Annotated in this window: 54 protein-coding genes and 1 pseudogene (1 of these 55 running past the window's edge); 28 read left to right on the forward strand and 27 right to left on the reverse strand. The window is 66.0% G+C overall.

The genetic code is table 11. The annotated features are described in order from the left end of the window. Both alr and FHY19_RS06845 read right to left on the reverse strand, forming a co-directional pair. On the reverse strand, positions 1–603 hold the 5' portion of the coding sequence (gene alr / locus FHY19_RS06840) for an alanine racemase (RefSeq protein ID WP_259163152.1). It extends 498 nt beyond the left edge of the window; 603 of the gene's 1101 nt are visible here — the first part of the coding sequence; its start codon is at positions 601–603; its stop codon lies off the left edge, out of view. Continuing rightward, positions 603–1892, reverse strand: a complete 1290-nt coding sequence (locus FHY19_RS06845; RefSeq protein ID WP_259156699.1) for a D-amino acid dehydrogenase — start codon at positions 1890–1892, stop codon at positions 603–605. The genes alr and FHY19_RS06845 overlap by 1 nt, the downstream gene beginning before the upstream one ends. Positions 1893–2039: 147 nt before the next feature. Here FHY19_RS06845 and FHY19_RS06850 point away from each other — a divergent pair, with 147 nt between their 5' ends. Then, a complete protein-coding gene (locus FHY19_RS06850) occupies positions 2040–2519 on the forward strand; it encodes an Lrp/AsnC ligand binding domain-containing protein (protein WP_259156701.1) in 480 nt (159 codons plus the stop codon). Positions 2520–2551: 32 nt separating this feature from the next. Here the strand turns inward: FHY19_RS06850 and FHY19_RS06855 are convergent, their stop codons facing one another. Further along, on the reverse strand, positions 2552–2983 hold the full coding sequence (locus FHY19_RS06855) for a hypothetical protein (RefSeq protein WP_259163154.1): 432 nt from the start codon (positions 2981–2983) through the stop codon (positions 2552–2554). Positions 2984–3402: 419 nt separating this feature from the next. Between FHY19_RS06855 and msrB the strand changes: the two genes are divergently transcribed. From msrB to FHY19_RS06890, 7 genes and pseudogenes are all read left to right on the forward strand, one after another. After that, positions 3403–3867 carry a peptide-methionine (R)-S-oxide reductase MsrB gene (msrB, locus tag FHY19_RS06860; protein ID WP_259156703.1) on the forward strand — a complete coding sequence of 155 codons (465 nt, stop codon included), beginning with the start codon at positions 3403–3405 and terminating at the stop codon, positions 3865–3867. A 65-nt stretch (positions 3868–3932) separates the two neighbouring features. Then, positions 3933–4170, forward strand: a pseudogene (locus FHY19_RS06865) (MliC family protein); the annotation flags it as partial. Between the two features lie 97 nt (positions 4171–4267). Next, positions 4268–5122 carry a flagellar motor stator protein MotA gene (gene motA / locus FHY19_RS06870; RefSeq protein ID WP_259156705.1) on the forward strand — a complete coding sequence of 285 codons (855 nt, stop codon included), beginning with the start codon at positions 4268–4270 and terminating at the stop codon, positions 5120–5122. Positions 5123–5132: 10 nt separating this feature from the next. Then, positions 5133–6305 carry a flagellar motor protein MotB gene (gene motB / locus FHY19_RS06875; protein ID WP_259163157.1) on the forward strand — a complete coding sequence of 391 codons (1173 nt, stop codon included), beginning with the start codon at positions 5133–5135 and terminating at the stop codon, positions 6303–6305. A gap of 179 nt (positions 6306–6484) precedes the next feature. Beyond that, positions 6485–7054, forward strand: a complete 570-nt coding sequence (locus tag FHY19_RS06880; RefSeq protein ID WP_259163159.1) for a hypothetical protein — start codon at positions 6485–6487, stop codon at positions 7052–7054. An 8-nt stretch (positions 7055–7062) separates the two neighbouring features. Next, on the forward strand, positions 7063–7347 hold the full coding sequence (locus FHY19_RS06885; protein ID WP_259156711.1) for a DUF4031 domain-containing protein: 285 nt from the start codon (positions 7063–7065) through the stop codon (positions 7345–7347). Positions 7348–7752: 405 nt separating this feature from the next. Next, complete coding sequence (locus FHY19_RS06890) at positions 7753–8439, forward strand: response regulator transcription factor (protein ID WP_326521115.1); 687 nt, start codon at positions 7753–7755, stop codon at positions 8437–8439. Here the strand turns inward: FHY19_RS06890 and FHY19_RS06895 are convergent. Further along, a complete protein-coding gene (locus FHY19_RS06895) occupies positions 8421–9824 on the reverse strand; it encodes an ATP-binding protein (RefSeq protein WP_259163170.1) in 1404 nt (467 codons plus the stop codon). The two genes, FHY19_RS06890 and FHY19_RS06895, sit on opposite strands and share 19 nt — an antisense overlap. Positions 9825–10027: 203 nt before the next feature. Here FHY19_RS06895 and FHY19_RS06900 point away from each other — a divergent pair, with 203 nt between their 5' ends. Next, on the forward strand, positions 10028–12463 hold the full coding sequence (locus tag FHY19_RS06900) for a YadA-like family protein (protein ID WP_259163173.1): 2436 nt from the start codon (positions 10028–10030) through the stop codon (positions 12461–12463). A 63-nt stretch (positions 12464–12526) separates the two neighbouring features. Further along, the gene (locus FHY19_RS06905; protein ID WP_259163174.1) at positions 12527–14431 is read left to right on the forward strand and encodes a S8 family serine peptidase; all 1905 of its coding nucleotides are present in this window, start codon (positions 12527–12529) and stop codon (positions 14429–14431) included. A gap of 57 nt (positions 14432–14488) precedes the next feature. On the opposite strand, the gene FHY19_RS06910 is transcribed toward FHY19_RS06905, so the two are convergent. Then, positions 14489–15043, reverse strand: a complete 555-nt coding sequence (locus FHY19_RS06910) for a hypothetical protein (protein ID WP_259163177.1) — start codon at positions 15041–15043, stop codon at positions 14489–14491. 164 nt (positions 15044–15207) lie between these two features. On the opposite strand from FHY19_RS06910, the gene FHY19_RS06915 reads away from it, so the two are divergent. Continuing rightward, positions 15208–15474: a DUF3297 family protein gene (locus FHY19_RS06915; protein ID WP_259156721.1), complete on the forward strand. Its 267-nt coding sequence runs from the start codon at positions 15208–15210 to the stop codon at positions 15472–15474. A 411-nt stretch (positions 15475–15885) separates the two neighbouring features. On the opposite strand, the gene FHY19_RS06920 is transcribed toward FHY19_RS06915, so the two are convergent. The 4 genes from FHY19_RS06920 to FHY19_RS06935 all read right to left on the reverse strand — a co-directional run bounded on the left by FHY19_RS06920 (position 15886) and on the right by FHY19_RS06935 (position 20792). Continuing rightward, positions 15886–16647 carry an ABC transporter permease gene (locus FHY19_RS06920; protein ID WP_259156723.1) on the reverse strand — a complete coding sequence of 254 codons (762 nt, stop codon included), beginning with the start codon at positions 16645–16647 and terminating at the stop codon, positions 15886–15888. Then, entirely contained in the window at positions 16644–17588 is a 945-nt protein-coding gene (locus tag FHY19_RS06925; protein WP_259163179.1) for an ABC transporter ATP-binding protein, read from the reverse strand. Before FHY19_RS06925 ends, FHY19_RS06920 begins: the two co-directional genes overlap by 4 nt. Before the next feature lie 458 nt (positions 17589–18046). Then, the gene (locus tag FHY19_RS06930; protein ID WP_046965039.1) at positions 18047–19684 is read right to left on the reverse strand and encodes a Na+/H+ antiporter; all 1638 of its coding nucleotides are present in this window, start codon (positions 19682–19684) and stop codon (positions 18047–18049) included. A gap of 466 nt (positions 19685–20150) precedes the next feature. Further along, complete coding sequence (locus tag FHY19_RS06935) at positions 20151–20792, reverse strand: hypothetical protein (RefSeq protein WP_259163181.1); 642 nt, start codon at positions 20790–20792, stop codon at positions 20151–20153. 396 nt (positions 20793–21188) lie between these two features. Here FHY19_RS06935 and FHY19_RS06940 point away from each other — a divergent pair, with 396 nt between their 5' ends. Further along, positions 21189–21746: a fasciclin domain-containing protein gene (locus FHY19_RS06940; protein WP_259163183.1), complete on the forward strand. Its 558-nt coding sequence runs from the start codon at positions 21189–21191 to the stop codon at positions 21744–21746. A 303-nt stretch (positions 21747–22049) separates the two neighbouring features. Here the strand turns inward: FHY19_RS06940 and FHY19_RS06945 are convergent, their stop codons facing one another. The 4 genes from FHY19_RS06945 to FHY19_RS06960 all read right to left on the reverse strand — a co-directional run bounded on the left by FHY19_RS06945 (position 22050) and on the right by FHY19_RS06960 (position 26570). Next, positions 22050–23489 carry a UdgX family uracil-DNA binding protein gene (locus tag FHY19_RS06945; RefSeq protein ID WP_259163189.1) on the reverse strand — a complete coding sequence of 480 codons (1440 nt, stop codon included), beginning with the start codon at positions 23487–23489 and terminating at the stop codon, positions 22050–22052. 426 nt (positions 23490–23915) lie between these two features. Continuing rightward, entirely contained in the window at positions 23916–25160 is a 1245-nt protein-coding gene (locus FHY19_RS06950) for a putative DNA modification/repair radical SAM protein (RefSeq protein WP_259156736.1), read from the reverse strand. Positions 25161–25327: 167 nt separating this feature from the next. Continuing rightward, the gene (locus tag FHY19_RS06955; RefSeq protein ID WP_259163190.1) at positions 25328–26134 is read right to left on the reverse strand and encodes a class III extradiol ring-cleavage dioxygenase; all 807 of its coding nucleotides are present in this window, start codon (positions 26132–26134) and stop codon (positions 25328–25330) included. 25 nt (positions 26135–26159) lie between these two features. Beyond that, the gene (locus FHY19_RS06960; protein WP_259163191.1) at positions 26160–26570 is read right to left on the reverse strand and encodes a DoxX family protein; all 411 of its coding nucleotides are present in this window, start codon (positions 26568–26570) and stop codon (positions 26160–26162) included. A 105-nt stretch (positions 26571–26675) separates the two neighbouring features. Between FHY19_RS06960 and FHY19_RS06965 the strand changes: the two genes are divergently transcribed. From FHY19_RS06965 to FHY19_RS06985, 5 genes are all read left to right on the forward strand, one after another. Beyond that, on the forward strand, positions 26676–27572 hold the full coding sequence (locus tag FHY19_RS06965; protein WP_259163192.1) for a LysR family transcriptional regulator: 897 nt from the start codon (positions 26676–26678) through the stop codon (positions 27570–27572). A 235-nt stretch (positions 27573–27807) separates the two neighbouring features. Continuing rightward, positions 27808–28377, forward strand: coding sequence for a flavodoxin family protein (locus tag FHY19_RS06970; RefSeq protein ID WP_259156742.1), 570 nt, complete (start codon positions 27808–27810; stop codon positions 28375–28377). Between the two features lie 140 nt (positions 28378–28517). Further along, positions 28518–29513, forward strand: coding sequence for an aldo/keto reductase (locus FHY19_RS06975; RefSeq protein ID WP_259163193.1), 996 nt, complete (start codon positions 28518–28520; stop codon positions 29511–29513). A gap of 234 nt (positions 29514–29747) precedes the next feature. Beyond that, the gene (locus FHY19_RS06980) at positions 29748–30443 is read left to right on the forward strand and encodes a glycosyltransferase (RefSeq protein WP_259163197.1); all 696 of its coding nucleotides are present in this window, start codon (positions 29748–29750) and stop codon (positions 30441–30443) included. A 150-nt stretch (positions 30444–30593) separates the two neighbouring features. Further along, a complete protein-coding gene (locus FHY19_RS06985) occupies positions 30594–32663 on the forward strand; it encodes a M13 family metallopeptidase (protein WP_259164092.1) in 2070 nt (689 codons plus the stop codon). Positions 32664–32919: 256 nt separating this feature from the next. Here FHY19_RS06985 and FHY19_RS06990 read toward each other — a convergent pair whose 3' ends face one another. Then, the gene (locus FHY19_RS06990) at positions 32920–33846 is read right to left on the reverse strand and encodes an oxygenase MpaB family protein (protein WP_259163205.1); all 927 of its coding nucleotides are present in this window, start codon (positions 33844–33846) and stop codon (positions 32920–32922) included. Positions 33847–34428: 582 nt separating this feature from the next. Here FHY19_RS06990 and FHY19_RS06995 point away from each other — a divergent pair. Continuing rightward, the gene (locus tag FHY19_RS06995; protein ID WP_259156750.1) at positions 34429–35028 is read left to right on the forward strand and encodes a hypothetical protein; all 600 of its coding nucleotides are present in this window, start codon (positions 34429–34431) and stop codon (positions 35026–35028) included. A 204-nt stretch (positions 35029–35232) separates the two neighbouring features. Here FHY19_RS06995 and FHY19_RS07000 read toward each other — a convergent pair whose 3' ends face one another. The 5 genes from FHY19_RS07000 to FHY19_RS07020 all read right to left on the reverse strand — a co-directional run bounded on the left by FHY19_RS07000 (position 35233) and on the right by FHY19_RS07020 (position 39817). Continuing rightward, positions 35233–35523 carry a hypothetical protein gene (locus tag FHY19_RS07000; RefSeq protein WP_259163207.1) on the reverse strand — a complete coding sequence of 97 codons (291 nt, stop codon included), beginning with the start codon at positions 35521–35523 and terminating at the stop codon, positions 35233–35235. A gap of 29 nt (positions 35524–35552) precedes the next feature. Then, complete coding sequence (locus FHY19_RS07005; RefSeq protein WP_259156752.1) at positions 35553–37148, reverse strand: APC family permease; 1596 nt, start codon at positions 37146–37148, stop codon at positions 35553–35555. A 181-nt stretch (positions 37149–37329) separates the two neighbouring features. Next, the gene (locus FHY19_RS07010; protein WP_259156753.1) at positions 37330–37701 is read right to left on the reverse strand and encodes a hypothetical protein; all 372 of its coding nucleotides are present in this window, start codon (positions 37699–37701) and stop codon (positions 37330–37332) included. Between the two features lie 47 nt (positions 37702–37748). Then, a complete protein-coding gene (locus FHY19_RS07015; RefSeq protein ID WP_259156754.1) occupies positions 37749–38525 on the reverse strand; it encodes a LytTR family DNA-binding domain-containing protein in 777 nt (258 codons plus the stop codon). After that, positions 38522–39817: a histidine kinase gene (locus FHY19_RS07020; protein ID WP_259163214.1), complete on the reverse strand. Its 1296-nt coding sequence runs from the start codon at positions 39815–39817 to the stop codon at positions 38522–38524. The genes FHY19_RS07015 and FHY19_RS07020 overlap by 4 nt, the downstream gene beginning before the upstream one ends. A 339-nt stretch (positions 39818–40156) precedes the next feature. Here FHY19_RS07020 and FHY19_RS07025 point away from each other — a divergent pair, with 339 nt between their 5' ends. After that, a complete protein-coding gene (locus FHY19_RS07025) occupies positions 40157–41365 on the forward strand; it encodes an FAD-dependent oxidoreductase (protein WP_259156758.1) in 1209 nt (402 codons plus the stop codon). Between the two features lie 45 nt (positions 41366–41410). Here FHY19_RS07025 and FHY19_RS07030 read toward each other — a convergent pair whose 3' ends face one another. Continuing rightward, positions 41411–41605, reverse strand: a complete 195-nt coding sequence (locus FHY19_RS07030; RefSeq protein WP_259163216.1) for a hypothetical protein — start codon at positions 41603–41605, stop codon at positions 41411–41413. Positions 41606–42111: 506 nt separating this feature from the next. Here FHY19_RS07030 and FHY19_RS07035 point away from each other — a divergent pair. Together FHY19_RS07035 and FHY19_RS07040 are read left to right on the forward strand one after the other, a co-directional pair. Next, positions 42112–42618, forward strand: coding sequence for a ferritin-like domain-containing protein (locus FHY19_RS07035; protein ID WP_259156760.1), 507 nt, complete (start codon positions 42112–42114; stop codon positions 42616–42618). Positions 42619–42745: 127 nt separating this feature from the next. Then, entirely contained in the window at positions 42746–43645 is a 900-nt protein-coding gene (locus tag FHY19_RS07040) for a manganese catalase family protein (protein WP_259156763.1), read from the forward strand. A gap of 128 nt (positions 43646–43773) precedes the next feature. Here FHY19_RS07040 and FHY19_RS07045 read toward each other — a convergent pair whose 3' ends face one another. Then, positions 43774–44019, reverse strand: a complete 246-nt coding sequence (locus tag FHY19_RS07045; RefSeq protein WP_259163217.1) for a hypothetical protein — start codon at positions 44017–44019, stop codon at positions 43774–43776. Then, entirely contained in the window at positions 44019–45299 is a 1281-nt protein-coding gene (locus tag FHY19_RS07050; protein WP_259156768.1) for a sigma-54 dependent transcriptional regulator, read from the reverse strand. Before FHY19_RS07050 ends, FHY19_RS07045 begins: the two co-directional genes overlap by 1 nt. A gap of 535 nt (positions 45300–45834) precedes the next feature. Here FHY19_RS07050 and FHY19_RS07055 point away from each other — a divergent pair. From FHY19_RS07055 to cydB, 3 genes are all read left to right on the forward strand, one after another. After that, positions 45835–46116, forward strand: a complete 282-nt coding sequence (locus tag FHY19_RS07055) for a hypothetical protein (protein WP_259156769.1) — start codon at positions 45835–45837, stop codon at positions 46114–46116. 297 nt (positions 46117–46413) lie between these two features. Then, positions 46414–47823, forward strand: a complete 1410-nt coding sequence (locus tag FHY19_RS07060) for a cytochrome ubiquinol oxidase subunit I (protein WP_259163221.1) — start codon at positions 46414–46416, stop codon at positions 47821–47823. Continuing rightward, positions 47814–48836 carry a cytochrome d ubiquinol oxidase subunit II gene (gene cydB / locus FHY19_RS07065; RefSeq protein WP_259156771.1) on the forward strand — a complete coding sequence of 341 codons (1023 nt, stop codon included), beginning with the start codon at positions 47814–47816 and terminating at the stop codon, positions 48834–48836. Before FHY19_RS07060 ends, cydB begins: the two co-directional genes overlap by 10 nt. A gap of 118 nt (positions 48837–48954) precedes the next feature. Here cydB and FHY19_RS07070 read toward each other — a convergent pair whose 3' ends face one another. Continuing rightward, complete coding sequence (locus tag FHY19_RS07070; protein ID WP_259156772.1) at positions 48955–49140, reverse strand: hypothetical protein; 186 nt, start codon at positions 49138–49140, stop codon at positions 48955–48957. A 533-nt stretch (positions 49141–49673) separates the two neighbouring features. On the opposite strand from FHY19_RS07070, the gene FHY19_RS07075 reads away from it, so the two are divergent. Continuing rightward, a complete protein-coding gene (locus FHY19_RS07075) occupies positions 49674–50540 on the forward strand; it encodes an SDR family oxidoreductase (RefSeq protein ID WP_259156773.1) in 867 nt (288 codons plus the stop codon). 525 nt (positions 50541–51065) lie between these two features. Here the strand turns inward: FHY19_RS07075 and FHY19_RS07080 are convergent. Beyond that, positions 51066–51698 (reverse strand): DUF4142 domain-containing protein, encoded by a 633-nt coding sequence (locus FHY19_RS07080; RefSeq protein WP_259163222.1) that lies wholly within the window; start codon positions 51696–51698, stop codon positions 51066–51068. 255 nt (positions 51699–51953) lie between these two features. Here FHY19_RS07080 and FHY19_RS07085 point away from each other — a divergent pair, with 255 nt between their 5' ends. Beyond that, positions 51954–53117: a zinc-dependent alcohol dehydrogenase gene (locus FHY19_RS07085; protein WP_259156775.1), complete on the forward strand. Its 1164-nt coding sequence runs from the start codon at positions 51954–51956 to the stop codon at positions 53115–53117. Positions 53118–53204: 87 nt separating this feature from the next. Here FHY19_RS07085 and FHY19_RS07090 read toward each other — a convergent pair whose 3' ends face one another. Continuing rightward, positions 53205–53363: a hypothetical protein gene (locus tag FHY19_RS07090; protein ID WP_259163231.1), complete on the reverse strand. Its 159-nt coding sequence runs from the start codon at positions 53361–53363 to the stop codon at positions 53205–53207. A 472-nt stretch (positions 53364–53835) separates the two neighbouring features. On the opposite strand from FHY19_RS07090, the gene FHY19_RS07095 reads away from it, so the two are divergent. Together FHY19_RS07095 and FHY19_RS07100 are read left to right on the forward strand one after the other, a co-directional pair. Next, positions 53836–54087 carry a YkgJ family cysteine cluster protein gene (locus tag FHY19_RS07095; RefSeq protein ID WP_046965021.1) on the forward strand — a complete coding sequence of 84 codons (252 nt, stop codon included), beginning with the start codon at positions 53836–53838 and terminating at the stop codon, positions 54085–54087. Between the two features lie 9 nt (positions 54088–54096). Then, positions 54097–54312: a hypothetical protein gene (locus FHY19_RS07100; protein ID WP_259163234.1), complete on the forward strand. Its 216-nt coding sequence runs from the start codon at positions 54097–54099 to the stop codon at positions 54310–54312. A gap of 242 nt (positions 54313–54554) precedes the next feature. On the opposite strand, the gene FHY19_RS07105 is transcribed toward FHY19_RS07100, so the two are convergent. Both FHY19_RS07105 and FHY19_RS07110 read right to left on the reverse strand, forming a co-directional pair. Further along, positions 54555–54872, reverse strand: coding sequence for a hypothetical protein (locus tag FHY19_RS07105; protein ID WP_259156778.1), 318 nt, complete (start codon positions 54870–54872; stop codon positions 54555–54557). Between the two features lie 306 nt (positions 54873–55178). Beyond that, complete coding sequence (locus FHY19_RS07110; protein ID WP_259163236.1) at positions 55179–55391, reverse strand: hypothetical protein; 213 nt, start codon at positions 55389–55391, stop codon at positions 55179–55181. Positions 55392–55592 lie beyond the last annotated feature (201 nt).

Genomic DNA, 55592 nt, shown 5'->3' on the forward strand with positions numbered 1-55592 from the left:
CGCCGGCCAGCCCAGCAGGCCAGGAGAATTACGGATGCTGGTTTCCGCACGCATGCCGCCAGCGGTCAGCGCAAACGCCACTGCCTGTTCGTCGGTGCGGCTGCATTCCAGCTCGTCGGCGCGCGCCAGATGCGTCATCAACACCACCGAGGCGATCTGCGGCAATCCGCGCAGGCGCAGCCAGGCGGCGCGGAAGTCTTCCGGCGACAGCCCCAGCCGGTGCATGCCGCTGTCCAGCTTCAACCAGATGCGCAGCGGCCGCGGGCTCTGGAACTCGGCCAGCGCGCGTACCTGTTGCGGCGTGGCCACCACCGTCCACAAGGCGTGCTCTGCGATCAGGCGCAGCTCGTCCTGTTCGAAGAAGCCTTCCAGCAACAGGATCGGCGCGCGGATGCCGGCCTGGCGCAGTTCCAGCGCTTCTTCGATGCACGCCACCGCAAAGCCGTCGGCTTCCGGCTCCAACGCCTGCGCGCAGCGCACCGCGCCGTGCCCGTAGGCATCGGCCTTGACCACCGCCAGCGCCTTGCCGCCGCCCAGCCGCCTGGCCAGGCAGTAGTTGTGACGCAACGCATCCAGATCGATCGACGCTTGCGCAGGACGCACTACGCGGCCTCCCGCTGCGGGCGCTGGCTGCGCGTGGACAGGTAACGGAACACGTCCAGGCCCTCGGTATCGATCTCGGGCGTGCGGCCCTGCATCAGGTCGGCCAGGTAGCGCCCGGAGCCGCAGGCCATGGTCCAGCCCAGCGTGCCGTGGCCGGTATTGAGGAACAGGTTGGCGTACGGGGTGGCGCCCACCACCGGGGTTCCGTCCGGGGTGGCCGGGCGCAGGCCGGTCCAGAACTCGGCCCGGGCCAGGTCGCCGCCGCCTGGATACAGGTCGTTGACCACCATTTCCAGCGTGGCACGCCGGCGCGGATTCAACGACAGGTCAAAGCCCGCCACCTCGGCCATGCCGCCCACGCGGATACGGTCGTCGAAGCGGGTCAGCGCGATCTTGTAGCTCTCGTCCAGCACGGTGGAGGTCGGTGCGCGCGCGGCATCGACGATCGGGATCGTCAGCGAGTAGCCCTTGAGCGGGTACACCGGCAGATGCAGGCCGAGCGACAGCAGCAGGTCGGCCGAATAGCTGCCCAACGCCAGCACGTAGCGGTCGGCGGTTTCCATGCGGCCATCGATCTGCACGCCGGTGACGCGGCCACCGCTGTGTTCCAGGCGCTCGATCTGCTGCCCGTAGCGGAACGTGACCCCCGCCTGCGCGGCCAGGTCGGCCAGGCGCTGGGTGAACAGGCGGCAGTCGCCGGTCTGGTCTTCGGGCAGCCGCAGCGCGCCGGCCATCTGCGCGCCGCCGCCGGCCAGGCCGGGCTCGAACTGTGCAATCTGCGCCGGGCTCAGCAGCTCGTACGGCACCCCGTACTGCGCCAGCACCTGGATGTCCTGCGCGGCGGCATCCAGTTGCTGCTGGGTGCGGAACAACTGCGTGGTGCCAAGCTGGCGGCCTTCGAATTCGATACCGGTGCTGGCGCGCAGCGCGTTCAGGCAGTCGCGGCTGTAGTCGGACATGCGCACCATGCGCGCCTTGTTCACCGCGTAGCGCTCGGCGGTGCAGTTGCGCAGCATCTGGCTGAGCCATGCCAGCTGGCGCAGGTCGCGCGTGGGGCGGATCGACAGCGGTGCGTGCTGCTCGAACAGCCACTTCACCGCCTTGCCGGGCACCCCTGGCGCGGCCCACGGCGAGGTGTAGCCGAACGAGAGCTGGCCGGCATTGGCATAGCTGGTTTCCAGCGCAGCCGCCGGCTGGCGGTCGACCACGGTGACCTCGCAGCCCGCCTGGGCCAGATACCACGCGCTGGTGGTGCCGATGACGCCGCTACCGAGAATGAGCACCCGCATGTCGCTCTCCTGAAAGGGTATTCCCCCACAACCACGCGCTAGGGGAGACAGTTAGACGCAGTATATTGCGATCCAGGCAGTGTCATTTCTGGAATAGACACAGCTTCACAGTGAAACTTCCTGTCAAATCTTGTGGAGACAAACCCCATGCCCACCCGCGCCCGCGAGCTGGACAAGATCGACCGCAAGATCCTGCGCATCCTGCAGCAGGAGGGGCGGATCTCGTTTACCGAACTGGGCGAACGGGTGGGCCTGTCGACCACGCCATGCACCGAGCGCGTGCGCCGGCTGGAGCGCGATGGCGCCATCACCGGCTACTACGCGCGGCTGGACCCGCACTATCTCAAGGCCAGCCTGCTGGTCTTCGTGGAGATCAGCCTGGCCTACAAATCCGGCGACATCTTCGAGGAGTTCCGCCGCGCCGCCCTCAAGCTGCCCAACGTGCTGGAGTGCCACCTGGTCTCCGGCGATTTCGACTACCTGCTCAAGGCCCGCATCAGCGAGATGGCGTCCTATCGCAAGTTGCTTGGCAGCACCTTGCTCACCTTGCCGCATGTGCGCGAATCCAAGAGCTATATCGTGATGGAAGAGGTCAAGGAGACCTTGGCGTTGCCGATTGAGGGCTGAGATTGGGGATTGGGGACTGGTAACAGCGTGGGTCAGCGCACCACGCGCATGCCATCGCCGGCCGGGACCGCGTCGTAATAGCGCCCGGTCTTGGTATCCAGCACCCGGTTGGCGCCGGCCGGCTGCATGCCCTGCAGCAAGCGGCCATTGCGGTCGTAGACCAGCGGCGCGCTGGCCGGCGGAACCTGGCTGCCGGCCGGTGCCACCGGCGTCTGTGCCGGGCCACGGGTCGGGATGGTGGGCGCGGACGGGCGCTGGCCGAGTTGCGAGGGCACCGGAGCCGTGGCCGGCGCAGGCTGCACGGCGCGTGGTGCCGTCAGCGTGGGCTGCGCCGGAGCCGGTGTCGTGATCGGCTGCAGGGTATTGGACGAGCGCGTGGTGGTAGCCGATTGCGCTGCTACCGCGCCGGTGGCAACCAACAGGCCACACAGCAGCAGGCCGCGCGTTGAAGAAGGGATCGCCATGACGGACACCGTGCTTGATCGGGGAGTATTCACTGGATGGGGGCACCAGCGCGCTGCGGCAATGCATCGGGTCGGCGGTGGCCTGAACGCGTTCTCGAGATGAGTGCGGCGCGAAAAGCACGTCCTTCTCCCATGGGGAGAAGGTGGCGCGCAGCGCCGGATGAGGGTGCGTGCGAGGCCTGGCAACCGGTACTGCGTCATGGCCTCGCTGCCGTACCCCACCCCAACCCCCGCTCCGCGCCCCGGCCTGCGCCAGCGGCGCAGGCGCACCAAGGCACGCGCGCCAGTGGCGCGCAAGCTGTGCCGTGGCGCCCCGGCGAGAGAGGGCTTGGTCTCCCCGCACGCTTGAACCACGCGGACTACGCCCACATCACAGGTGCAGGCGCGGCACCCTGCCAGCGCGCGCATGCGAGAACCCCATGAGCCAGTTCGACCTGACCCCTCCCTCCCCTGCCCAGCGCGATGCCCTGATCGCCGGGCTCAGCGACGAGGAACAGCGCGTGCTGCTGCACCATGGCACCGAGGCGCCGTTCTGCGGGGTCTTCCTGGACAACAAGCTGGACGGGGTCTACACCTGCCGGCTGTGCGGGTTGCCGCTGTTCCGTTCCAGCGCCAAGTTCGAATCCGGTACCGGCTGGCCGAGCTTCTTCGCCCCCTACGATGCCGCGCATGTGCGCGAAATCCGCGATATCAGCTACGGCATGATCCGCACCGAAATCGTCTGCGCACGCTGCGATAGCCATCTGGGCCACGTGTTCCCCGACGGCCCGCCGCCGACCGGCGAGCGCCATTGCCTCAACTCGGTGTCGCTGGGCTTTACCGAAAACGGCCAGGCGTTGCCCAACCCGCTGCAGCGCGGCGGTGCCGAAGCGCAGCCGGCCTGAGGAAAGGCAGCGGTCCGGCAAGCTCGCTGAGCAGCTGAGCCAGGCAGGCAGCCCCGTCGGATGCGGTGGCCTGGCGTTGCGGCACGCGTACGATCGTCATCCGCGTCGATCCGGCCACCGATGCGGTGCGGTTGAGCGTCGATGGCCGCACGTTGACCCTGCTCAGCGCCCAGGCCGCCTCCGGGGCGCGGTTTGCCGACGCGCAGGGCAAGCAGTTCCGGGAGCATGCCGGCGAGGCAACGCCGTCGCTGGCAGGCGGCGAAGCGGTGGTGCGTGCATGAGGCCGCCACGACAATCGGCTGAGCATTCAGTTACAGCGCACATCTTCACGCCGCGCGCTTCAAGAATCCGCCGCGCAAGCCGAAACAACTAGCACTCCCAGATTGCTTCCGGCTTCGCCATGCTCATCATCGTTGGCTTCATTGTCGTCATCGTCAGCGTCCTCGGCGGCTACGTGCTGTCGCACGGCAAGCTGGGCGCGTTGTGGCAGCCGTACGAGCTGATGATCATCGGTGGCGCGGCATTCGGTGCGTTCCTGGTCAGTACCCCGGGCAAGATCGTCAAAGAGACCTTCAGCAGCATCATGGGCGTGTTCAAGGGCCCGCAGTACAAGTCCGAGGACTACAAGGACACTCTGAGCCTGGTCTACGAACTGTTGAATAAGGCACGTCGCGACGGCTTCATGGCGCTGGAAGACCATGTCGAAAAACCCCAGGACAGCACCATTTTCGGCAACTACCCCAAGGTGGTGGCCGACCATCACCTGCTGGACTTCATCACCGACTGCCTGCGCCTGATGATCGGCAGCAACATCGAGCCGCACGAACTGGAGCCGCTGCTCGAGCTGGAGCTGGAAAAGCATCACCACGAGGCGATGGCGCCGGCGCATGCGCTGAGCAAGGTGTCCGACGGCCTGCCCGGCTTCGGCATCGTGGCGGCGGTGCTCGGCATCGTGATCACCATGGGTTCGATCGGCGGCCCGATCGAAGAGATCGGCCACCATGTCGGCGCCGCACTGGTCGGCACCTTCCTGGGCATCCTGCTGGCGTATGGCTTCGTGGCGCCGCTGTCGGCGGCGATGGAAGCGCGCGCCGACCAGGACGGACGCATCTACGAGGCGGTCAAGACCGCCCTGCTGGCCTGCCTGCGCGGCTACAACCCGAAGATCGCGCTGGAATTCGCGCGCAAGACCCTGCCCTCCAACGTGCGTCCGAGCTTCGGCGATTTCGAAACGCACCTGAAGACGATCAAGTAGGGCCACGGTCATGGCCGAGGCCAAATCCACCGTCGTCATCCGACGGGTCAAGAAGGTCCAGGGCGGCGGCCACCATGGCGGCGCCTGGAAAGTGGCGTTTGCCGACTTCGTGACCGCGATGATGGCCTTCTTCCTGGTGCTGTGGCTGATGGCTGCCACCACCAAGGAACAGCGCGCGGCGATCTCTGAATACTTCCGCAATCCCAGCCCGTTGTCCGGCAAATCGCCGGCGCCTTCGCCCGGCATGAACGGCCCCGGGGGCGCCAGCACCTCGATGATCAAGCTCGGCGGCACTGCCGACATGGCCAAGGGGCAGAAGGACGAGATGGGCCGCAAGCGCGACAACGCGGCCGATACCGACGTGGACAGCCGCGCCAAGGACAAGAAGCGCCTGGAAGCGCTGATGCAGGACCTGAAGGAAGCCATCGACAAGAGCCAGGCGCTGGAGCCGTTCAAGGACCAGCTGCTGCTCGACCTCACGCCCGATGGCCTGCGCATCCAGATCGTGGACAAGCAGAACCGCCCGATGTTCGATATCGGCCGCGATCAGCTCAAGCCGTACACGGTGGACATCCTGCGCGAGCTGTCCAGCTTCATCAATCAGGTGCCCAACCACATCAGCATCACCGGCCACACCGACACCACCGCCTACAGCAGCGATGCCGGCTATACCAACTGGGAACTCAGCGCCGACCGCGCCAATGCCGCACGGCGTGCGCTGGTGGGCGGCGGCATGTCCGACGCCAAGGTGACGCGTGTTGTGGGCCTGTCGTCGTCGGTGCTGTTCGACAAGACCGACCCGCAGAACCCGATCAATCGCCGCATCAGCATCGTGGTGATGACCCAGGACGCCGAACAGGCCGCCCTGGCCGGCGCCGGCCAGGGCGTGGCGCTGGGCAAGTCGGTGCACGACGCCGACACCCAGGTGCCGGACCTCAGCGCCGCTGCCACCGGCACGGCCACCGTGGGCGCGCCAGTGGCTGGCGCTGCGCCGACTGCGATAGCGACACCGGCTGCCGGGAAGGCCGCTGCGGGGACCACATCGGTACCGCCCGGCACGGCCGCGGCACGCCCCGCCGCACCGCGGGTGTCCTCCAGCGCACAGGTGGCCTCGGCCACCGCACTTGCCAAGGCGGCCGAAGCGGCCGTGGCCGCGCCGCGGGTGGCGGTAGAGGGGCAGTAATCGGCCCTGCGGGAGCCGGGATTGGCCAGGTACCCGGGGGCGTTGAGGCCCGGATCGGCCAGCTGATCGCGCCTGCGGTGCCGGTTCCGCCTGGCTCTGGGACCTGCGATTCCCGCTGCTCATCGCATCGTGAGGCGCACGCTCTAGAATGGGCGGCCATTCCCAGCGTCGAGAACACCGTGTCCCGCAATTCCAAGGCCAAGCGCGACAAGCGCAAGAAGCAGCAGCCCAAGCGCCCCATCGTCCGTCTGGGCCAGGCGCCCCAGGTCACCAACCATGCCGTGCTGCAGGACGCCGACGGTCGCGTCGTGGCCGCGATCGGTCTGCAGGGTGGCAGCGAGTGGATGCTGTCGATCGGCGGCCAGACCATGGGCAGCGCCGACAACCCGGTGCCGATGCTGGCCATGCTCAAGCACCTGGCCAACCTGCAGGAAGCCGAAGGCAAGACCATCTCGCTGGAATATTCGACCCAGCTGCAGCAGATGATCGACGACCTGGCCGCCGAAGAAGGCCAGACCGCCGAGGAATATCTGACCAAGCTGGTGTCCGAGTTCCAGAACGCCGATGCCGATGAAGACGGCGATGCCGACGCCGAAGACGCAGTGGCCGATGCCGGTACCGATGCCGATGCGGAAGATGCGGCCGGCGACGACGACAGCGCGGCAGACGCAGACGCCAGCGATGCCACAACCGATGACGCCGACGGCGAGACGGCCGGCAAGAAGCGCAAGACCTCCAAGAAGGCCTGACCCGGCCGATGGCTGTCTACATCGACGATGCGGTGCATCTGTGGCGCGAGCAGCGCTGGGCGCACCTGCTCGGCGATACGCTGGACGAGTTGCATGCCATGGCGGCGCGGCTGGGCATTCCCCGCCGCGCCTTCCAGAACAAGCTCAGCGGCGCGCACTACGACGTGCCCGCACCGCTACGCGCCGAGGCCATCGCCCTGGGCACCATCCCCATCTCCCGCCATACCGATCGCGCACTGCTCAAGGCGTTGATCGCCAATGCGCGTGCGCAGGCGCGCGGCCAGGTGCCGTAACGCCGGTCCAGCGACACGCCAATCGCACGCAGCACATCACTGCGGAAAGCGCATCCGCGCAGTCATCGCCAGCGCGTAACGCGTTGGGTCGGCTGGCCGCAGTACGCACTATCGGCACGTGTTGCGGCGCCACATCGAACCGCAGCACCCGCCGCAGATCCGCACGATGACGCAACCCATACCGGTCGTGCGCCAGCGAGAAACCCATGGCGCTGCAACGACGCGTCAGGCGCGCGCATACGACGCATGCAGGCTTGCAACCGGATGTGGTCTGCGACGCACTCACCGGTGCGACCGGCGACGCTGCTTCCGCGCCCAAGCACAAGCCTGTCACTATCCAAGCGCCCATCCTCCGGAGCCGTTGCATTGCCTGTTCGCGCCCCAGCCTCCGACCCACCCTCCATGTTGCGCGTCGCCGTTCTCGAAGACGACGACGTGCTGCGCGAGCAGATCCTGATTCCCGGCCTGCAGGAGTTCGGATTCGCGGTCAGTGGCGCCGGCACCGCGGGGGCGCTGTACCGGCTGATGCTGGAGCAGACCTTCGACATGGTGGTGCTGGACCTTGGGCTTCCGGACGAAAGCGGCCTGAGCGTGGTTGCGCATCTGCGTTCGCTGTTCACTGGCCTGGGCATCGTGGTGCTCACCGGCAACCGCGGCCGCTCGGACCATGTGCACGCGCTGAGCAGCGGCGCCGACGCCTTCCTGCGCAAGCCCGCCGACCCTGAAATCCTGGCGCTGACGCTGCGCAACCTGTCGCGGCGATTGCGCCCGGCCGATGCCAGTGCCGTTGCAAAGCCGGCATGGCGCCTGGAATCGGATGGGTGGTGCCTGGTCGCACCGGATGCGCGCATCGTGGTGCTGACCTCGCTCGAGCGCTGCCTGATGGGCTGCCTGGATGCACAACGCGGCCAGGCGGTGGAACGCGATGCGCTGGTGTCGGCGCTGGAAGACTGCGTCGGCGATTTCGACCTGCATCGGTTGGAGATGCTGATCCATCGCCTGCGACGCAAGGCCGCACGCATCACTGCAGCCGATGCGCCGGCGTTTCCGCTGCTGTCTTCGCGTGGAATGGGTTACCTGCTGGCCAGCTGATCGGCGCGTATCGATCGCGCCGGCGGCGCGGCGAGCGGCAACAGCAGGCGGATGCAGGCGCCGTCGCCCGTATTGCCGACCTCCACACGCCCGCCGGCGGCGATGACGATTTCGTTCACCACCGACAAGCCCAGACCGGTGCCCTTGCCGGCCGGCTTGGTGGTGTAGAACGGCTCCAGGATGCGCGCCAGCAACTGCTCGGGAATCCCCGGGCCGGTGTCTGCGAACTGCAGCACGACCATGCCGGCCTGCTGCTCGCCGTCGATGCGGAACAGCCCCTGCCCGTCGATCGCATCGCGCGCATTGGCGGCGATGTTGAGCAATGCCAGCTCCAGTTCGTCCAGATCCATCGCGATCCACAGCGGCGGTCCTGGCGCGATGCCTTGCAGGCGGATCTCGTGTCCGAACAGTTGCCTGAGCGTGGGTTCGATCTCCAGCAACGCGTGGCGCGCATCGAACAGGCGCGCGATGCCGGGTTCGGCACGACCGAAGTTGAGAATCCTGCGACTGACGGTCAGCGCGCGGCGCGAGGCGGCTTCGATGTTTTCCAGGGTCTTGAGCAACGGTGCCTCGCCACGGCCTTCCAGCGCGTCGCGACGCTGCGCAAAGCCGATGATGACGTTGATCAGGTTATCGAAATCGTGCGCAACACCGGAAGCCAGCCGTCCCAGCGCTTCCATCTTCTGCGTGTGCAGCAGCTGCTCCTGGACCCGCTCGCGCTCGGCCATTTCGCGCACCAGCTTGCGGTTCACCGCTTCGAGTTCGCGTCGGCGGCGTTCCGATTCCACCAGGCTGTCGCGCAGCGCGGCGATGGTGCGGTCGAGCATCAGGGTGATCAGCAGATACACCCCCACCGTCATCAGCCCCAGGCCGACATTGCCCCAGGTCGAACGCGATGGCGCAAACCACAGCAATTGCGCGATCAAGGCCATCGCGCACACCGCCGCCAGCAGCGCAAACACGCGCCACAGATTGCGCCGACCGAGCGCCATGCCGGCGAGCACCAAGGCAATCACCGGCATCGGATTGGTCATCAAATCGAAGATGTCGACCCGCACGTAAGTGACGAAGGTGCCGAGCAGCGCGGCGGCAATGAAGACCTTGACGCCTGCCGCGCTGCGGCCGCGACGGATCATCGGCACGCCAGCCAGCGCGCCGAACGCGGTGAGCAAGGTGCCGGCCAATGCGCAGGCCAAATCGGGCCTGGCCTGCAAGCGGCCCAACCCGGCGACATACAGAAAAAATCCGACATCGCCCAGGTTGTACAGCGCGATGGCGACCAGCAGCAGCTGCAGGAAGGCCACCTGCCGTCGATCGATCGGATCCTCGCGCCAGCGCGTGGCCAACCAGCGCGGCAGGAGCCTGGATTTTGCGGCAGACAGCATCGCGACGGGACGTCTGTGAGTGTCTTTGCATCCTCACATTCGTGGTGAGTGGATGCAATCGTGGCTTGGTGACACGTGGCGCCGCGCCTGACTATGTTGGGTTGTCCCGCAACATGAAAATTACCGGACTCCAGGACATGTGGGGGTGTCTGAGAGCCGGAGTGCCGCGGTCGACCACTCCATCCATGCGCCAGGGAATCTCCATGAGCCAGATTGATCGTCTCTCGAACCGGGCCTGCGCCCGGCACGCGACCACCACCGCGCCGCACCCCCATGCCGGCACACGTCCGCAGCGCGTGCTGCTGCATGCAGCAGTGCTGACCGCACTGCTGCTCGGCAGCGGCACGGCGATCGCGCAGGTCGCCACCACCCAGCGCGGCGCCGGCACAGCCCATGGCCAGGACGCGACCGATGCAGCCGCCCTTGCGGTCGATCAGGACAGCGCCTCGCAAGCCGATGCCGATGCCGACCAGGACGATGCTGCCGACACCGGCAAGCATTTCCATATCGTCGGCGGCGCCGACGCCAGCACCGATGTGGGCGCGTTTGCCGGCGAGCCGTACGCGGTGGCGATCGGCGAAGCCAGCAATGCGCTCGGCGAGGGCGGCATCGCCCTGGGCGCCGGGGCCACGGTTACCGAGAAGTTCGCCATCGCCGCCGGCTACGCGGCGGCAGCCACCGGCGAATCGGCGGTCGCGGTCGGCGGTACCACCGACGTGTTCGACTACAACGACGCCGGCGACATCATCGCCATCCACCAGGAATCCACGGAGGCCACGGGCGCCTTCTCCACCGCACTCGGCGGCGGCGCCAAAGCACTGGACGTGATGACCACCGCAGTGGGCAGCGGTGCAGAAGCCAGTGTCTTCGAAGCCACTGCGCTAGGGCATCGTGCGCGCGCGCTGGAGCAGGGTGCCACCGCCATCGGTACGCGATCGCAGGCGCTCGGCTTTGGCAGCAGCGCGCTCGGCAACGGTGCCCGCGCCACTGCCGACAGCACCGTGGCGATGGGCTTCAATGCCTTGGCCAGCGGTACCGACAGCGTGGCGATCGGCGGCATCAGCACCGCTGCGGAGAGTGCCGGCAACAGCGTCGGCATCGCCGCGGCGACCGGCACCGGCGCCATCGCGCTGGGCGCCGGCGCGCAGACCCAGTCCGACTACGCCATCGCCATCGGCTACAACGCCAACGTGTTTTCCAACCTGCCGGGCAACACCGACGCGGTGGCAATCGGTCATAGCGCGGGATCGTTCGGCGCCAACTCGGTGGCGGTGGGTGGATTCGCGCTGACCCAGGACGTCGACTCGGTGGCGATCGGGCAGCGCGCAGTGACCTACACCGCCAACAGCGTGGCGCTCGGCGCCAATGCCGAAACCTCCTGGTTCAACCCCAACAGCACCGCGATCGGCGCCGACACCGAGGTCAATGGCGTCGATGCCACCGCCATCGGCTATGGCGCAAAGGTCGGCGATTGGGTCGACGATGCCTGGAACCGCTCGGCCAGCAGTGCGGTGGCGTTGGGCGCGTATTCGCATGCCACGCGCAGCAATAGCGTGGCGGTCGGCGATGTCGCGTCCGGCCTGACCCGGCAGATCACCAGCGTGGCGGCCGGCAGCGAGGACACCGACGCGGTCAACCTTGCCCAGCTGCGCAGCGTGGCCACCGCCCTGGGCGCCGGCAGCGCCTTCGATCCCGGCGGCAACCTGATCAGCGGCAGCTATCTGGTGCAGGGCAGCAGCTACGGCAACCTCGGCGAGGCGATGGGCGCCATCGATGCGGCCTTGACCGGCTTCGATGGGCGCATCGGTGCCTTGCAGAACGTCACCGCAGGCAATGTGGCGGTCGGCGGCGGCAGCCTGGCGCCGGTGGTCGGCAGCGGCACCAATGCCGTGGCGATCGGGTCGTCGGCCACCGCCAATGGCGAGAACGGCCTGGCGGTCGGCGCCGACGCGCTGGCCTACGGCCCGCAGGACACCGCGCTCGGCGCCAATGCCAGGGTCAACGCCGACGGCAGCACCGCGGTCGGCGCCAATACGACCATCGCCACCGCCGCCACCAACGCGGTGGCAGTGGGCGAAAGCGCCAGCGTTGCTGCGGCCTCGGGCACCGCGCTTGGCCAGGGTGCGCGCGTGGACGCCGACAACGCGGTGGCGCTGGGACGCGGTGCGGTGGCCGATCGCGCCAACAGCGTCTCGGTCGGCAGTGCCGGCAACGCGCGCCAGATCACCAACGTCGCCGCCGGCTCAAGCGATACCGATGCCGCCAACGTGGCCCAGCTCAATGCCGGCGACAGCCGCACGCTGAGTTCGGCCAACAGCTACACCGACAGCCGGGTGTCGGCGCTGAGCGACAGCTTCACCCAACTGCGCGATGGCAGCGAGCGGCGTTTCCAGAGCATGGATCGCCGCATCGACCGCATCGGCGCGATGAGCGCGGCGATGCTCAACATGGGCATTAATGCCGCCGGCACCCAGAGCGCACGCGGCCGCGTGGCGGTCGGTGCCGGGTTCCAGAGCGGCGAACGCGCGCTCTCGATCGGCTACGCCAAGAAAGTGGGCGAGCGTGCCTCCTTCAGCCTGGGCGGCGCCTTCAGCGGCAGCGAGTCCTCCGCAGGACTGGGCTTCGGCCTGGACCTGTAGCGCCTGCGCCGCGCCGTGCACGTCTTCCCCCTCACTCCATCGATCCTTGCGAGAGCCATTCCCATGAACAACGCTTCGCTGCCGCTCAAGTCCCTGCTGTTGAGCGCAATCCTGGCCACGGCCACGTTTCAGGCCCATGCGGCCACCGATCAACTCAGCCTGCGCGGCCTGCCGGCCGCTGGCACCCCGACCACGCTCCCCACACGCCTGATCGTCAAGTACCACAGCAGCGTGCCCTCCGACGACTCGCGCCTGTCGATCCTGTCTGCGGCCGCCAACCGCGCCGGGGTGCTGCGCGCCGCCAGCGGTGCCGCGCGCGCGACGCCGCTGAACGCACGCGTGCTGCGCCGCACCGGTACCGGCGCCAGCCTGCTGGACGTGGCGCGCACGCTGAGCAGCGCCGACCGCGACAAGCTGCTGGCCGAGCTGCGCGCCGACCCTCAGGTGCAATACGCCGAGTTCGATCGCATGTTGCGCCCGGTCGACGACTTCGCCGGGCCCGCGCTCAAGGCCGGCGCCAGCGCAGTGACGCCACAGGCCACGGCCACGGCGGTCACCCCCAACGACCGGCTGTATGCGGGATTCCAGTGGCATCTGCAGGACAGCACCGGCGGCATCCGCGTACCGGAGGCCTGGGAAACCTCCACCGGCGCCGGCGTGGTGGTGGCCGTGCTCGACACCGGCATCCTGCCCGATCATCCGGACCTGAAGCGTAACGACCACATCCTGCCGGGCTACGATTTCATCAGCAACGCCACGATCTCCCGGCGCGACAGCGACGCCCGCGTGCCGGGCGCGCTGGACTACGGCGACTGGACCGAAGAGGGCAATTTCTGCGGTCTGCCGGCACGCTCCAGCAGCTGGCACGGCACCCACACTGCCGGCACCGTCGGCGAACTCACCAACAATACGATCGGCGGCGCCGGCGTGGCCCACGATGCGCAGATCCTGCCGGTGCGCGTACTCGGCCAGTGCGGCGGTACCGGTGCGGATATCGCCGATGCCATCGTGTGGGCCTCCGGCGGCCATGTCGATGGCGTGCCGGACAACACCCATCCGGCCGAAGTGATCAGCCTGAGCCTGGGCGGCCCTGGCAGCTGCGACAGCAACACCCAGAGCGCCATCGACACCGCGGTGGCCAACGGTGCGGTGGTGGTGGTGGCGGCAGGCAACGATGCCGGCAATGCCTCGCAGTTCAGCCCGTCGAGCTGCGGCAACGTGATCACGGTCGGCGCCACCCGTATCACGGGCGGTATCGCGTTCTATTCGAACTTCGGCAGCAGCGTGGATCTGTCCGGGCCTGGCGGTGGCGCCAGCGACGACACCGGTAACAATGGCTGGGACGGGGTGGTGCTGTCGACCGGCTACAGCGGCACGACCACACCGACCTCCGGCGAGTACGAGTATGCCGGCATGGCCGGCACCTCGATGGCCACCCCGCATGTGGCGGCAGTCGCGGCCCTGGTGCAGAGCGCGCTGGCTGCATCGGGCAAGACGCCGTTGGTCCCTGCGCAGATGGAGGCCATGCTGCGCCAGACCGCGCGTGCGTTTCCGGTCCGGCCACCGGCGGGCCGATCGATCGGCACCGGCATCGTCGATGCCACTGCGGCGTTGGACTATGTGCGCGACAGCTGCAGCGGCAGCACCTGCACACCAGTCACCGTCAGCCTGACCAACCGGGTCGCATTGACCGGCCAGAGCGGCGCGCAAAGCGACGAGAAAACCTATCGCTTCGCCGCCACCGCCGGCAGCGCCCTGAATGTGCTCAGCTATGGCGGCGGCGGCAACGTCGCGCTGTACATCGGCTTCGAGGCCGAGCCGACCACCAGCAACTACCTGCTGAAATCGGCACGCACCGGCAGCGCGCAGACGCTGCGGCTGACGGCGCCGCAGACCGGCACCTACTACATCAAACTGGTCGGCGGCGCAGGTGGCTTCAACAACGTGTCGCTGATGGCGCGGCAGTAGGCGGCAAGCGCGCCGGGGGCGGTGTCTGCCGCCTCCGGCGCCAGGCGTGCGGCTGGCTCAGAACGCCTCGTTCCCCAGCCGCACTTCCACGCCCAACAGCGAGGTCAACGCCAGCATCGCGTCGTCGTCGCGGCTGAGCGCGATCCAGCCGGCATAGGCATCGCCACCGGTGTTCCAGTTCCACAGCGAATACCCATGCTCGCGCAGGCGATCGAACGCCACCGCCATCAGGTCGGGCACGTCGAGATCGCGCGCGAAGTCTTCATCGTCCAGGTCGCCGCCCCAATCGATGCGCAGGTTCCAGCGCGCGCTGAGTTCGTCGATGGCGGCGATGAACGCGTCGGTGTCCTTCCAGTCGACGTAGAAGCCCGAGCGCCAGTCGATCGTGTCCTTCAACGTCCACAGCCAGGCGTCGTCTTCATCGTCCGCGTCCGCCTCGGCCTGCGCCTCGCGCCAGCTGTCGAACTGGCTCAGTGCGGTGTCTTCGTCGCCGGGATTGATCAGGACCAGCAGGTTCCAGACCCGCGCAGGATGATCGTCGACGTCGTCGCCTTCCTCCAGATCGGAAGGCAGGCCGTCATCGTCTTCGTAATCGGCACTGTTGTCGGGCATGGCGGAGTCTCGCAGAAAGATTCAGCGTGAAGTGTGCCGCCTGGCGCGCGCCAAGCAAACCGTCTCCGCCCATGCGGCCGCCTGCCGGGGGCTGGTCATCGCGGCGCAGGCCCGTATCCTGTGCGGCCGAAGACGGCCATCCGGCCCGTCATGACGCCTTTCCCATGAGCGATACCCCTCCCGATCATCTGGCCATCGACCCACGCAGCCCGTTCCACGATGCCGACGCCCTCAACCGCGGCATCGGCGTGCGCTTCAACGGTGTCGAACGCGACAACGTGGAGGAATACTCGGTGAGCGAAGGCTGGATCAAGGTGCAGGTCGGCAAGGCGCGCGACCGTCGCGGCAACCCGATGACGATGAAGGTCAAGGGCGAGGTGGTGGCCTACTTCCTGGACACCAAGCACGACGCCAAGCCTGCTGCCGAGTAACAGCGGCTGACCAAACTACTTCACGCTGTTCAATCGCAGAGCTGCTGAGCGGCGACTTGGCTGCAGGGTCCTTGCCCGCCCACCGTCGCGGGACCCTACGCGGCATGGATGCCGCGTAAGAGCTTACAAGGACGTACTTGCAGCGTGTCCCGCGATGGTGGGCGGGCAAGGGCCAGTCACGATGGTCGGTGTTCATGGCTTTCAAGCAAGCAGCAGACTTTCTGGTGCGGTGTCCTCACCGATTGCGGGACCGTGTGGCGGCATGGATGCCGCCACCGAGCCTATAGGGACGTACTTGCGGCGTGTCCCGCGAGCGGTGAGGGCACCGCGCCCTCGACCTACTCAGCGTTTGACCTGGACTTGCGACAACATTCAGCAAGACGCGGCCGACAACACCACTGCATTCACCACTCACGCCTTGAGCCGATAGCCGCTGCGGAAGATCGCCGCCACCACGCCCAGGCACACGATCAGGAACAGGAAGGTCATGCCGGTACTCACCGCGATGTGCACGTCGGCCTTGCCGTAGAAACTCCAGCGGAACCCGCTGATCAGATACACCACCGGATTGAACAAGGTGACCTTCTGCCAGACAGGCGGCAGCATGTTGATCGAGTAGAAACTGCCGCCCAGGAAGGTCAGCGGCGTCACCACCATCAGCGGGATCACCTGCAGCTTTTCGAAGCCGTTGGCCCAGATGCCGATGATGAAACCGAACAGGCTGAAGGTCAGCGCGGTGAGCACCAGAAAACCCAGCATCCACACCGGGTGGGCGATCTCGTAGGGCACGAACAGCCGCGCGGTGAGCAGGATCAGCAAGCCCAGCATCACCGACTTGCTGGCGGCCGCGCCCACGTAGCCGATCACGATCTCCCACCACGCCACCGGTGCCGAGAGCACCTCGTAGATGGTGCCTGCCCAGCGCGGCATGTAGATGCCGAACGAGGCATTGGAGATGCTCTCGTTGAGCAATGACAACATCACCAGGCCGGGGATGATGAAGGCACCGTAGCTGATGCCGTCGATATCGCCCATGCGCGAGCCGATCGCTGCACCGAACACCACAAAATACAGCGAGGTCGACAACACCGGCGAGGCGATCGACTGGGTCAGCGTGCGGAACGCGCGCGCCATTTCGAAACGATAGATCGCCGCAATCGCATGCAGGTTCATGCGCTCACCTGCGCAGCGCGTGCGCCATGCACCAGGTTGACGAAGATCTCTTCCAGCGAGCTTTCGCTGGAATGCAGGTCCTTGAAGTCGATGCCATGCTCGTTGAGCCGGCGCAGCAACGCGCCAATGCCGGTCTGCTCGGCCTGGGTGTCGAAGGTGTAGATCAGGCTATTGCCATCGGCCGACACTTCCAGCGGCAGGTCCGCCAGCGCGGCGGGCAACGCCTGCAGCGGCGCTTGCAGGCTCAGGGTCAGCTGCTTCTTGCCCAGCTTGCGCATCAGCGTGTGCTTGTCTTCCACCAGCACCAGCTCGCCGCGATTGATGACACCTACGCGGTCGGCCATGTCTTCGGCTTCCTCGATGTAATGGGTGGTCAGGATGATGGTGGTGCCCTGCTCGCGCAGCCGCCGCACCATCTGCCACATGTCGTGGCGCAGCTCCACGTCCACCCCGGCGGTGGGCTCGTCCAGAAACAGGATGCGCGGCTCGTGCGCCAGCGCCTTGGCGATCAGCACGCGCCGCTTCATGCCGCCGGACAAGGTGGAAATCTTGTTGTTGCGTTTGTCCCACAGCGACAGCTCGCGCAGGATGGTTTCCAGGTACTGCGGGTTGGCCGGCTTGCCGAACAGGCCGCGACTGAAACGCACCGTGGCCCACACCGTTTCGAACGCGTCGGTGGCCAACTCCTGCGGCACCAGCCCGATGCTCGCGCGTGCGGCGCGGTAGTCGCGCACGATGTCGTGGCCATCGGCCAGCACGGTGCCCGTGCTGGGGTTGATGAGCCCGCAGATGATGCTGATCAAGGTGGTCTTGCCGGCACCGTTGGGGCCGAGCAGCGCGAAGATCTCGCCACGCTGGATGTCCAGGTCCACGTGTTTGAGGGCCTGGAAACCGCCGGCGTAGGTCTTGCTCAATCCCTGGATGGAAACGATGGGCGTCATGGGCTGTGCACGGCAACGATAAGCGCCACAGGGTAGGCCGCGTGCCGTGACGATGGGAGGGGGTCTGGTGGGATGGTGTCTCCCGACCCTTGATGTGCCTGGTGCCTGGCGCCTGGTGCCCACTGCAGACGGACAGGACCGACAGGTTGCGCGTTGCCTCGGCTCAAGGGCTGCAATGCCTACCTCCTCGTGGCGCGCGCGGTGTCGTAGGAGCGCACCTGGGCGCGACGGGGGCTGTCCAGAGAACGCCTCTCGCGCCCGGGTGCGCTCCTAGCGCAGCCGTCGTCAGCGCCCTGGCCGCTGCGAGTTCCGATTCCCGAGCCGGCACGCCGGGACGTGTGTCGGGACAGCCCGGTCGCGCCCTGGTGCGCTCCTACGGCGGCCGCTTTCATTGCCCGGGCTTTTGCTTTTTACAAATCCCGATTCCCGAATCCCGAATCCCGCGCGCGTCAGCGCGCTCAAGCCCGCTTGCGCGACTCGATCAGATCCAGATTGCGCACCAGCCGGCGCGACAGGTCGTCGGAAATCTCGCGACGGCGCGCCAGCTTGAACAGCTCATTGCGCTCGGCCACCAGGGCGGCGTGACGGAACTGGCGCAAGGCCTGCTCGTAGGCGCCGGCTTCTTCCGGGTCGGTCTCGGCCATGTCCACCGCGCCCAGCTTGCGCTGGTAGCGTTGGCTGACCTGGTTGGCGGCGGCGTTGTAGCGCTCGGCATGCGCGCTGTCTTCCACCAGCCGCTGGCGCAACTTCTCCACTGCCTCCAGCGCTGCCTGCGAGGCCGCCTTCACCGCCAGGTCTTCCTTTTGCTGCTCGTCTTCCTCTTCCGGCAACTCCAGCCCGCGCAGCAGCCGCGGCAATGCCACGCTGGCCACCAGCAACGACACCAGGATCACCGAGGCAGCCAAAAAGATCGCCAGCTGGCGGGCCGGAAACGGCGAGCCGTCATCCAGCATCAAGGGCAAGGTGAGCACACCGGCCAGAGTGATCGCACCGCGCACGCCGGCCAGCGACACCGCCACCACGATCCGCCACGGCGGGCTCACGTGCGCCTCGCCGCGTCGCTGCGCCTTGAAGATGTTCCAGCGCAGCGACAGGAACACCCACACAAAGCGCAGCGCCATCAGGCTGGCGCTGATGGTGGCCACGTACACCGCCAGCCACCACGGATTGAGGTGCCCGGCCTCCTGCACGCTGCGCACCGCGCCATCGAGGATGCCCGGCAACTGCTCGCCCAGCAGCACGAAGATGATGCCGTTGAAGGTGAACTGCACCGTGTCCCACACCGCCGAGCGCTGCAGGCGCATATTGCCCGGCGCATTGCCGGCCATTTCCACGTAGCTCATGGTGATGCCGGCCGCGACTGCGGCCAGGATGCCGGAGGCATGGAAGGCTTCGGCCAGCAGATAGGCGGCGAACGGCGTGAGCAGGTTGACCAGGATCGCCGAGCCGGGCTCTTCGCCGAAATGGCGCCAGATCCAGGCCTGGATGCGGCTCAGGCCGAAGGTGGTGGCCACGCCCAGCGCCAGCCCGGCCAGCGCCACCCACAGGAAGGTGAGCGAGGCGGTCGCCACCGAAAAGGTACCGGTGAGCACGGCAGCCACCGCAAACTGGAAACACACCAGGCCGGAGGCGTCGTTGAGCAGCGACTCGCCCTCGAGGATGTGCATCAGGCGCTTGGGGATCGGCACCTTGGAGGCGATCGACGACACCGCCACCGGATCGGTCGGCGAGATGATCGCCGCCAGCGCAAACGCCACGGCCAACGGCATCGCCGGGATCAACCAGTGGATCAGCAACCCGGCCCCGATCACCGTGAACACCACCAGGCCCAGCGCCAGTTCCAGGATCGCCGCCTTGTCGCGGAACAGGCCTTGTTTGGGAATGCGCCAGCCATCCAGAAACAGCAGCGGCGGCAGGAACAACAGGAAGAACAGTTCCGGTTCCAGTTCGTGCCCCGCATCGAACACGCCGGAGACCACCGCGCCCAGCGCGATCTGGACCAACGGCAACGGCAGCGAGAACGGCAGGATGCGGATCAGATAACCGCTGGCCGCGACCGCCAGCAACATGGCGAGGACGACATCGATCGAATGCATAAAAACCCGGGAGAAGAGACGGCCACACGTGCGGCATCGTCTTGCGACGCACAACAACGCACCTACGGGAACATACCGGTTTGCAACCGGTGATGAAACCACCGCGCCACCTGGGCCTGGGCGCGGCCCTGTGCGCTGACAGGCCACAAGGGTGTGGTGCGGCAGCGCCGTGGCGGGTGTCTGTCGATCAGATACCGTGGCTGCCGGATGGACAGGCCTAAACGCGGAGGAGGTGGTGCTCCGTCAAGAAAAAGGGCCTGCAGCACGATCAACTGCAGCGCCATCGTGGCAATGCGACAGGCCCGCAATGCGCATATGGGCGGCGGGCAGGCGATGGATCCATCGCCAAGGCCAGCAGTCACTCGATCGCGCGGACCTCAAGCGCCGTCGAGAGCAGCCGGCGATGTGATCGCTCGCGATGGCGGGCATGCCGGCGGCATACCCGCGCAGACCGGCAGAACGCAGATCAGCTGTGGCGAACGTGCTTGTTCGGATGCGGCTTCGATTGCCGGGCGCCCTCGACCGGCACCAGGAAGCTCGCTTCATGCAGTTTCAGCCTGGAGTCGTAGTGACTGACCGTCACCTTGACCGCCTTGACCTTCTTCTTGAAGGCGTACGGCCACTGCGCGCCCACCATCTCCTGCCCGAGCTTCTGACCGTCGGCGTCTTCGACGAGCTTGATGCGCACCGGGTAACTGCCTGCGCCGCCGTTGTCCGCATCGTCGGCGTCGAACACGTCGATATGCGCTTTGGAAAACGCCAGTGTCGACGGGCCGCCGCCCTTGTCATTGGTGCTGTCGTCGAATCCGATGTTCTTGTAGCTGTAGCTCAGCAGGATCACTTGCGTGGGAACCCAGGAGCCGCCGCCATGGTCGGGAATTTTCACCCTGGCCACGTGCGCGGAATCAACGGTGAATTCCCACTCCCCCGGGACAATCCACTTCTGCCCTGGTCGATAGATGTCACGCGCAGGGACAGCAGCGGCCGCCGATGACGCATGCGTTGGCGTGACGGCCGATGCCTGTGCAGTAGCGAACAACGCCAGCGCGCCTGCCACCAGCACTGTCGGCAGTAGCACTCGATTGAACTCACTCTTTTCGGACTTCATGTTTTACAGCCTTGAGAACTGGTTATCACGCAAGGCCATAGACAATAACGGCACTGGCCGGCGTCGCTTCTGCCGATGGCGAACATTCGTGCCGCTTTGAGCGGTTGTGACAATGGCGACGACGCTGGATCTGGTAACGGCCTGATCGCGCATCGCCCGCAGTGCAGTTGCATCGTCGCGTCTTCAACATGATCGCTCGGCCTGCACCGCTATCGCCGATCGAACAGACTCAACCATGGGCGAGGCGATCACGGTTCGCGACGACGGAGCTGCGGAGCCGCTGCAGCGCAGCATCTTCTTGTAAAAACTGCGTGATGCATCCGCGCCGCAGTGGGCCGCGTATCCAGATCCACGATTGCCATCCAGGTAATCGCTCACCCAAAGGATCGATGCCTCATGAAGACCTCATTCCAGTCGCTTGCCCTCGCCACCGCCATTGCCCTGACCAGCGCAATGGCTCCCGCTTACGCTGCGTCCAATCCGATGGTGGGTGGCGCGCCGATGCTGGCCACCAAGGACATCGTCGACAACGCGGTCAACTCCAAGGATCACACCACGCTGGTGGCAGCCGTCAAAGCCGCTGGCCTGGTGGACACCCTGAAGGGCCCGGGCCCGTTCACCGTCTTCGCCCCGACCAACGCTGCGTTTGCCGCGTTGCCGGCCGGCACGGTGGACACGCTGTTGAAGCCCGAATCCAAGCCGACGCTGACCAAGGTCCTGACCTACCACGTGGTGCCGGGCAAGGTGGACGCCGCCTCGTTGATCTCCAAGATCAAGGCCGGTGGCGGTAGCGCCACGCTGACCACCGTGCAGGGCGAGCCGCTGACCGCCAAGCTCAATGGCAAGAAGGTCACCCTCACCGACGTCAAGGGCAACACCGCCACCGTCACCATCGCCGACGTCAATCAGAGCAACGGCGTGATCCATGTGATCGACAAGGTGCTGATGCCGTAACTGCAGACACATCGCTGGCGCCTGATCGTCTCTCCCACCGACGCAAGCCGGTCGAATCTGCGGCGGCGGGTAGCGCGCTACACATGCGCTGGCGCCTGATCGCATGGCGCATTGGTGGGCAATCGTTGCGACCGCAACCTGGTCGTATCCACTGGCGCATCAACGCACCGATTCATGCGCGTCCATTTGCAGGATGCGCCACCCAACCGCGAAGCGGCGGTAACGAGGTCGCCGGCATGCCGGCGACCTCACTTGGTGTCTTGTTTCTCCGACACCATGCGCGTGCATTTGCACGCGCTTTTTTTATGCGTCGGCCGGACTGCCCGCCTTCCCCGGCGGCGCCAACAACTGCCGCAGGTCCTCCACAAAGCCGCGATAGCCTTCCTCGCGCGCCACGTCGGTGCCTTGCCGCAGCACCCAGGACGGATGCACGGTCGCCATTACCGGCGTGCCGTCGTCCAGCCGTTGCCATTGCCCACGCTGCTGCATCAAGCGAAAACCCGCCCCCAGCACCGCCTGCGCTGCGGTCGCTCCAAGACAGACGATCTGCGCGGGCCGCAGCTGCGCGCGCTCGGCCTGCAGCCAACCATTGCAGGCCTGCACATGCGCACGCTCGGGATTGCGATGCAGGCGGCGCTTGCCGCGCTGTTCGAAGCGAAAATGCTTGACCGCATTGGTCACGTAGAGCGCCTTGCGGTCCACGCCAAGCTCGCCGAGCGCCATGGTAAACAGACGCCCGGCCGGGCCCACGAACGGACGCCCGCTCAGATCCTCTTCGTCGCCGGGTTGTTCGCCGATGACCATCACCGACGCGTCGTCCGGCCCTTCGCCGAACACCGTCTGCGTGGCCGGCTGCCACAGCTCGCAGCGACGACAGTCGCGCGCCGCCGTGCGCAACTGCGCCAGGCTTTGCGTTGCAACGTCCAGCACAGGCGCGGGCGCCACCGGCAGGCGCCGCCGTACCGGCTCGGGCGCACGCTCGGCCATCTCGCGCACCCGCACACCGGCCTCGCGGATCAACTCCGGAAGCAGCGCCGCTTCGGGCAGGTTTTTCCAGTATTTCTGCGGCATTTCCTGCCGCATCATGGTGGGGTTGAGCCGCGCGGGATTGAAGATATGCGCGTAGTACGTGCGCCATAAGGTTTCCTGCGCGTCGTCGGCAGGCACCTGCGAACGCACCGCACCATCGCCGAACGACAACGCTTCACCATCCCAACGCACGCTGCGGTAAGGCGTGAGGATCGCCCACTGCATGCCGGCAAAGCGTCGCGCGAAGAACGGCGCCACCCGATCCACGATGCAGTGCTCGGGCTCGAACCAGGCGACGAACGCCTCTTCTTCCCCGGGCAGGCGGCGGAAGCGCACAAACGCCTTCATCTTGTGCGTGTCGCGCTGCACGGCCTTTTGCCACTGTGCAAGCCGGTGCACATCCGCATCGGTGGCGCGCTCCAGCAGCGCCTTCTCACCCGAAGCGATTCGCCACAACAACCGGTACAGCACCGCATGCCGCTGCGGATCGCGATGGCACAGCACCGACGCAGCCAGCTGCATGAAGTCCGCCGACACCCGTGGTGGTGGCACGCTCACCGGCAAATCCAGCAGCCCCTGCCCCATCAATAACCCGCCCTGCGCACCACCGTTCCATGCCACATCGTCCGGCTCTACCTGCGCGCACCATCCCGCCCGCGCCAGCGTGCGCCATGCTTCGAAACTCCACGGTGGTTCGACCTCAGCGCTGAACATCATCACACCTGACCTGAAGAGTTCCGATCCAGCCGTCGCTTCGCTGCCGGCCCTTCGCTTGCGTTTTGCATCGTTGTTGCGGTCTTTGCAGTTGGCACTGCTGTTATCGCGTTGCCGCTTTCCAGCCTTGATTTTGCTCCAACACCTCGCTTGGAGCGAACCGACCACCGCAACGGTGCGTGACCGCACAGATGCCCTGTCTGGATGCAGCGAACCTGGGTGCCTTGCCGCGTATGGCGAGAAACATGGGGCACCGGTGCGGCGTCATTGCACCGGATCGCGTCAGGCGACGACGGTCCTGGCGCAGGGGTTCGGCGGCCTGGATCGTGGAGTGATGGAAGCAGCCAGGCGCGTCCGGGTCAGGCGCGCGGCCGTCCCCTCATCCGCGCTTCGGGCACCTTCTCCCGATGGGAGAAGGTATAGACATCAATCGAACAAGCTTGCCTGCCGCGGTGCAGGCGCCAACTGCGCCCTCAGTCGAACCGGATCGTCCAAGCGCTGACGTGGATGGTGGTCCAGCACACTCACAAACGGCAGCAGCTTCTTCATCGGTACCCGCAGCCGCGCCAGGTCGCCCACCCGCAACCGCGCATGCCGGCGCGACAACAGCAGCCGCTCCACATTACGGGTGCCCAGACCGGGCACCCGTAACAGCATTTCGCGCGGCGCCACATTCAGATCCACCGGAAACCGCTGCGGATTGCGCAGCGCCCAGGCCAGCTTGGGGTCCACATCCAGATCCAGCATGCCGCTGGACTGGGCAGGCGCAATTTCTTCGACCGAAAACTCGTAGAACCGCAGCAACCAATCGGCCTGATACAAGCGGTGCTCGCGTTGCAGCGGCGGCGCCTGCAACGGCAACTTGGACGAGGCATCCGGGATCGGGCTGAAGGCCGAGTAATACACCCGGCGCATGCGGTAGTTTCCATACAGGTTGTGGCTGGTGTCCAGGATGCTGCGGTCGTTGGCATCGTCGGCGCCGACGATCATCTGCGTGCTTTGCCCGGCCGGCGCAAAGCGGGGCGGCTTGGCCCGGCGCACCTTTTCTGCCTTGCGCTCCAGCTGGTTTTCTTCGATGCGCCAACGCAGCTCGCCCATCGCCGATCGAATGCCGCCGACGCTTTTCTCCGGCGCCAGCAAGGTCAGGCCCTGCTCGGTCGGCAACTCCACATTGATACTCAGCCGGTCGGCATAGCGGCCGGCCGCAGCCAGCAGCTCGGGCGCGGCGTCGGGAATGGTCTTGAGATGGATGTAGCCGGCAAAGCGGTGCACCTCGCGCAGCTGCCGCGCCACTTCCACCAGCTGCTCCATGGTGTAGTCGGAGTTGCGGATGATGCCGCTGGACAGGAACAGGCCTTCGATGTAATTGCGCTTGTAGAAATCCAGCGTCAGCGTGACCACTTCTTCCGGCGTGAAGCGCGCGCGGCGCACATTGCTGGACACGCGATTGACGCAGTAGGCGCAGTCGAAGATGCAGAAGTTGGTCAACAGGATCTTCAGCAGCGACACGCAGCGGCCATCGGGCGTGTACGAGTGACAGATGCCCATGCCCTCGGTACTGCCGATCCCGCCCGTCCCCAGCGAATTGCGCTTGTTGGCACCGCTGGAGGCGCAAGAGGCATCGTATTTGGCGGCGTCGGCAAGGACGGCGAGCTTGTCGAGGATTTTCACGCGAGCAGCATGCAGCCAAGGCGTCTCAGCCTATGAGACTGCACCGCAGCCTATCGTGAATGCTTCAGAGCGCTGCGGTGTAGCGATGACGCCGTTAGCGTGGTGCCAAGGCGGTGCCGTCATCGCAGCAGGGCCGCCACGATGACGGCACCGCCCCAACGACCGGATCAGGCCGCAATCGCCGCATCGCCGTCGAAGCGATACAGGTCCATCGCCAGGAAGCCTCCGTCGATGCCGGCGTCGATCCGCTGCGCTCCGAGGTGGACGCTGCCTGCCGCGCCCATCGCGACATACAGCGGCAACAGGTGCTCGTCGCTGGGATGCGCGCGCTCGGCATACGGCGCCTTGCGGCGATAGTCGAGCAACGCGGCGATGTCGTTTTCCAATAGTTTGCGTTCGGTCCATTCGATGAAGGGCCGTACGTACGGCGCCTCGCGCTCGGCGCTATACCCATGGCGGGCATCGTGCAGGTTGTGGGTAATGCTGCCCGAGCCGATCACCAGCACGCCCTCGTCGCGCAGCGGCGCCAATGCGCGCCCAACCGCAAACTGGTGCGCAGGGCCAAGCTCGGGCTGGATCGACACCGACACCACCGGGATGTCGGCCGCCGGGTACAGCAAGCGCAGCGGCACCCACACCCCGTGGTCGAAGCCGCGTTGCGGGTCCAGCTGCGGATGCAGGCCGGCCTGTTCCAGCCGCCGGGCGATCTGCTGCGCCAGCGCAGGCTCGCCGGGGGCGGGATACTCCAGCTCGTACAACGGCGCAGGAAAACCGCCGAAGTCGTGGATGGTGGGAGGCAGCGCCGCACCGCTGACCAGCGGGCGACGGCCCAGCCAGTGCGCCGTGGCGACGACGATCGCGCGCGGCCGCGGCAAGAGCTGACGCAGTTGTTCCAGACGCAATCCGACCTGGCCGGGCTGCAACGCCGTCATCGGCGATCCGTGCGAGATGTACAGCGATGGCAGGCGGCTCATGCGTGGCTCCTTGAAATGACCGACATCAGCGCGCCGGCTTCAGCGCGAATGCGCCATCGCCCAATAGCGACTGCACGACCAGCAACACCGCCCACAGCGCCGGGTACTCCCAGCCGCCACCGGGGTTGGAAAAACCGAATCCGTTGGCGCCATGCACGCTGACGATGGTGCCCAGCAGCAGCGGTACGCCCAGCAGCGCCGTCCAGCGCGCATAGACGCCCAGCAGCAGCGAAAGGCCCAGGCCCAGTTCCAGCACCATGCTGAGGTAGGCCAACGCCCCGGGCAGACCCAGCGACTGGAAGTAAGTCACGGTGCCGGCCGGGGTCAACACCAGCAGCTTGGTCAGGCCATGCACCAGGAACAGCACGCCTAGGCTGATGCGCAACAGCGCCGCGCCATAGGCGGCCGTGCGCGGGATTGCGGGGTAATCGGACATGACGGGACTCCATAGACGACGAGCACAGCCTATTCCCTACAGAAATCTGATAAATACGTCGGAATCGGATAATTTATTGCGCTGAAAGAAACAATCGGAGCGCCGATGGATACCCTCGATGCGATGCGCGTGTTCACGGCGGTGGCCGAACGCAGCGGCTTCAGTGCCGCAGCCGATGCGCTGGACCGCTCCACCGCCAACGTCACCCGTCAGGTGGCCGCGCTCGAACAACGCCTGGGCACGCGCCTGCTCAACCGCACCACGCGGCGGGTCAGCCTGACCAGCGCCGGCACCGCGTATTACCAGCGGTGTCTGCAGCTACTGGCCGATCTGGACGACCTGGAAGCCACCATCGGGGCGCAGGCGCTGGAGCCGTCCGGGCTGCTGCGGGTCAATGCACCGGTGAGCTACGGGATCGAGCGGCTTGGGGCGCTGCTGCCCGGCTTTCGCGCACGCTACCCGCAGGTGGACCTGGACCTGTCGTTATCCGATCGCCTGGTCGACATGGTCGAAGAGGGCTTCGATGTCGCCATCCGCATCACCCGCCAGCCGGCGCCGATGCTGATCGCGCGGCAACTGGGCAAGGTACGGCTGCTGACCTGCGCATCGCCCGCCTATCTGGCGCGCGCCGGCACGCCGAAGCACCCGTCCGATCTGGCCGGTCACGAATGCCTGCTCTACCACTATTCGCCCAGCGGCGACGAGGTGCGCTTCCACGGGCCGGACGGCGATGTCGAGGTACGCATCCACGGCGGGCTGCGCGCCAACAACGGGCATGTGCTCAATGCGGCGGCGTTGGCCGGCCAGGGCATCGTGATACAACCGGACTTCCTGGCCGATGCGCATATCGCCAGCGGCCGCCTGCTGCGCATCCTGCCCGAGTACGAACTCGGCGAGATCGGCATCTTCGCGGTATACGCCAGCCGCAGCCATCTGGCGCCGAAGGTGCGCAGCTTCATCGACTACCTGCTCGAATGTCTGGCCGGGCCGGCGGCCGGCTAAACGCATTGGCAATATGCGGCAGCAGCCGTCAGTGGGGGTGCAGGGCGCGCTCGGCAGCGGAATGTGCGGGCGATCCCTGGTGCACCAATTGCACAGCCGCGCCCGTCTGGTGGCTATGCGGTCGGTGCATTGGTCACCCCCAAGCGGCCCCGGCAACAGTTCGTCCCGCACGTGGTCATTCATCTGTCGCGGCCGGTGTGCGCACAATCGGGCTCCCCCTTCAGCAGGAGCGTCCATGAGCAAGATCGCCATCGTGTATTTCAGCGGCTACGGCCACACCGTCAAGCAGGCCGAAGCCGTGCATGCAGGGGCCGCCAGTGTCGGCGAGGCCACGCTGTACCGCATCGACCAGGACGGCAACCTGCCCGACGACGCCTGGGAGGCGATCGGCGCCGCCGACGCGATCATCTACGGCAGCCCCACCTACATGGGCGGGCCGGCCTGGCAGTTCAAGAAGTTTGCCGATGCCAGCTCCAAGCCGTGGTTTGCGCAGGCATGGAAGGACAAGGTCGCCGCCGGCTTTACCAATTCCGCGTCGGTGAATGGCGACAAATACGCCACCATCCAGTATTTCTGGACCTTGTCGCAGCAGCACGGGCAGGTCTGGATCGGCACCGGTCTGCCGCCGTCCAATACCAAGGCGCACGGGCCGCAGGACGTCAACTGGACCGCCGGCTGGGGCGGCGCGCTGGCGATCTCGCCGTCGGACGCATCGCCGGAAGAAGCCCCGCGCAGTGGCGATCTTGAAACCGCCAGGCTGCTCGGCAAGCGCGTGGCCGAGTTCGCCAGCAAGCTCAAGGCCTGATCGAAGCGCACCCCAACCCGCGCAGATCGGCAGCCTTGGCGTGCCGATCTGCGCGGGTGGTGCGTGATGGCATGGGCCACATCACGCTAACGCGCGCCACGCCATTCTCCCCGCCTACTTCGCTGCACGGAGCCCCCACCATGCAAACCCGCACGCTTGGCCGTTCCGGCCCCACCGTTTCCGCCCTCGGCCTTGGCTGCATGGGCATGAGCGCGTTCTATGGCGATCGTCGCGATGAGGCGACCTCGATTGCGGTGATCCATCGCGCGCTCGACCGCGGCATCAGCCTGCTCGACACCGCCGACATGTATGGCCCGCATACCAATGAAGTACTGGTGGGCAAGGCGATCGCATCGCGCCGGCACGAAGTGTTTCTGGCTACCAAGTTCGGCATCAAGCTCGACCCCAACGACCCGTCGGTGCGCGGCATCGACGGCAGCCCGGCCTACGTGCAGTCCGCCTGTGACGCCAGCCTGCGCCGTCTTGGCGTGGAGCACATCGATCTGTACTACCAGCATCGCGTGGATCCCAACGTGCCGATCGAAGACACCGTCGGTGCGATGGCACGTCTGGTCGAACAGGGCAAGGTGCGCTTTCTCGGGTTGTCGGAAGCGGCCGCAACCACCATCCGCCGTGCGCATGCCGTGCACCCGATCACCGCGGTGCAGACCGAATACTCGCTGTGGTCGCGCGAGCCGGAAGACAACGGCGTGTTCGCCACCGTGCGCGAGCTCGGCATCGGCTTCGTGCCTTATTCGCCGCTGGGCCGCGGCTTCCTCACCGGCGCGTTCTCATCGCCCGACGACTTCGAGGCCGACGACTACCGCAGGCATTCGCCGCGTTTTCAGGGCGACAACTTCACCCGCAACCTGCAGCTGGTGGCGCAGGTCAAGGCAATCGCCTCCGACAAGGGCATCACGCCCGGGCAGCTGGCGCTGGCGTGGGTGCTGGCGCAGGGCCAGGACCTGATCCCGATTCCCGGCACCAAGCGTCAGGCCTACCTGGACGAGAACATCGGCGCACTGGATGTGGCGTTGATGCCCGATGAACTGGCGCGCATCGATGCGATCTTCCCGGCGCAGGCCGTGGCCGGCACGCGTTACCCCGAAGCCATGATGGGCGCGCTCAACCGCTGAGCGGTGACCGCGTGGCCGCAGCGCACGCTGCGGCCACGCGCTGGCTAGCGAAAGCATGCTTGCATAATGATGCCCCCGAAGATTTGGAGCGGCAGACATGCGTGTATCGCCCCGACAGGCGCCTCCGGCCGAGCACGGCGTGAGCGTGCCGGCTGCATGCACTCACGCCCCCGCATCACGGCTGCTTGCACACTCGGCGCACCATCGCTCATCCCGTGCCCACACCACGCTCCCATGCTGTCTTTCGTGATTCCCGCCCATGACGAGGCTGCGCTGATCGGCCAAACGCTGCAGTGCCTGCACGCCTGTGCGCAGGCACTGCAGCTGGACTACGAAGCGATCGTGGTGGCCGATGCCTGCGAGGACGCCACCGCACGCATTGCGCGCGACAACGGCGCACAGGTACTGGAAGTACAGCTGCGGCATATCGCCGCCACCCGCAACGCCGGCGCGCAAGCCGCGCGCGGCGAGCGCCTGCTGTTTCTGGATGCCGACACCCTGATCAACCCGCAGGTCGTCGGCGCCGCACTGGCCGCGCTGGATGCCGGCGCGGTGGGAGGTGGTGCGCAAGTACATCTGCAGGGCGAGCGGATGTGGTTCGAACGTGCAGCGCAGGCCGCATTCGGCTGGTTTTTCCGCGCCGCCGGCATCGCGCCAGGGTGCTTTCTGTTCTGCACGCGCGTGGCCTTCGTCAGTGCAGGCGGCTTCGATACGCAGTACTACGCTGGCGAAGACGTCGCCTTGAGCCGCGCGCTGGCACGCTGCGGGCGCTTCGTGATCCTGCGCCAGACCGTCCACACCTCCGACCGCAAGCTGCGCAGTTTTTCCAAGCGCGAGCACCTGGGCCTGCTGCTGCGATTTGTGTGGCGCGGGCGCCGCATGCTGCAGACCCGCGATGCGCTGGGCTTCTGGTATCAGCGACGGCGCTGAACCGAGCGTGTCCGCAGCGCGCCAGGAGGCGGCGACACCTGCCCTCAAACCGGGACGTGGCTGCACATGCCACTTACACTGCGGTCCTTGTTCCTGGTTTCCGAGTTGCGCCGCATGGCTTCCTTGCACCGCCCTGTCCTGATCGCTGCCATGGCTGCCGCGGCATTGACCACCGCAGCCTGTCACCGCGATGGCGTGGCGCCGGCGGCCGACACGCGCACCCCCCCCGCCCCCAGCACGCCCAAGCTGGGTGATTTCGGCTTCGATATGGCGGGCATGGATCGCAGCGTGGCGCCGGGCGAGGACTTCTTCAGTTATGCCAGCGGCAACTGGGTCAAGACCACGCAGATTCCCGACGATCGCTCCAGCTTCAACAGCTTCGTCAGCATCGCCATCGACACCGAGCGCCACAGCCGCGACATCATCGAAGGCGCTGCGGCCAACGACCGCGTCACCGGAGAAGACAAGCAGATCGGCGACTATTACGCCGCCTACATGGACGAAGCCAGTATCGAGACCAAGGGCGTGCGGCCGGTGCAGCCGGAGCTCGACGCCATTGCGCAGCTGGAAGACAAGCAGGCGCTGGCACGCACCCTGGGCGGGCAGCTACGCGCCGATGTGGACTTGCTCAACTCGACGAATTTCTACACCGACCGTCTGTTCGGCCTGTGGGTGTCGCAGGATCTGCACAACCCCGACCGCTACGCGCCGTACCTGGTGCAAGGCGGCCTGGGCATGCCCGAGCGCAGCTTCTACCTGGACGGCGGGCGCATGGCGCAGCTGCGCGAGGCCTACCGCGCCCACATCGTCAAGGTGCTGGACCTGGCCGGCATCGACGATGCCCAGGCCAAGGCCGAGCGCATCCTTGCCCTGGAAGTGGCCATCGCGCGCGTACACGCCACGCCCGAGCAGACCAACAATGTGCAGGCGGGTGCAAATGCCTGGAAACAGGCCGATTTCGCACGTAATGCGCCGGGCCTGGAGTGGGCGCTGTTCTTCGACTCCGCCGGCCTGAGGGCGCAGCAGGACTTCATCGTATGGCAGCCGCAGGCCGTACGCGGGCTGTCGGCGCTGGTGAAATCCGAACCGCTTCAGACCTGGAAGGACTATCTGCGCTTCCGCGCGCTGGATCGTGCATCGCCGTATCTGTCCAAGGCGTTTGCCGATGAGCGGTTTGCGTTCTACGGCACTACGCTGGAAGGTACACCGCAGCAACGCCAGCGCTGGAAGCGCGGAATCGACGCGACCAACGCCGCCTTGGGCGAAGCGGTGGGCAAGCGCTATGTGCAGAAATATGTCAGCGCGCAGACCAAGGCCCGCGCCGAAGAGATGGTCAAGAATCTGATCACCGCATTCGGCAAGCGCATCGACGCGCTGGAGTGGATGACCCCGGAGACCAAACGGCATGCCAAGGCCAAGATCGCCGGATTGACAGTGGCGGTGGGCTACCCGGACAGCTGGCGCGACTACAGCGCGCTCGACGTGCGTCGCGACGATCCGCTGGGCAACGTGGAACGCGCCGGCCTGTTCGAGTATCGCCGCAACATCGCCAAGCTGGGCAAGCCGGTCGATCATCGCGAGTGGTACATGTTGCCGCAGGAGGTCAATGCGCTGAATGTGCCGTTGGAAAATCGCCTGATCTTTCCCGCCGCGATCCTGCAACCGCCGTTCTTCGACCCGGCTGCCGACGATGCGGTGAACTACGGCGCGATCGGCGCGGTGATGGGGCACGAAATCAGCCACAGCTTCGACAACATGGGCGCGCTGTTCGACGAACACGGCGAGCTGCACAATTGGTGGACGCCACAGGACCTGAAGAAATTCGAGGCTGCCGGCAATGCGCTCGCAGCGCAGTTCAGTGCGTACAAGCCGTTCGACGATCTGAGCGTCAACGGCAAGCTGACGCTGGGCGAGAACATCGCCGACGTTGCCGGCCTGGCCACCGCGTACGACGCCTACCAGCTGTCGCTGCAGGGCAAGCAACCGCAGACCATCGATGGTTTCAGCCCGGACCAGCGCTTCTTCCTGGGGTTTGCGCAGGCCTGGCGCGGCAAGTACCGCGACGTCGCGCTACGCAACGCCGTGCTCACCGACGTGCACGCACCCGGACGCTTCCGCGCACAGACCGTGCGCAATCTCGATGCCTGGTATCCGGCGTTCAATGTGCAGCAGGGCGAGCAGTTGTATCTGCCGCCGGAGCAGCGGGTGCGGATCTGGTAGCTGGTGCCTGGCAGTGATGGCTGGCGCGTGTGACGCACAGCGGGATCCATGGGCTGGAGTACTTTCTCTACCGTACCCTCACCCCACCTCTCGCGCCGGGAGAGGGGCTTGAGAGCAGGATTTGGCGAGGGTCTCGACGCACGCAGCGGGCTGGCCCCTCTCCAGCCGTGAGAGGGCTTGGGGTGAGGGTACGGCCACATCGCGCACTATTCCGCGCGCTACATCACCGCCCTGCACACCAGGCAGGCACCCCCACTCATCGCTCCCCAGGCCACTGCAGCAACATCGCCGGTGGCAACTGCATGCGCCTGCAGGCACGGGCCGATAGCCCGTCGCGCAATGCGGTGCGGAACAACGGCGACAAGCTGCGCAGCAGCCGGGCCGATGCCCGTGCCTGCACGCGCTGGGTGGTGCTGCGACCCAGCATGTCGCTGGCCCAGCCCGGCAGCAATGCAGTGCCGGCGCCGAGGAAGACACCGCGCGACAGCCCTGCCGCAGGCACAGGCAGCTCGATGCCGGTGAGAACATCGAGCACTTCACGCGAGCGTACGTCCATGCGCAACTCGCCACGCAGCGACGCAAAATACGCGTCCACCGCGGCTTCGCTGGCGGGCACGTCGGCGGCGCCCAGCGCTTCGGCCACGCGTCGCGCTTCGTCGTAATAGCGGTCGGCGATCGCGCCAGGCACATTGCGGCAATAGCGCCGGCAGCCCTGCAGAAAGCCGTAGGCTTCGGTCACATGCACCCAGGTCAGCAGCGCCGGATCGTTGGCTTCGTAAGGCACGCCGTCGGCGGTGTGACCACGGATATGCGCGTGAATGCGCCGCACGCGCGCGATCAGCTGCTCGGCTTCGGCCTGCGGCGCGTAGGTCGTGCCGGCCACGAAGTTGGTCGTGCGCCGCAGCCGGCCGACCAGGTCGGCGCGGAAGTTGGAATGGTCGTAGACCCCGGCCAGCGCGCGCGGGTGCAGCAGTTGCAGCATCAAGGCGCACAAACCGCCGGACAGCATGCCGGGGAATTCGGAGTGCACGCGCCAGGTGACGCTGTCGGGCCCGAAGATCCCGGGGTCGCCCAGCGGCCGATCGTATTCGATGGTGCTCTGGCCACGCGGAAACGCGCCCAGCACCCAGCGGCGGATCTGTTCGGCGGCGGGGGCAGTGAGGGTACGCAGGACGGCAGACATGCGGCGATGATACGGGTGCGCCTGTACGACCATGTCAGCGCAGCTGCGGTTGGCGCAGGCGCTTCATCCGCCGATCCGCGCAGGCAGGCCACCGCGTTTCTCGCAGTCGGGCCGGCCGGCGCGTCTATGCGATCGAAGCGCCAGCAGGGCGCTGAACAATCGCCAGCGCGGAGGAGCTGAAGCGAAAGGATGCCAACACACGAATGGCACGGCGGTGGCGCCGGCGCTTCGCTGGCCGATCTCATCCGCACTGACGCCAAGGTCCAACCCATCGCCACCCAAGTCGGTCGTGCACGTGACCACCGCACTCCCAGGTGTGCAGCGCAGCAAGACTGGCCACCCGACGCACGCGCAATCTGGCGCCATCGCGCCCAAACCAGCTGAATTCAGCGTTTTGTGCACGGTTGCGCAACTTTGCGCGGCGACAGGTTCGTCTCAGGCATTGCCATGCACGGCGAAAGTGCTAGAACTAGAGCCGTCCGATATCGGCCATGCATTGCACGGCGCGTCGGTCGCTCCAAGGGCCCCGGCCACCGCCGGTGCAGCAAGTCGTTCGTACCAGCCATCCGTCAGGAGCTTGTCATGATCGCTTTGTTCCAGGGTTTAGGCCTGCTATTGCAGGACAACGCACTCCATCGGCGCTCCTTCGACGAACAGGTCGTCTACTGGCGCGACAAGACCGACACCCAGCTCGACGAAGAACTCGACCTGCTCAAGGTGGCCAAGAAACAGTGGGTGATCGCCTCGATCATCGGCTGGCAGGCCATTTCCCTGGTACTGCTGGGCGTGATCACCCACCAGCTGTGGCAAAACGACTATCACCTGACTTTCAGCCGGGTGGTGATCATCTTCACCTCGTGGGCGTCGATCCTGTTCGTCATGTGGTACATCGCCGACCTGTTCGACCACAGCGCCGGTTTCGAGCGGTGGTTGCGCGCCTTCAACAGCCGCGCGCGGGTGACCCCGGATGCCGACTCGGTCGAGTGCGTTGCCGACGCGCTGGACATGACGCGCCGCTACCCGGAAGTGCTGCGCTACAAGCAGGAAGTGACCTCCAGGCGCGAGCTGCGCCACGAGGACATCGTCAACATGCGCGAGATGGGCCGCTTGCGCCGCTACACCGAACTGCTGCGCGATCTGGACCGTTTCGATGGCGCGCCACGGCTGGTGGCCAATTCCTGAAGCCGTGGACACGGATCACCCACCAGGATGCCCGCTTCGAATGCAAACGGCCGATGGAGTTCCATCGGCCGTTGTGCATTTCAACACCGACACCTCACCCTGATCCGGACGCACGCTGGGTCCGTCGCGTCGCTGTGTCATCGCCTTGCGTGAGCCGTTTAGGCAGGAATCAAATGACGCGGTGGCGCCAGCGTGTTCGAGCGACTAGAACGCAATCACACGGACAGGGCCTGCAAACTCATCGGACAGAAGCTCCGCCAGGAACACCGCATCCTCCAGAGACTCGTCGGGACCATGCGCCGCTGTAAGCATGAAGTACGGTGCCGAGCCATCTCCTACGTACAGGTCATCGATCAGGTCCTCGATGCGCTCGGCATCGACGCCGACCACACCGACGTAGGTGACCCCTTCCGCGATCCAGTCGGCGACCAGGGCGGCCAGCCCTGGCCGTTCGTCGTGCAGTGAATGCAGAACGATCTTGCGCGGATTCGGCATTGCGGTTTAAGCCAGCTGCGCAGCCCCACTCAGGCCCGCGCAACCGCCTGTTCCACCGACGGGGTACGCCAGCCGCTGCGCACGCCCCAGATGTAGAACACCGCGCCGACTGCAGCGACCACCGCCAGGTCGGTGCCGTAGCTCAGGTAGCCATGGCCGCCGAAATCGCTGCTGCCGGCCCAGGACAGCAGCGCGATCACCGGCAGGTAGCAGATCATCCAGGCCGCGCCCTTCAAGTTGCGGCGCAGGTCCGGCCAGCCCTGCTTGGCCTGGTAGTAGCAGTACACCGGCAGCGCCACGACCATCAGCAGGATGATCTCGCCGGTCAGCGGCCAGCGCGCCCAGTACAGCAGCTCGGTGGCCATCACGAAGGCCACCCCGGCCAGCACCGGCAGCGCGGCGATGCGCAGCGGGCGATGCAGCTCCGGTGCGTGGCGACGCAGCGCCATCGCGCTGATCGGGCCGGTGAGGTAGGAAATGATCGTCGCCACCGAGATCACCGCCGCCAGCGTGCCCCAGCCGCGGAAGAAGAACAGGAACACGAACGACACCGCCAGGTTGAAGAACATCGCCATGCGCGGCACGCCCCAGACCGGGTGCAGCTTGCCCAGCACGGCCGGCATGGTGCCGTTCTTTTCCATGCCGTAGACCATGCGTGCGGTGGTCGCGGTATAGGTGATGCCGGTGCCGCTGGGGCTGACGAAGGCATCGATGTACAGCAGCATCGCCAGCCAGTGCAGGTTGACGATGATGGCCAGCTCGGCGAACGGCGAACGGAAATCGATGCCGTGCCAGCCAGCCTTGGCCAGCAGATCCGGCGGCACCGCGCCGATGTAGGCCACCTGCAGGATCACGTAGACCACCGTGGCCAGCGCGATCGAACCCAACACCGCGAACGGAATGCTGCGGCCCGGGTTGCGCGCCTCGCCGGCCAGGTTCACCGGGCTCTGGAAGCCGTTGAAGCTGAAGACGATGCCGGCAGTGGCCACCGCGGTGAGCACCGCGGCCAGGTCGATCACGTGCGCATCGCCATGGATGCCGACGCTGAAGTTCTCGCTGTGGAAACCGCTGGCGATCAAGGCCACGCCGGTCGCCGCCGGCACCACCAGCTTGAACACGGTGATCAGCGTATTGGAGCGCGCAAACAGCTTGACGCTCCAGAAATTGAGGAAGAAATACACCAGCACCAGCACCGCCGAGATCAGCAGGCCGGGCACCGACAATTCCCCCGCCCCCCCGGGTGCCTGCACATACAGGCCCTGCGCCCAGGCCCATGGCCAGGACGCCATGTACTGCACCGAGGCCTCGGCTTCGACCGGGATGACCGAGACGATCGCGATCCAGTTCGCCCAGCCGGCGATGAAGCCCACCAGCGAGCCGTGCGAGTAGTGGCTGTAGCGCACCATGCCGCCGGATTCGGGGAACATGGCGCCCAGCTCGGCATAGGACAGCGCGATGGTGGTGATGATCGCCGCGCCCAGGATCCAGGCCCAGATCGCACCCGGACCGGCCAGCCCGGCCGCGCGCCAGGCGCCGAACAGCCAGCCGGAGCCAATGATCGAGCCCAGCCCGGTGAGCATGAGCGCAAAGGGGCCGACGTCGCGGCGCAACGAATGTTCGGACATGAGAGCCTGGCAGTGAGGGCGCCGTGAACCGGCAACAAGCCGGCAATGATCGCAGAAGCGACCGCTTGCCGTCAGTGCGTATTCAGTCTGAGCGCGACGCTACCGGGCGGCGACGCGCCTCTCGGTGCGGCTGCCGCAGATCTTCCGGCCGCCGCGATCCCGCGACGACAGCGGGCATGGACTAACCCTGGCACCGGGCAGTGGGCGCATCGCGGCCCACGCAGGTGTGCGCCGCCGCCGGAAGGCCGTGCAGCGCACGGACCTGGCCGGGCAGCAGCGCGAAGCTGTCCAAGGTCTTGCGCGCACACACCGGCGCCGGCGTGCCGCCGCTGGCGCTGGCAGCCGGGCAGCGTTCTTCATAGATCAGGTAATGGCACTGGCCGCTGCTGCTGGCCAGGCAATGCACATTGGTCTCGGCATCGGTGACCTGGGTCTTGCTGAAGAGCAGGTCGCGGCCATCGCTGGTGGCGCGGGTGATCGAGGTGGTGCCGTTGCGTTCGTGGCAGCCGGCCAGGGCGAGCAGGCAGTAGACCAGGGAGGCGATCAGGCGCATGGAGGCAGTCCTTTCGTGTCGATGCGGGATGGGGGAGATCAGGGGGATTACATGCCGCGGAACAAGGTCATGAACGGCTGGCTGACGGTGAGCGTTTCGCTGCGCCCGCGCAGTGCCAGCCGGCCCTTGCCGGTGTCCTCGCGCACCACCGAGGCGACCGCCTTCATGTTGACGATGGTGGAGCGATGGATCTGCTTGAACACCTGCGGGTCCAGCACGTCGAGCAACTCGCGCAGCGGCGTGCGCAGGATCGCCTCGCCGGCGGCCGTCATCACCGTGGTGTATTTCTGATCAGCCTGGAAATACGCCACCTCATCCACTGCGATCAGGCGCGTCTCGCGGCCGCTGCTGGCGGTGAGCCAGGCCAGTGGCGGCGCGGCACCGGGCGCTGCCGGGCGTGCGGACAGGCGCTGCAGGAGCGTTTCCAGCAGGCCGCTGTCCGGCTGACCGGCGGCGGCGCGTTGCTGCACGCGTTGCCAGGTGGCCTGCAGGCGGTCGCGGTTGATGGGCTTGAGCAGGTAATCCACCGCACCGTGTTCGAACGCATCGATGGCGTACTGATCGTAGGCGGTGACGAAGACCACCTGCGTGCGCGGGCTGACCTCGCGCATCGCACGTGCCACCTCGATGCCGGTGAGGCCGGGCATGCGGATATCCAGAAACACCACATCCGGTTGCTGGGTGGCGATGGTGTCCAGCGCGCTGGCGCCGTCTTCGCATTCGCCCACCACTTGCAGCTGCGGACACACCTCGGCCAGCAGCGCGAGCAAGGACTGCCGCAGCAACGCTTCGTCCTCGGCAATCACCGCACGCAGCGCGCTCATGCCTGCACCTGCACGGCCGTGGCGGCGGCGGCGGGCAGCGGCGGCGGGCGCGGCCCGTCCGGTTGCGCCGGCAAGGGCAGCGTGATCGTGGCAGCCACGCCGCTGGGGAAATTGGACACGATGGCAAAGCTGCCGGCGCCGGCGTAGATCAACTGCAGCCGCTCGCGCAGGTTCTTCAGGCCGATGCCGGTGCCATGGCTGTGGGTGTTGAAGCCCTGGCCGTCGTCGGCCACGGTCAGCGTGGCCTGGCGCTCGTCCAGGCGGCGCGCCAGGATCCACACCGTGCCACCACCGGGCTTGGGTTCGAGCCCATGTTTGATGGCGTTTTCCACCAGCGTCTGCAACATCATCGACGGCAGCTGCAGGCTGCGCAGTTCGTAGGGCACTTCGACCTGCAATGCCAACCGCGCGCCCATGCGGATGCGCAGGATTTCCAGATAGGCCTGGGTACGTTCGAGTTCTTCGCCCAAGGTGGAGGTGGCATCGTCCGCGCTGGGCAGCGAGCGGCGAAGGTACTGGATCAAGTGCCCGATCATGATGTCGGCGCGCGGCGGGTCGGTGCGCGCCAGTACCTGGGCGCTGGCCAGCGTGTTGTAGAGAAAGTGCGGTTCGACCTGCGCATGCAGCAGGTTCAAGCGCGCCACGGCCAGCTCCTTCTCCATCACCGATTGCTCGGCGGCGGCCTGCTCGTCGCGACGTTGCTCGCCGACCCGGCGCACCACCGCGCGATTGATCGCCTCGGCGTTTTCGAAGTTGCTGCCTTCGTCCACCGCAAACAGGTCCACCCAGGCGCCGGCATCGGGCTCGCACAACACGGTGACGCTGCTGGTGCCCTGCCCCGGCGCAATCGTCACCAGCACCTGGTTGTGGGTGATGGCAAAGCGCGCAAACAGATTCCAGCGCGAGGGCTTGCGGCCTGCATACGGATCGATGCGGCGGATCTTGGCGCGGATCAGCAGGCTGCCGGGCGCACTTTCGATGTCCTGTACGCGCGGCAATGCGCGCACCGCCTCTTCCACCACCGCAAAGCTGGCTTGCACCTCCAGCGGCACCTCGATCTGCCGACGCTGGCGGGTGGACAAGGTGGCGTGATCCAGCCGCCCGGCGATCAACCTAACCCGCCGTACATGCGTGATTGCACTCATCAAGGCCAGCGCCAGCAGCACGATGCTGATCAGGCTGAAGAACGCACCGACCGAGTCGAACAGCTGCGCCCACATGATGCTGGCCACCACCAACGCGGCGGCCCAGGCGAACACGATACGCACGATCAGAAAGACGCTGGCAGACACAGGCGGCAACTCGTCGGAGATGGGACGGGAGCGAGCATAGCCGCCGCACGCCACTGCGAAAGCCCCTGGCGACGAATGGCCCCCAGCGCCACCTCAAATGCCGGGATCGCAGGACGAAACCCGACCTGGCCGGTCGGCAGGGCGGGACCTGCGCGGTATGCTCGCCAGAGCCAGGCAACCGGACGCTTGCCTGGTGGCCGTGCGCCATGCGGCCGAGCACGCTGTGCTGCCAGCGGCGATGCGTTAGCCTCGGCCGGCACCGCCGTGTTGCCGCGGGACGCCGGCGCCGCTCCCATCGCAACGGGTCGCCCCACCTCCACATCACCTCGTAGGAGTCGCATGCACCGCCGTCATTTTCTGCACAGCGCAGGCCTTGCGCTTGCGGCCGCTTCGACCGGCAGTTGGGCTGCCACTGGCAAGGCTGCCATCGCGCCGTCCACTGCGTTGCCGGCGTCCGACGCGCTGCCGCTGCCGTTCGCCACCGCGCCTGCACTGGCGCCGATCCGCGCAGCGGTCGATCGCATCATCGCCATCGATGGCTGCACCCGGCCGTTCCGTGCGCAAGGCCCGCGCATCGAGGCAGAACGCATCGGGCGCAAGACGGTGGTGCACAACTACGGGCACGGCGGCAGCGGCTGGTCGTTGTCGTGGGGCGCAGCGGAACACGCATTGCGACTGGTGCGCGCGGCCGATGCCACCGTGCGCGAGCTGGCGGTGATCGGCTGTGGCGCAATCGGGCTGACCACGGCGGTGGCTGCCCAGCGTGCCGGCCTGCGCGTACGCATCTATGCGCGCGAGCGGCTGCCGGACGTGCGCTCGTTCTATGCCACCGGCGTGTGGTCGCCGGACTCGCGCGTCTGCACCAGCGATCACGCCAGCGCCGACTTCAAGACGCGCTGGGAAGAAATGGCGCGGATCTCCTTTCGCCGGTATCAGACCCTGCTTGGCTTGCCCGGCGAGCCGATCGAGTGGCGCGATGGCTACGCGCTGTCGGATGTGCCGTTCGATCAGGCGGTCGCCTCGGCAGAAGCGCACGAGCCGGACTACCCGCCACTGGAGCGCACGCTACTGCGTGACCTTGGCCCGCGCTCGCAAGCACTGGCCGCCGGCAGCCATCCATTCCCGGTGCCGTTCGTGCGTCGCTACGGCCAACTGACTTTCAACATCAGCGCGTATTCGCGGCTCTTGCTGCAGGATTTTCTGCAGGCCGGCGGCGAACTCCACACACGCAGCTTCGACCACCCACGTCAGTTCGCCGACCTGCGCGAGAAAATCGTGGTCAATGCCACCGGCTACGGTGCGCGTGCGCTCCTTGGCGACGACAGCGTGATTCCGGTGCGCGGCCAGACCGCACGTCTGATCCCGCAGCCGGAGGTGACCTACGGGCTGGTCTGGCGCGGCCACAATCTCAATGTGGTGCCGCGTCGCGATGGCTTGCTGGTGCAGGCGCAGGGCAGCAACGACTTCAACAACGCCGATGCCGCGCCCGATCGTGCGGCATCGGAAGCGGCAGTGCGCACGCTGGCGCAGTTGTTTCCGACCACCTGAGCAAGGCGGGTTGTCGCAGCGCCATGCGTTGCGCCCCCCAGACGCTCACCCATCGCCGAGTGAGGCGTTCAAGGCAACGGCCAATGCGGCATCGCCGTTGACCAGCGCGTCCCACCGCAGGCTCACGCCCTTGCGCTTGCCTTTCTCCACCAGCTTCAGGCCGTCGGGATCGATGATCAACGTATAGGCCTGGTCGCCGATCTGCAGTTCGCGACGTAACGGTTTATCCAGCGGCGTCATATGACCTCTCATGCGGGCGTACGAACTGCGTTGTAGCGCATCGGTCTGCACCGCATGCACACACCGTGCCCACATGCCTGCCACCGCGGTGTGCTGCCCGCGCGCGGCCATCGGTATCTCGGCAAGACCGGATCCCTGGTAACGCCGCTGCGCATCCGCGCGACCCGGCATAGGCGAACGCGGCGCCCTCCCCCACGCAGCAACCACTGCCAGCCGGCGCAGTGCGCGCGGACTGGCGCTCGCGTGAGCGATGCGTGTACGCAGGGCCTTATGGCACAGGTCGTTCTCGCACCGGGATCACCCTACCCACCGATAGCGCTAACACTCGCAGGACTAGCTTGGCGATCACGCGGTAACGGCCTGACGCCAGCTCGCCATCCCACCGGGAGATCGCGCGCCAGGAAGCAATCGTGCTCGCGTTGTATCGAACGCGAACAACCAGAACGCGTCACCGCCCAGCGGTGATCGCCACGTTTCAAACCTCTGACCAACACCAGGAACCACCCATGCCGATCAAGACTGTCGAAGAACTCTTCATCCACGAGCTGTCGGATATCTACAGCGCCGAAAAGCAGCTGACCAAGTCGCTGCCGCGCCTGGCACGTGCGGCGACCGAACCAAAATTGAAAAGCGCCTTCGAAACCCATCTGGAAGAAACCCTGGGCCAGATCGAACGCATCGACCAGGTGGTCGATGTGCTGGGCATCAAACTCAAGCGCATCAAGTGCGCGGCAATGGAAGGCCTGGTCGAGGAAAGCCGCGAGGTCATCGAAGAAATCGAAGCCGGCCCGGTCCGCGATGCCGCGCTGATCGGCGGGGCGCAGAAGGTGGAGCATTACGAAATCGCCTCTTACGGCACTATCGCGGCGATGGCCAGGCAACTCGGCTACGCCGATGCGCTGCCGCTGCTGCTGGCAACACTTGAAGAAGAAAAAGCCACCGATGAAAAACTGACCCTGCTGGCAGAGCAAGGCGGCAACCAGAAGGCTGCCAAGGCCAGCAAGGCCGCCTGATCCACTGCGAAGGATGTACCGCCCAGCCCAGGCCCGCAGCCATGCGGGCCTTTTTTTAAGCCAACGCCTCATGTCTGCACGCCCGCAAAGGCGGCGTAGTCGCAGGGCGCCAGCCAAGGAATACTTCATGTTCATGCATAACAAGCGTTTGATGTACACCGTCCGCGTCGCCGCGCCGAATCCGGAGCTGGCCACGCTGATGCTCGAGCAGTTCGGCGGCCCGCAAGGCGAGCTTGCCGCCGCGATGCGCTACTTCACCCAAGCGTTGGGCGAAAGCGATCCTGGCCGCAAGGACCTGTTGTTCGATATCGCCACCGAAGAACTCAGCCATCTGGAGATCATCGGTTCGATCATCGCCATGCTCAATCAGGGACCGAAAGCGGTGCTGTCCGAGGGCATGGAAGAGGCCATGGACATGCGCAGCATGACCCAGAACAGTACCAGCCATACCCAGCAGATCCTGTATGGCGGCGGGCCGGCGCTGGTGAACTCGGCCGGCACGCCGTGGACGGCTGCGTATGTGGATTCGATCGGCTGTCCGACCGCCGACATGCGCTCCAACATCGCCGCCGAGGCGCGTGCCAAGCTGGTCTACGAGCGCCTGATCACCGTCACCAGCGACCCCGGCATTGTCGATGCCTTGCGCTTTCTGATGACACGCGAAGTGGCGCATCAGAAGTCGTTCGAAAAGGCGCTGTATGCGATCGAGCCGAACTTCCCACCGGGCAAGCTGCCGGGCGATCCGCGTTTCACCGATATCTACTACAACATGTCCCAAGGCGAAGGCGACATGGTCGGCCCATGGAATTCCGGCGAGCAGTGGGAGATGGTGGCCGACCGCGACGAACAGGCTTGCGTGGATGGCGGCGACGGCACCGCCTCGGTGGAGCTGGATGCAACCCAGGCCAGGGCAGTGGCGGCCATGTCGCAACGGCTGATGTCCAATCCAGAGTTGGACCGCGTCACCGGTGCGGATCTGGGCGCGGGTCCGGGTGCCGGTTCGACGACCGGCGACATCCAGCGCTGAATCGGGTGGGCGCCACGGCGCCCATCTTCGGTTGGCCACCGGCGCGACAACGGAGGCTGTCCGCTGCACCGACAACGGGATCCGGTTCCGGCATCCTGCTTCCGGCTTCCGGCTTCCGGCTTCCGGCGTTATCGATCCACGCTGTCCTGCGGCGGCGCATCGTCCGGGGCCTGACGTGCCTGCTCCTGCGCACGCTCCTGCTCGCCCAACTGATTGAGCAGGGCGGTCGCCGACTGATGCGCCGTGCGCAGCGTCTCCATTGGCTTGGAGGTGTCGCCACGCAAGGCATACAGCGCAAAGCCCATCACGTTGAGACGGTTGCGCAGCTGATGCAGCAGCTCGCGCTGCCGCCCCTGCGATGCAGCATCGTTCACTACGCGTCCTTGTCGCTCAGTCGGTTGTGCAGTGTGCGCACGCTGATCCCCAACTCGCGTGCCGCCGCCTTCTTGTTGAAGCGCGTCCGGGCCAGGGCCGATTCGATCATGGCGTCCTCGGCCTGCCGCATGGTCCAGCCGGCCGGGATCAGCAAGCCGTCTTCAGCGGCCTGCGGCACGGTCTGCTCCACATCCGGCGCGGTCAGCAAGTCGCCGTCCGAGCGCAGATACAGGTAGTGGATGAACGAGCGCAGCTCGCGCACATTCCCGGGCCAGGTGTGATACGCCAGATAGCGCAGCAGCGACTTGGTCGGCAGCTTGCGTTTTCCGTACTTGACGTTGAGCTCGTCGATCACGCGCAGCCCCAGCACCCGCGCATCGCCGCGGCGTTCGCGCAGCGCCGGTACCTGGATCGGATACTCGTTGAGGCGGTAGAACAAATCCTCGCGCAGCACGGCATGCTCGCGCTGCACGTGCTGATGCGTGGCGGCGACGACGCGCGCATCCAGCGGAATCTCTTCGTTGCCGCCGACGCGCATGAAACTGCGCGACTCGATCGCCCGCAGCAGATAGACCTGCAGCCGCTTGGGCATCTCGCCGATCTCATCCAGAAACAGCGTGCCGTCGGCGGCCTGTTCCAGAAACCCGGCGTGCCGACGATCGGCGCCGGTGAAGCTGCCGCGTTCGTGGCCGAACAGCTGGCTGGCCAGCAACTCTTCCGGAATTGCGCCGCAGTTGACCGACACGAAGCGACCGCGACGGCCGGACACCCGGTGGATGGCGCGTGCGACCAGATCCTTGCCGGTGCCGGTTTCGCCGGTCACCAGCACGTTCAGATCGGTCGGCGCCACGCGCACGATGTCCTTGCGCAGCATCACGATGCTGTCGCTGTTGCCGATGATGCCCAGGTTGCCCTGCTGCGCTTCGCGCAGGCCGCCGAGCACACGCTCCAGCCGCTCCGGCGCAAATGGCTTGGTCAGGAACTCGCTGACGCCGAACTGCTGCGCACGGCCCTGGGTTTCATGGGCATAGTCGCCCGACACCACCACGATCTGCGGGGTGTGATCCGGGTCCAAGCGTTCGATCAGATCGAAACCGCTGCCGTCGGGCAGTCCGACATCCACGACCAGCAGGTCCGGGAAGTTGCTGTCCAGCCAACGGCTGGCTTCGCCAAGGGTGTGGATGCCCTTGGCACGGAAGCCGCTATCGGTGGCCAGTTCAACCACCTGATCGCAGAACTCCACGTCGTCGTCGATGATGGCGCAGGAAAGACGGTCCATGAGCGCTTCTGTCCGCAATGACTAGTACATGTTCAGTTGATAATTGTGACGGCGGCGCGAAAACGCGCCTGCGCATCACCACGAGATTGCACGCTGCAGTCACGACCATCGTGAGCCAACGGCGCCCTTCCCCCAAGTCGAGCTCGCCGTGTCATGCGCGCAGTACGCACGGCTGGCCCGGAATTTGCCAGTGCCAAGCGTCATGGTCGGGGTCGGTCGCCGTGCCGGGCATGCCGAAACGCCAAACAGTGCAAGGTTTGTAGACACTGTTGCCGCGCATTCTTGATGCGCGTCGTCGGGCCCCACGCAATGGATCAGTTCGCTTGTGCTGTTGCGCCGCAGCCGGAGTGTCCTGCACCGGCGAGAGCCGATGCCCAGTGATGCATCAGACCACTCGACAAGTGACTGGAGCGGCCTGAGGCATTATCCATGACCCGAGGCCTGCCGTGTGGAGAAGGCGTGCAGGTCATCCTCACAGCAACCTACTTTCGACGCGCAAACATTGCTCTCCCGACTTAGCCGCGCGAGGTGTCTCATGCATGCAGTTTCGGTACATCGCAGCGCCGATGTGCAAGGTGAGTTGACGTATTGGCGGGACCAGCACCGGCGTGGCCAGCTCGGCTATCACCCCTTCGATGGTATCCCCGAAGGCACGGTGCGCGCGGTCTGCGAGGCCTACAACGCGCAGCCGGATCTGACCGAACCACAAGCGATCAAGGCAGTGCGCGAGGCGCTGTGCCTGACGCCGGGTTCGACCAATGCGGCCCTTGCCGACTGGCTGGCGCCACGCTGCCTGCGACACCTGCGCAGCGCGTAACCAGCGCGCCGAGACGGGTGTCCGGGCGCAGGCGCGGATGCCGGACGCAACAACGCGAGGCTGCCGCAGCGGCGCTGCGACCCGTCTAGCTGAGTCCTGCTGCCGCATGCGCCCACGCTTGCGGCTGACATCATCGTGAAGCGTTAAGCGAAAACCTGAGGTTTCTCGCCTCCCCGTACTCGCACATTCGCCTCGATCCTAAGATCACCCTACGATCACCCCACGATCGTCATTCCCATCGCCACGCCAGTGCCGCCGTAGACGCATCCTCGCGCGTTCGGCACCAGGGAGATTGCTGTGGAAGCGCTGCTGCTGTCCCGCATCCAGTTCGCCTTCGTCATTTCCTTTCACGTGCTGTTCCCCGCCTTCACCATTGGCCTGGCGAATCTGCTGGGCTTTCTGGAATGGCGTTGGCTGCGTACGCACGATGAGGGATGGAAGCGGCTGTATTTTTTCTGGTTGCGCATCTTTGCCGTGTCCTTCGGCATGGGGGTGGTCAGCGGCATCGTGATGGCCTTCCAGTTCGGCGCCAACTGGCCGGAGCTCAGCCGCATCGCCGGCGGGGTGATCGGGCCGCTGCTGAGTTACGAAGTGCTCACCGCATTCTTTCTGGAGGCGAGCTTCCTTGGCGTGATGCTGTTCGGCTGGGGCCGCGTATCGGAGAGGCTGCACTTCTTTGCGACCTGCATGGTGGCCATTGGTACGCTGGTGTCCACGTTCTGGATCCTGTCGTCCAACAGTTGGCTGCATACGCCGCAGGGCTATGCGATGGTCAACGGCATCGTGCATCCGGTGAGCTGGACGCAGATCATCTTCAATCCGTCGTTCCCCTATCGTCTGGCACACATGGCGCTGGGCTCGTTCATCACCACCTGCTTCGTGGTGGGCGGCGTGGCGGCGTACTACCTGCGCAAGGGCGTGCATCTTCCCGACGCTGCGCGCATGTTGCGGCTGTCGGTAGCCTTTGCGGCCATCGTGCTGCCCATCCAGGTCCTGGTTGGCGATCAGCATGGCCTCAACACGCTTGAACATCAGCCGCTCAAGGTGGCGGCGATGGAAGCGCACTGGCGCAGCGAGCACGCCGGTACCGGCGTGCCGCTGGTGGTGTTTGCGCTGCCCAATGCCGAGGCCGAGCGCAATGACTATGAAGTGGCGATCCCGCGGCTGGGCAGCCTGATCCTGACCCACAGCACCGACGGCGAGATCACTCCGCTGACCTCGGTGCCGCGCGATCAGCGTCCGCCGGTGGCCCCGGTGTTCTTTGCGTTCCGCATCATGGTCGGCCTGGGCATGGCGATGCTGGCGCTGTCGTGGATATCCGCCATTGCATGGTGGCGCGGCCGGCTGCATTCGAAAGCGCTGATCCTGGCCTGGAACCTGATGCTGCCGGCCGGGTTCATCGCCTTGGTCGCCGGGTGGTTCGTCACCGAGATCGGGCGACAGCCGTGGGTGGTGTATGGGCTGCTGCGCACCGCCGACGCGATGGGCCCGCAGTCGGCCGTGACCGTGGCAGTGTCGTTGCTGGTGTACGTGGTGGGCTACGCATTCGTGTTTGGCTTCGGCATTTTCTACCTCACCAAACTGGTCCGCGCCGGCCCGCACACCAGCCGCGACGGCCCGGATGTGGCCGGCGGCGAACACACTCCTGCACGCCCGTTGTCGGCCGCAGACACCGCACTGGAACAGGAGAACACACCATGGAACTGAGCCACTGGCTGCCGGTGGTGTGGTTTGGCGTCATCGGCTTTGGCGTGCTGATGTACGTGGTGCTGGATGGCTTTGTCCTGGGACTGGGCATGCTCGCGCCGTTCGCACGCGACGAACAGGAAGTGGACCTGATGATGAACACCGCAGCGCCGATCTGGGACGGCAACGAAACCTGGCTGGTACTCGGTGGCGCAGGGCTGTTTGCGGCGTTTCCGACTGCGTACGCGGTGATCCTGTCGGGGCTGTATCTGCCGGTACTGCTGATGGTGATGGCCTTGGTCTTCCGCGGCGTGGCCTTCGAGTTCCGCTTCAAGGCGCAACGCTCGCGGCGGCTGTGGACGCTGTCGTTCATCGCAGGCTCGATCCTCACCGCATTCGCGCAGGGCACCATCCTGGGCGCGCTGGTGGAAGGCATGGCACTGGAGAATGGGCGCTACGTGGGCGGGGTGTTCGGCTGGTTCAGCCCGTTTACCATGCTCACCGGTGCAGCCCTGGTGTTCGGCTATGCACTGCTCGGCAGCACCTGGTTGATCCTCAAGACCGAGGGGCGCACGCACACCCTGGCGCGTCAGCTGACCAGGCCGCTGGTGGGTGTGGTGGTGACCTTCCTGGTGCTGGTCAGCGCGTGGCTGCCGTTCCTGAGTTCGCACGTGATGGCGCGCTGGTTCGCCGATGGCAACTTCTGGTGGTTGTCGCCCATTCCGGTAGTGACCGCGGCAGTAGCACTGGCGTTGTGGCGCAGCAGCGACAGTTCACGCAGCGATGCCTCGCCATTTCTGTTGACGCTGGCGATCTTCGTGTTGGGTTTTGCCGGATTGGTGCTGGGCATGTGGCCCTACCTGGTACCGCCGAGCTACACCATCTGGCAGGCGGCCGCGCCACCTTCGTCGCAGATCTTCCCGCTGGTCGGCCTGGTCGTGCTGTTGCCGCTGGTGCTAGGGTATACGGTGTGGTCGTATCGCGTGTTCCGCGGCAAGATCGCCGCGGATGTGGGCTACCACCATCACCATTGAGCCTAACCCAAACCCAACACTGCGCCGCATGGTGTGCAGGCACGGGCTCGCAACGCGGCAGAGCACAACGCATGACGCGCGCAGCTACGGGCGTTGCCATATCGATGACTTGTGGATCTCAGCGCTTTTCCGACCCATCCGGACGTTCGTAATCGCGTTCCGGGTCGGCCTGGTTGACGTCGCGGTCCTCGTCAGGCATGTCGTGCGCCTTCCCGTGCGCATCTTCGTTGCGTCTTTCCTGCGGTGTAAACGGCTTGCTCTGATCGGAATCGGGTCCCCACGGCTTTTTCGCTTCGCTACCCATGTGCATCTCCTGCGTCGAAGGATGAGGTCACGCTAGGCAGATGCGTATTGCAGCGGGGTGAAGGAAGACGCGTGATTGCGTGAAGTGTCAGCATCGCGCACCGCGCCTGCCACCAGCCCTCATCCACCGGTCGCCGGCTGTGCAGCTAGCCAGCTGCAGCGTCGGCGTCCCTGCTCGCGCAGCTGCGCGTTGTGCGCGTGGAGCCCGGCATGGATCTGACGGCCCATACAGAACAAGGTCAGCGCAAGTAGTCACAACGACCGCCGGTGACGACGCAGGAACATGCAAGGCATCGCGACGCTACGCTGGGTGTCGAATCGATCGCGCAGAAGCACATGAAGTTCGCAATGACGCGCGTGCCGATCAACGCAACACGCTCACCGAGCAGGCGGCTGAGCCAGCGATGGGTCGGCTGCCGGAACACGCGCTGCCGACATCGCCTAGCCTGGATGTTTACGCACGCGCGCCCACACTGGGTTTCAGCGCGGCACTCGCGCTTTGTACGTCCGCCAATCCAACGTCAGGAGACGACCATGCCCGTACCCAATTACCCGCGCCCGCCCTTCAAGCCGCAGCAGCAGGGCTTCCCCGGTCGCACCGAAAAGATGGACCCGCGCCCGGACCACGGCGAAGACAGCTATGTCGGCCACGGGCAATTGAAAGGCAAGCGCGCACTGATCACTGGTGGCGACAGCGGCATCGGCGCGGCCGTTGCGATCGCCTATGCACGCGAAGGTGCCGATGTGGCGATCGCCTTTCTGCCGGATGAGCAGGAAGACGCGGCCAAGATCGGTGCGCTGATCGAAAAAGCCGGGGTCAAGGCGCTGCTGGTCGGATGCGACATCAGCGACCCAAGCCAGGCCGCAGCGTTGATCGAAACGGTCAACAGTACGTTCGGCGGCCTGGATATCCTGGTCAACAACGCCGGCTATCAGAAGTATTTCGAACGCTTCGAAGACATCACGCTGGACGAGTGGCGCAAGACGTTCGACACCAACGTACATGCCGTCTTCAATCTGGTGCGGCTGTCTGCACCGCTGATGACCGATGGTGGCTCCATCATCAACACCGCATCGGTGCAATCGAAGAAGCCGACGCCCAATATCCTGCCTTATGCGGCCACCAAGGGTGCCCTGGCCAATCTCACCATCGGGTTGGCCGGCGTACTGGCCGAGAAGAACATTCGCGTCAACGCGGTGCTTCCCGGCCCGATCTGGACGCCCTTCATTCCCTCGGGCATGGACGAAGAATCGGTGGAGAACTTCGGAGCGCAAACACCGATGGGGCGCCCTGGCCAACCGGTGGAATTGGCCTCTGCCTACGTCATGCTGGCGGCCGACACCGCCAGCTACACCTCGGGCACGCTGCTGACGATCTCCGGCGGCGCTGTCACGCTGTAGCACGTGTGTGATGTCCGCGCCATCCGCACGATGACGCGGACTTCTCCCTGGCCGGTGATGGCTGCCGCTTGCTTCGAACCATCCCGGCACATGCAGGTGGTGGACGAGGCGAGCGGTTTCGCTTGGCAGTGCAATCCCCCATACGACTGCACTGTGGCGGTCGGGCAGATCGCTGCAGTGCACAGTTGCGCGCCCCGCTGCAACCAATGCCATATCTCAAGCAAAAAGACAGGTAGCTTTCGCTACCTGTCCTGTCTGTGCTACGCGATGATGACTTCGACTGCGCTTGTCGTATCCAGGAAACCTGTTTCCTGTCGTTCCAACCACCATCCTCAAGCGTCGATTGGTATCACGATAATGCCGGCTTGGGAGCGGCCGAGGCATCGTCGCCAGCAGCTGTCAGGCAAGCGTGGAAGGCACGTCCGGGATCGGCACGCCGGAATCAGCGTGCACGACATGGCAGATACAGCCTTGAGCAATAATCACACCCATCCTGGCAACCGCACGGCCGTTTGTGCGCCGACCTTAGTGCGGCTGGGTCTGCTTCGCGCTGAGCGCCTTGGCGTGGTCCAGATGCTCGGCAATCGTGTCGCGCGTTCGCTGCAGCTCCTTGCCCAGGTCGCTGGATCCCGGCTCGCTACGCAATTGCGTGTCCAACAGCGCCAGGGCCTGCTCATGGCTACGCACGGCAGTTTGCAGGTACTGCTTTTCGAATGCCTGCCCATGCAACGCTTCCAGCTGGTCGCGTGCGCTCTTCGAACGCGCAAATGCGGCCTGCCCCAGCGGTCCGCTGCGGTCCGGTGCGAACCGGCTGAGGTCGGTCAATGCCGCGCTATGCGCCTCGTCCATCTTACGGGCAAAAGCCAACAACTCGCCGTCGACGCCTTTGACAACGGCCAGTTGCGCCAGCGTGCGTTCCTGCTCGTTGAAAATGGCCAGGGCTCCAAGCGACTGCTTGCGATCGCGCGTACCACCACTGCTATCGCGTAGTGGGTCGCCATGCGGTGGTGTGCTACCGATGGCGGCCTCCGCGCTCTGGCGGTCCTGCAGCGCGCCCCGAACGGGCTGCGTCTCGCCTGCCGAGCCTTGACTGCGCTGCCAGGCCTTGTACGCCACATAACCCACCGCGCCTGCGGTCACCATCTTGAAAAGTCCCATGCCTGTCTCCTGCGTGATCGCACATGGCGATCGTCGATTGTCGAGGTTGCATCACCGCATCTGACCGCATGCAAGGCGCTGCGCGTGGAGTGAGCGTGCGAGCGCAGGGGTTATCCACACGTGACATGCGCATCAACGCGGTGTCGTGGGCCGAGCGCGTGCACGCCGCACGCACGCACCGTGCTGACTGGCTTAACGCGCCGATGCAAACACTGCGCTGCGTTGCCGCAGACCGCCGGCCTTCAGGAGATCGACATGCTTGCCCTCAATTACCACGGCTCACGCGATGTGCGGGTCGAAACTGTGCCGGACCCGCTCCTGGTCGAACGCGACGACCTGATCCTGCGCGTTACTGCCACCGCCATCTGTGGTTCGGATCTACATCTGTATCGCGGCAAGATTCCGGACCTGCGTCAGGGCGATATTCTCGGCCATGAGTTCATGGGCATCGTCGAAGAGGTTGGCCCGGACGTGACGGCGGTCAAGCCGGGCGACCGCGTGGTGATTCCGTTCGTGGTGGCATGCGGGCGTTGCTTCCATTGCATGCTCCAGGAATTTTCTGCATGCGAGACCACCAACACCGGCAAGGGCGCTGCGCTGAACCACAAGGACATGCGTCCGCCGGCGGCCCTGTTTGGTTTCAGCCATCTCTATGGCGGCCTGTCCGGCGGACAGGCCGAATTTGTTCGCGTGCCCAAGGCCAACGTCGGGCCGCTGGTGGTGCCGGACGCGCTGCATGACGAACAGGTGCTGTTCCTGTCCGACATCCTGCCTACCGGGTACCAGGCGGTGATCGATGCCGGCGTCAAGCAGGGTTCCACCGTAGCGATCTTCGGCGCCGGCCCGGTGGGTCTGATGGCCGCGGCATGCTGCCGCATGCTGGGCGCAGAACGCATCTTCATGGTCGACCGGCATGCGTACCGTCTCGACTTCGCATCCAGGACCTATGGTGTGATTCCGATCAATTTCGATGAGATCGACGACCCGGCCGATGTAATCGTCTCGCAGACCGACGGCCGCGGCGTGGATGCCAGCATCGAGGCGGTGGGCTTCGAGGCCGAAGGCAGCGCGATCGAAACCGCACTCACCAACCTCAAGCTGGAAGGCAGCAGCGGTGTGGCCATTCGCCAGTGCATCGCCGCCACGCGGCGCTGCGGTGTGGTCAGCGTGCCGGGCGTGTATGCCGGCTTTATCCATGCGTTTATGCTGGGCGATGCCTTCGACAAGGGGCTGAGCTTCAAGATGGGTCAGACGCATGTGCAAAAACACATGCCGTATCTGCTGGAGCGCATCGGCAATGGCGAACTCAAGCCCAATGCCATCATTTCGCACCGAATGCCGCTGGCCGATGCAGCGCAGGGCTACGCATTGTTCGACAAGAAGCAGGACGACTGCCGCAAGGTCGTATTGACGCCGTAACCGTCGCATCCCACGAGGGTGATCAACAAGGCCCGGCTATCGACCGGGCCTTGTTGCTTTATCGTGGCCAAGCGTTCATCGCCACACTCAGTCGAGCGGTTTGGCTGGCACGAATGGCGACACCGGATCGCTGGCGGGGAAGGTTTCTTCCACCGCCTCGTCCTGTAGCGCGTCCTGCTTCTGCTTGTCGCGGTGCTCCTGGTCGTGACCTGCAACCTGCTCGTGCATGGGCTTGGACGTATTCATGGCGGTGCTCCTGATGCGTGCGACTGACATCGCCACGCTACGGCGCGCCATCGATGGCGGAGGTGAAACCCGTCTTCGCGCCAGCGCGACAAAGGCAACGCAGCGTGGCCGTGTCTGCAGGCAGGCGCTCAGCGAGCCTTGCGACACAGGCCGCCACGGTGAGGCTCCTGTATCGATCAAGCTGCATCGCCCGGGACGCAGGCCTCCCGCGCTCCCGGCGCATCCGTGCGTTGCTCCGAGCTGGGCAGGGGCATTGCTGTCGGCAGACATGCCGGCCATGCCATGACGCCGCCTGCAATTGCCACTGCACGTGATCGGGACAGGGCCTGCGGGCGCCGGTTCACATCCGCGCGCGCGCAGGGTGTATGGTGGGGTTGCGGCCGGAGACCGGTGTCGCCTTCACTCCCATCTGGCCTTTTCCATCAAGACTCTCTGCGAACGCTGCGACGCCGTCTGTTGCCGGCTCACCGTCATGGTCGATCCATCCGACCGCATCCCCCAGCACCTCACCAGCGTGACGCCGCAAGGCTGGCACGTGATGGCGCGCGACGAGGAAGGCTGGTGCGTGGCCCTCGATTCGGCACGCATGTGCTGCTCGATCTATGAAACGCGTCCGGCGATTTGTCGGCGTTTCGTCATGTCCGGGCCGTATTGCCGCGACGTGCGTGCCACCTACGACGATCAACGCCGGCGGGGCATCCCCTTGACGCTCTACAACGCATGAGGATTCGCGATGAATAACTCCCGCCGCCAGTCGATGACCGTCAGCAATCAACCAGGCAAGCCGCGCTTGTCCGAACAGCGCCTGGCTGCCGACCTGGAAGCGTTTCAGCAATCCGGTGGCGCGATCGAACGCCTGGGCGATACACCGCTGCGTCGCGACAAGAAACGCGGTGCGCCCGACACTGCCCTGGTGACGCCCGCCAAGGCGCCCGACGTCGCGGAGTAAACCGCTGCTGGCACGCGCGCCGGGCTCTCAGCCTGCGCTTGCGTTTGCCCTGAATGCGGCAGCCGCGTTGCGAGCGGCATCAGGCCACTTCTGACCTCATGCATCGCCCGCCTCCTGCGTAGTTCGCGTTGCCCGCTGCGCGCAATCGATCGATGGCCATCCGCTGTGCCGTGCCACGCGCCAGAAGTTGATCGCATGGGTCCACTGACGCAGGACATCGCGATTCGACCGCATGTACCGCGTCAGGCAAGCGCCGCTTGGGCGCAGCCGTCGTGCACATCACCGCCCTCGCCGGTTGCCGCTTGCTGCCGACGTGTCGCCAGATAGGCACGCCATTGCGCACCCAGCGCGGCACACAGCGCATCGGCCGCCAGCGACCCATACACGCACGCCAGGTTGAGCTCACGGTGCCAGTGAATGCCGGATTGGCCGCCCGGCCAGGGCGTCATGCGATACCCCGCCGGCAGCATCACGCCAGGCAATGACGTGCCACACAGCATCTGCCCATCGTGCGGGCCACCGATCAGATGCACACGCACGCCTTCGACTGTTTCGCTCACACCTAGCTCCTCAACGAGGTGCCGGATCAACGCATCCGGCACGGGGTTGGGGGCGCCGCTGCAATGGCGGGCAACGCAGGTGCCTCGCATCCCCACTGCCCAGCGCATTGCGATAGCGCCCCGACCGACACTGCTTGATCGGCGAAGATCACGCCGTGCCATCGATGCGCCAACCGTAAAGTGCGCGCAGCAGATGTGCGTGAAAACACCAGAAAGATTGGGTGAGCGCGCAGTCCTCGCGCATGCGACGGCGACGTGGAACGCAGCGCGCGGCAGCCGCATGCCAGCACAGACTGCGCAAGGCGGTTACAGCAGCTGCGCGCGATCGATTGCGCCCAATCCCTGTGCCAGCGAGGCCATTTCGTTGGCCAGATTGATCAGGTTGCCGCCGGCCTGAGCCGCCACGCCCATGATGCGCTGGTAGGCGTCCCAGAAGTCCGGTCCACTGCCGTAGGCATCGTGGAACCCTTGCAGCTCCAAGACCAGCAGATCGGACACTTGCATGTCGGAGTGGTCCATCGCGTTCCTCGTTGGGGATTTTCCCGGCGGGCAGCTTATACCCGTTCACCTTACAGAACAGCGGCGATTCGGCGACAGCGGCCGGTCACCTGAACTGGTTAGAGAGCCGCCCGCACAAGCAGTTGGATCGGTGCGCCCAACGCATCCGGGCCATTCGACTACCGCTGTCTTGTACTGCAGATATCGCTGCACCGCGCCCTC

This window comes from Xanthomonas sp. 4461 (assembly GCF_024806475.1).
In the GTDB taxonomy this organism is placed as follows: Bacteria; Pseudomonadota; Gammaproteobacteria; order Xanthomonadales; family Xanthomonadaceae; genus Xanthomonas; species Xanthomonas arboricola_F.

What these genes read in the sequence shown, in the direction of transcription:
- FHY19_RS06845 (WP_259156699.1), bottom strand. Translation starts at nt 1,892, where the DNA reads ATGCGGGTGCTCATTCTCGGTAGCGGCGTCATCGGCACCACCAGCGCG.
- FHY19_RS06850 (WP_259156701.1), top strand. Translation starts at nt 2,040, where the DNA reads ATGCCCACCCGCGCCCGCGAGCTGGACAAGATCGACCGCAAGATCCTG.
- FHY19_RS06855 (WP_259163154.1), bottom strand. Translation starts at nt 2,983, where the DNA reads ATGGCGATCCCTTCTTCAACGCGCGGCCTGCTGCTGTGTGGCCTGTTG.
- msrB (WP_259156703.1), top strand. Translation starts at nt 3,403, where the DNA reads ATGAGCCAGTTCGACCTGACCCCTCCCTCCCCTGCCCAGCGCGATGCC.
- motA (WP_259156705.1), top strand. Translation starts at nt 4,268, where the DNA reads ATGCTCATCATCGTTGGCTTCATTGTCGTCATCGTCAGCGTCCTCGGC.
- motB (WP_259163157.1), top strand. Translation starts at nt 5,133, where the DNA reads ATGGCCGAGGCCAAATCCACCGTCGTCATCCGACGGGTCAAGAAGGTC.
- FHY19_RS06885 (WP_259156711.1), top strand. Translation starts at nt 7,063, where the DNA reads ATGGCTGTCTACATCGACGATGCGGTGCATCTGTGGCGCGAGCAGCGC.
- FHY19_RS06895 (WP_259163170.1), bottom strand. Translation starts at nt 9,824, where the DNA reads ATGCTGTCTGCCGCAAAATCCAGGCTCCTGCCGCGCTGGTTGGCCACG.
- FHY19_RS06900 (WP_259163173.1), top strand. Translation starts at nt 10,028, where the DNA reads ATGAGCCAGATTGATCGTCTCTCGAACCGGGCCTGCGCCCGGCACGCG.
- FHY19_RS06905 (WP_259163174.1), top strand. Translation starts at nt 12,527, where the DNA reads ATGAACAACGCTTCGCTGCCGCTCAAGTCCCTGCTGTTGAGCGCAATC.
- FHY19_RS06910 (WP_259163177.1), bottom strand. Translation starts at nt 15,043, where the DNA reads ATGCCCGACAACAGTGCCGATTACGAAGACGATGACGGCCTGCCTTCC.
- FHY19_RS06915 (WP_259156721.1), top strand. Translation starts at nt 15,208, where the DNA reads ATGAGCGATACCCCTCCCGATCATCTGGCCATCGACCCACGCAGCCCG.
- FHY19_RS06920 (WP_259156723.1), bottom strand. Translation starts at nt 16,647, where the DNA reads ATGAACCTGCATGCGATTGCGGCGATCTATCGTTTCGAAATGGCGCGC.
- FHY19_RS06925 (WP_259163179.1), bottom strand. Translation starts at nt 17,588, where the DNA reads ATGACGCCCATCGTTTCCATCCAGGGATTGAGCAAGACCTACGCCGGC.
- FHY19_RS06930 (WP_046965039.1), bottom strand. Translation starts at nt 19,684, where the DNA reads ATGCATTCGATCGATGTCGTCCTCGCCATGTTGCTGGCGGTCGCGGCC.
- FHY19_RS06935 (WP_259163181.1), bottom strand. Translation starts at nt 20,792, where the DNA reads ATGAAGTCCGAAAAGAGTGAGTTCAATCGAGTGCTACTGCCGACAGTG.
- FHY19_RS06940 (WP_259163183.1), top strand. Translation starts at nt 21,189, where the DNA reads ATGAAGACCTCATTCCAGTCGCTTGCCCTCGCCACCGCCATTGCCCTG.
- FHY19_RS06945 (WP_259163189.1), bottom strand. Translation starts at nt 23,489, where the DNA reads ATGTTCAGCGCTGAGGTCGAACCACCGTGGAGTTTCGAAGCATGGCGC.
- FHY19_RS06955 (WP_259163190.1), bottom strand. Translation starts at nt 26,134, where the DNA reads ATGAGCCGCCTGCCATCGCTGTACATCTCGCACGGATCGCCGATGACG.
- FHY19_RS06960 (WP_259163191.1), bottom strand. Translation starts at nt 26,570, where the DNA reads ATGTCCGATTACCCCGCAATCCCGCGCACGGCCGCCTATGGCGCGGCG.
- FHY19_RS06965 (WP_259163192.1), top strand. Translation starts at nt 26,676, where the DNA reads ATGGATACCCTCGATGCGATGCGCGTGTTCACGGCGGTGGCCGAACGC.
- FHY19_RS06970 (WP_259156742.1), top strand. Translation starts at nt 27,808, where the DNA reads ATGAGCAAGATCGCCATCGTGTATTTCAGCGGCTACGGCCACACCGTC.
- FHY19_RS06975 (WP_259163193.1), top strand. Translation starts at nt 28,518, where the DNA reads ATGCAAACCCGCACGCTTGGCCGTTCCGGCCCCACCGTTTCCGCCCTC.
- FHY19_RS06980 (WP_259163197.1), top strand. Translation starts at nt 29,748, where the DNA reads ATGCTGTCTTTCGTGATTCCCGCCCATGACGAGGCTGCGCTGATCGGC.
- FHY19_RS06985 (WP_259164092.1), top strand. Translation starts at nt 30,594, where the DNA reads ATGGCTGCCGCGGCATTGACCACCGCAGCCTGTCACCGCGATGGCGTG.
- FHY19_RS06990 (WP_259163205.1), bottom strand. Translation starts at nt 33,846, where the DNA reads ATGTCTGCCGTCCTGCGTACCCTCACTGCCCCCGCCGCCGAACAGATC.
- FHY19_RS06995 (WP_259156750.1), top strand. Translation starts at nt 34,429, where the DNA reads ATGATCGCTTTGTTCCAGGGTTTAGGCCTGCTATTGCAGGACAACGCA.
- FHY19_RS07000 (WP_259163207.1), bottom strand. Translation starts at nt 35,523, where the DNA reads ATGCCGAATCCGCGCAAGATCGTTCTGCATTCACTGCACGACGAACGG.
- FHY19_RS07005 (WP_259156752.1), bottom strand. Translation starts at nt 37,148, where the DNA reads ATGTCCGAACATTCGTTGCGCCGCGACGTCGGCCCCTTTGCGCTCATG.
- FHY19_RS07010 (WP_259156753.1), bottom strand. Translation starts at nt 37,701, where the DNA reads ATGCGCCTGATCGCCTCCCTGGTCTACTGCCTGCTCGCCCTGGCCGGC.
- FHY19_RS07015 (WP_259156754.1), bottom strand. Translation starts at nt 38,525, where the DNA reads ATGAGCGCGCTGCGTGCGGTGATTGCCGAGGACGAAGCGTTGCTGCGG.
- FHY19_RS07025 (WP_259156758.1), top strand. Translation starts at nt 40,157, where the DNA reads ATGCACCGCCGTCATTTTCTGCACAGCGCAGGCCTTGCGCTTGCGGCC.
- FHY19_RS07030 (WP_259163216.1), bottom strand. Translation starts at nt 41,605, where the DNA reads ATGACGCCGCTGGATAAACCGTTACGTCGCGAACTGCAGATCGGCGAC.
- FHY19_RS07035 (WP_259156760.1), top strand. Translation starts at nt 42,112, where the DNA reads ATGCCGATCAAGACTGTCGAAGAACTCTTCATCCACGAGCTGTCGGAT.
- FHY19_RS07040 (WP_259156763.1), top strand. Translation starts at nt 42,746, where the DNA reads ATGTTCATGCATAACAAGCGTTTGATGTACACCGTCCGCGTCGCCGCG.
- FHY19_RS07050 (WP_259156768.1), bottom strand. Translation starts at nt 45,299, where the DNA reads ATGGACCGTCTTTCCTGCGCCATCATCGACGACGACGTGGAGTTCTGC.
- FHY19_RS07055 (WP_259156769.1), top strand. Translation starts at nt 45,835, where the DNA reads ATGCATGCAGTTTCGGTACATCGCAGCGCCGATGTGCAAGGTGAGTTG.
- cydB (WP_259156771.1), top strand. Translation starts at nt 47,814, where the DNA reads ATGGAACTGAGCCACTGGCTGCCGGTGGTGTGGTTTGGCGTCATCGGC.
- FHY19_RS07070 (WP_259156772.1), bottom strand. Translation starts at nt 49,140, where the DNA reads ATGGGTAGCGAAGCGAAAAAGCCGTGGGGACCCGATTCCGATCAGAGC.
- FHY19_RS07075 (WP_259156773.1), top strand. Translation starts at nt 49,674, where the DNA reads ATGCCCGTACCCAATTACCCGCGCCCGCCCTTCAAGCCGCAGCAGCAG.
- FHY19_RS07080 (WP_259163222.1), bottom strand. Translation starts at nt 51,698, where the DNA reads ATGGGACTTTTCAAGATGGTGACCGCAGGCGCGGTGGGTTATGTGGCG.
- FHY19_RS07085 (WP_259156775.1), top strand. Translation starts at nt 51,954, where the DNA reads ATGCTTGCCCTCAATTACCACGGCTCACGCGATGTGCGGGTCGAAACT.
- FHY19_RS07090 (WP_259163231.1), bottom strand. Translation starts at nt 53,363, where the DNA reads ATGAATACGTCCAAGCCCATGCACGAGCAGGTTGCAGGTCACGACCAG.
- FHY19_RS07095 (WP_046965021.1), top strand. Translation starts at nt 53,836, where the DNA reads ATGGTCGATCCATCCGACCGCATCCCCCAGCACCTCACCAGCGTGACG.
- FHY19_RS07100 (WP_259163234.1), top strand. Translation starts at nt 54,097, where the DNA reads ATGAATAACTCCCGCCGCCAGTCGATGACCGTCAGCAATCAACCAGGC.
- FHY19_RS07110 (WP_259163236.1), bottom strand. Translation starts at nt 55,391, where the DNA reads ATGGACCACTCCGACATGCAAGTGTCCGATCTGCTGGTCTTGGAGCTG.